At 65.8% G+C, this 55,756-nt stretch carries 45 protein-coding genes; 19 read left to right on the plus strand and 26 right to left on the minus strand.

All coding sequences use genetic code 11. The features are described 5' to 3' along the window. The 3 genes from ACG2LG_RS15310 to ACG2LG_RS15320 form a co-directional block, all read left to right on the plus strand. Positions 1-278: hypothetical protein (locus tag ACG2LG_RS15310; RefSeq protein WP_396260398.1), on the plus strand; the 278-nt coding region annotated here is incomplete at its 5' end. Positions 279-358: 80 nt separating this feature from the next. Continuing rightward, positions 359-1,222 (plus strand): LysR family transcriptional regulator, encoded by an 864-nt coding sequence (locus ACG2LG_RS15315; protein WP_396260400.1) that lies wholly within the window; start codon positions 359-361, stop codon positions 1,220-1,222. Positions 1,223-1,283: 61 nt separating this feature from the next. Continuing rightward, a complete protein-coding gene (locus ACG2LG_RS15320) occupies positions 1,284-4,883 on the plus strand; it encodes a hypothetical protein (RefSeq protein WP_396260402.1) in 3,600 nt (1,199 codons plus the stop codon). 140 nt (positions 4,884-5,023) lie between these two features. Here the strand turns inward: ACG2LG_RS15320 and ACG2LG_RS15325 are convergent, their stop codons facing one another. The 6 genes from ACG2LG_RS15325 to nifJ form a co-directional block, all read right to left on the minus strand. Then, on the minus strand, positions 5,024-6,361 hold the full coding sequence (locus ACG2LG_RS15325; protein ID WP_396260403.1) for a sulfatase: 1,338 nt from the start codon (positions 6,359-6,361) through the stop codon (positions 5,024-5,026). A 45-nt stretch (positions 6,362-6,406) separates the two neighbouring features. Next, the gene (locus ACG2LG_RS15330; RefSeq protein ID WP_396260405.1) at positions 6,407-8,713 is read right to left on the minus strand and encodes a glycosyl hydrolase family 95 catalytic domain-containing protein; all 2,307 of its coding nucleotides are present in this window, start codon (positions 8,711-8,713) and stop codon (positions 6,407-6,409) included. Positions 8,714-8,986: 273 nt separating this feature from the next. Further along, complete coding sequence (locus ACG2LG_RS15335) at positions 8,987-10,447, minus strand: DUF1501 domain-containing protein (protein WP_396260407.1); 1,461 nt, start codon at positions 10,445-10,447, stop codon at positions 8,987-8,989. Next, positions 10,444-12,357 (minus strand): PSD1 and planctomycete cytochrome C domain-containing protein, encoded by a 1,914-nt coding sequence (locus ACG2LG_RS15340; RefSeq protein WP_396260409.1) that lies wholly within the window; start codon positions 12,355-12,357, stop codon positions 10,444-10,446. Before ACG2LG_RS15340 ends, ACG2LG_RS15335 begins: the two co-directional genes overlap by 4 nt. Before the next feature lie 233 nt (positions 12,358-12,590). Then, positions 12,591-13,586 (minus strand): dihydroorotate dehydrogenase-like protein, encoded by a 996-nt coding sequence (locus tag ACG2LG_RS15345; RefSeq protein ID WP_396260411.1) that lies wholly within the window; start codon positions 13,584-13,586, stop codon positions 12,591-12,593. Positions 13,587-13,663: 77 nt separating this feature from the next. Beyond that, complete coding sequence (gene nifJ / locus ACG2LG_RS15350; protein ID WP_396260412.1) at positions 13,664-17,248, minus strand: pyruvate:ferredoxin (flavodoxin) oxidoreductase; 3,585 nt, start codon at positions 17,246-17,248, stop codon at positions 13,664-13,666. A gap of 173 nt (positions 17,249-17,421) precedes the next feature. Between nifJ and ACG2LG_RS15355 the strand changes: the two genes are divergently transcribed. Beyond that, positions 17,422-18,831, plus strand: a complete 1,410-nt coding sequence (locus ACG2LG_RS15355; protein ID WP_396260414.1) for a hypothetical protein — start codon at positions 17,422-17,424, stop codon at positions 18,829-18,831. Here the strand turns inward: ACG2LG_RS15355 and ACG2LG_RS15360 are convergent. The 10 genes from ACG2LG_RS15360 to ACG2LG_RS15405 form a co-directional block, all read right to left on the minus strand. After that, on the minus strand, positions 18,806-19,282 hold the full coding sequence (locus ACG2LG_RS15360; RefSeq protein WP_396260416.1) for a rhodanese-like domain-containing protein: 477 nt from the start codon (positions 19,280-19,282) through the stop codon (positions 18,806-18,808). The two genes, ACG2LG_RS15355 and ACG2LG_RS15360, sit on opposite strands and share 26 nt — an antisense overlap. Beyond that, entirely contained in the window at positions 19,279-19,956 is a 678-nt protein-coding gene (locus ACG2LG_RS15365; protein WP_396260418.1) for a DUF1573 domain-containing protein, read from the minus strand. The genes ACG2LG_RS15360 and ACG2LG_RS15365 overlap by 4 nt, the downstream gene beginning before the upstream one ends. A gap of 8 nt (positions 19,957-19,964) precedes the next feature. Continuing rightward, entirely contained in the window at positions 19,965-20,462 is a 498-nt protein-coding gene (locus ACG2LG_RS15370; RefSeq protein WP_396260420.1) for a hypothetical protein, read from the minus strand. Further along, entirely contained in the window at positions 20,459-21,046 is a 588-nt protein-coding gene (locus ACG2LG_RS15375; protein WP_396260422.1) for a hypothetical protein, read from the minus strand. The genes ACG2LG_RS15370 and ACG2LG_RS15375 overlap by 4 nt, the downstream gene beginning before the upstream one ends. Next, a complete protein-coding gene (locus tag ACG2LG_RS15380; RefSeq protein ID WP_396260424.1) occupies positions 21,027-21,662 on the minus strand; it encodes an RNA polymerase sigma factor in 636 nt (211 codons plus the stop codon). The genes ACG2LG_RS15375 and ACG2LG_RS15380 overlap by 20 nt, the downstream gene beginning before the upstream one ends. A 129-nt stretch (positions 21,663-21,791) precedes the next feature. Continuing rightward, complete coding sequence (locus ACG2LG_RS15385; protein ID WP_396260425.1) at positions 21,792-22,226, minus strand: type II toxin-antitoxin system VapC family toxin; 435 nt, start codon at positions 22,224-22,226, stop codon at positions 21,792-21,794. Then, positions 22,223-22,462, minus strand: a complete 240-nt coding sequence (locus ACG2LG_RS15390; RefSeq protein ID WP_396260426.1) for a hypothetical protein — start codon at positions 22,460-22,462, stop codon at positions 22,223-22,225. The genes ACG2LG_RS15385 and ACG2LG_RS15390 overlap by 4 nt, the downstream gene beginning before the upstream one ends. An 84-nt stretch (positions 22,463-22,546) precedes the next feature. After that, entirely contained in the window at positions 22,547-23,713 is a 1,167-nt protein-coding gene (locus ACG2LG_RS15395; RefSeq protein WP_396260428.1) for an FAD-dependent oxidoreductase, read from the minus strand. Then, a complete protein-coding gene (locus ACG2LG_RS15400; RefSeq protein ID WP_396260430.1) occupies positions 23,710-23,952 on the minus strand; it encodes a phosphopantetheine-binding protein in 243 nt (80 codons plus the stop codon). The genes ACG2LG_RS15395 and ACG2LG_RS15400 overlap by 4 nt, the downstream gene beginning before the upstream one ends. A 48-nt stretch (positions 23,953-24,000) precedes the next feature. Beyond that, positions 24,001-25,437 carry an MFS transporter gene (locus tag ACG2LG_RS15405; RefSeq protein ID WP_396260432.1) on the minus strand — a complete coding sequence of 479 codons (1,437 nt, stop codon included), beginning with the start codon at positions 25,435-25,437 and terminating at the stop codon, positions 24,001-24,003. 214 nt (positions 25,438-25,651) lie between these two features. Between ACG2LG_RS15405 and ACG2LG_RS15410 the strand changes: the two genes are divergently transcribed. The 9 genes from ACG2LG_RS15410 to ACG2LG_RS15450 all read left to right on the plus strand — a co-directional run bounded on the left by ACG2LG_RS15410 (position 25,652) and on the right by ACG2LG_RS15450 (position 36,937). Further along, a complete protein-coding gene (locus ACG2LG_RS15410) occupies positions 25,652-26,875 on the plus strand; it encodes an MFS transporter (protein WP_396260434.1) in 1,224 nt (407 codons plus the stop codon). Between the two features lie 45 nt (positions 26,876-26,920). Next, positions 26,921-27,841, plus strand: a complete 921-nt coding sequence (locus ACG2LG_RS15415; protein ID WP_396260436.1) for an FAD:protein FMN transferase — start codon at positions 26,921-26,923, stop codon at positions 27,839-27,841. Between the two features lie 78 nt (positions 27,842-27,919). Continuing rightward, positions 27,920-28,573: a PEP-CTERM sorting domain-containing protein gene (locus ACG2LG_RS15420; RefSeq protein WP_396260438.1), complete on the plus strand. Its 654-nt coding sequence runs from the start codon at positions 27,920-27,922 to the stop codon at positions 28,571-28,573. 37 nt (positions 28,574-28,610) lie between these two features. Beyond that, a complete protein-coding gene (locus ACG2LG_RS15425; RefSeq protein ID WP_396260440.1) occupies positions 28,611-33,545 on the plus strand; it encodes a DUF1800 family protein in 4,935 nt (1,644 codons plus the stop codon). A gap of 64 nt (positions 33,546-33,609) precedes the next feature. Next, positions 33,610-35,082, plus strand: a complete 1,473-nt coding sequence (locus tag ACG2LG_RS15430) for a DUF1501 domain-containing protein (protein ID WP_396260442.1) — start codon at positions 33,610-33,612, stop codon at positions 35,080-35,082. Positions 35,083-35,086: 4 nt separating this feature from the next. Further along, complete coding sequence (locus ACG2LG_RS15435; RefSeq protein WP_396260443.1) at positions 35,087-35,602, plus strand: hypothetical protein; 516 nt, start codon at positions 35,087-35,089, stop codon at positions 35,600-35,602. Between the two features lie 32 nt (positions 35,603-35,634). Then, positions 35,635-35,856: a hypothetical protein gene (locus ACG2LG_RS15440; RefSeq protein WP_396260445.1), complete on the plus strand. Its 222-nt coding sequence runs from the start codon at positions 35,635-35,637 to the stop codon at positions 35,854-35,856. Continuing rightward, positions 35,846-36,256 (plus strand): PIN domain-containing protein, encoded by a 411-nt coding sequence (locus ACG2LG_RS15445; RefSeq protein WP_396260446.1) that lies wholly within the window; start codon positions 35,846-35,848, stop codon positions 36,254-36,256. The genes ACG2LG_RS15440 and ACG2LG_RS15445 overlap by 11 nt, the downstream gene beginning before the upstream one ends. A gap of 114 nt (positions 36,257-36,370) precedes the next feature. After that, entirely contained in the window at positions 36,371-36,937 is a 567-nt protein-coding gene (locus tag ACG2LG_RS15450; RefSeq protein ID WP_396260448.1) for a hypothetical protein, read from the plus strand. A gap of 226 nt (positions 36,938-37,163) precedes the next feature. On the opposite strand, the gene ACG2LG_RS15455 is transcribed toward ACG2LG_RS15450, so the two are convergent. After that, positions 37,164-37,808: an ankyrin repeat domain-containing protein gene (locus ACG2LG_RS15455; protein ID WP_396260450.1), complete on the minus strand. Its 645-nt coding sequence runs from the start codon at positions 37,806-37,808 to the stop codon at positions 37,164-37,166. A gap of 137 nt (positions 37,809-37,945) precedes the next feature. On the opposite strand from ACG2LG_RS15455, the gene ACG2LG_RS15460 reads away from it, so the two are divergent. Continuing rightward, positions 37,946-39,274: a Gfo/Idh/MocA family protein gene (locus ACG2LG_RS15460; protein ID WP_396260452.1), complete on the plus strand. Its 1,329-nt coding sequence runs from the start codon at positions 37,946-37,948 to the stop codon at positions 39,272-39,274. A gap of 131 nt (positions 39,275-39,405) precedes the next feature. Here ACG2LG_RS15460 and ACG2LG_RS15465 read toward each other — a convergent pair whose 3' ends face one another. Next, complete coding sequence (locus ACG2LG_RS15465; protein ID WP_396260454.1) at positions 39,406-40,761, minus strand: Gfo/Idh/MocA family protein; 1,356 nt, start codon at positions 40,759-40,761, stop codon at positions 39,406-39,408. A 109-nt stretch (positions 40,762-40,870) separates the two neighbouring features. Between ACG2LG_RS15465 and ACG2LG_RS15470 the strand changes: the two genes are divergently transcribed. Then, positions 40,871-41,911, plus strand: a complete 1,041-nt coding sequence (locus ACG2LG_RS15470; RefSeq protein WP_396260456.1) for a lysylphosphatidylglycerol synthase transmembrane domain-containing protein — start codon at positions 40,871-40,873, stop codon at positions 41,909-41,911. Positions 41,912-41,935: 24 nt separating this feature from the next. On the opposite strand, the gene ACG2LG_RS15475 is transcribed toward ACG2LG_RS15470, so the two are convergent. From ACG2LG_RS15475 to ACG2LG_RS15485, 3 genes are all read right to left on the minus strand, one after another. Beyond that, positions 41,936-43,294: a Gfo/Idh/MocA family protein gene (locus ACG2LG_RS15475; RefSeq protein ID WP_396260458.1), complete on the minus strand. Its 1,359-nt coding sequence runs from the start codon at positions 43,292-43,294 to the stop codon at positions 41,936-41,938. A gap of 142 nt (positions 43,295-43,436) precedes the next feature. After that, positions 43,437-44,318 (minus strand): FAD:protein FMN transferase, encoded by an 882-nt coding sequence (locus ACG2LG_RS15480; protein ID WP_396260460.1) that lies wholly within the window; start codon positions 44,316-44,318, stop codon positions 43,437-43,439. Then, positions 44,315-45,817, minus strand: coding sequence for a flippase activity-associated protein Agl23 (locus tag ACG2LG_RS15485; protein WP_396260462.1), 1,503 nt, complete (start codon positions 45,815-45,817; stop codon positions 44,315-44,317). Before ACG2LG_RS15485 ends, ACG2LG_RS15480 begins: the two co-directional genes overlap by 4 nt. Before the next feature lie 55 nt (positions 45,818-45,872). Here ACG2LG_RS15485 and ACG2LG_RS15490 point away from each other — a divergent pair, with 55 nt between their 5' ends. Continuing rightward, positions 45,873-46,634 carry a hypothetical protein gene (locus tag ACG2LG_RS15490; RefSeq protein ID WP_396260464.1) on the plus strand — a complete coding sequence of 254 codons (762 nt, stop codon included), beginning with the start codon at positions 45,873-45,875 and terminating at the stop codon, positions 46,632-46,634. 164 nt (positions 46,635-46,798) lie between these two features. On the opposite strand, the gene ACG2LG_RS15495 is transcribed toward ACG2LG_RS15490, so the two are convergent. The 4 genes from ACG2LG_RS15495 to ACG2LG_RS15510 all read right to left on the minus strand — a co-directional run bounded on the left by ACG2LG_RS15495 (position 46,799) and on the right by ACG2LG_RS15510 (position 51,044). Continuing rightward, positions 46,799-47,497: a discoidin domain-containing protein gene (locus ACG2LG_RS15495; RefSeq protein WP_396260466.1), complete on the minus strand. Its 699-nt coding sequence runs from the start codon at positions 47,495-47,497 to the stop codon at positions 46,799-46,801. Next, positions 47,494-48,930 (minus strand): Gfo/Idh/MocA family protein, encoded by a 1,437-nt coding sequence (locus tag ACG2LG_RS15500; protein ID WP_396260467.1) that lies wholly within the window; start codon positions 48,928-48,930, stop codon positions 47,494-47,496. The genes ACG2LG_RS15495 and ACG2LG_RS15500 overlap by 4 nt, the downstream gene beginning before the upstream one ends. A gap of 22 nt (positions 48,931-48,952) precedes the next feature. Continuing rightward, entirely contained in the window at positions 48,953-49,483 is a 531-nt protein-coding gene (locus tag ACG2LG_RS15505; protein ID WP_396260469.1) for a hypothetical protein, read from the minus strand. Positions 49,484-49,673: 190 nt separating this feature from the next. Further along, positions 49,674-51,044 carry a Gfo/Idh/MocA family protein gene (locus ACG2LG_RS15510; protein WP_396260471.1) on the minus strand — a complete coding sequence of 457 codons (1,371 nt, stop codon included), beginning with the start codon at positions 51,042-51,044 and terminating at the stop codon, positions 49,674-49,676. A 258-nt stretch (positions 51,045-51,302) separates the two neighbouring features. Here ACG2LG_RS15510 and ACG2LG_RS15515 point away from each other — a divergent pair, with 258 nt between their 5' ends. Next, positions 51,303-51,875 carry a hypothetical protein gene (locus tag ACG2LG_RS15515; protein ID WP_396260472.1) on the plus strand — a complete coding sequence of 191 codons (573 nt, stop codon included), beginning with the start codon at positions 51,303-51,305 and terminating at the stop codon, positions 51,873-51,875. 261 nt (positions 51,876-52,136) lie between these two features. Here ACG2LG_RS15515 and ACG2LG_RS15520 read toward each other — a convergent pair whose 3' ends face one another. After that, positions 52,137-52,562, minus strand: coding sequence for an RNA recognition motif domain-containing protein (locus ACG2LG_RS15520; protein WP_396260473.1), 426 nt, complete (start codon positions 52,560-52,562; stop codon positions 52,137-52,139). A 196-nt stretch (positions 52,563-52,758) separates the two neighbouring features. Between ACG2LG_RS15520 and ACG2LG_RS15525 the strand changes: the two genes are divergently transcribed. Both ACG2LG_RS15525 and glgP read left to right on the plus strand, forming a co-directional pair. Next, complete coding sequence (locus ACG2LG_RS15525) at positions 52,759-53,817, plus strand: acyltransferase family protein (protein WP_396260474.1); 1,059 nt, start codon at positions 52,759-52,761, stop codon at positions 53,815-53,817. Positions 53,818-53,985: 168 nt separating this feature from the next. Next, entirely contained in the window at positions 53,986-55,653 is a 1,668-nt protein-coding gene (gene glgP / locus ACG2LG_RS15530; protein WP_396260476.1) for an alpha-glucan family phosphorylase, read from the plus strand. Positions 55,654-55,756 lie beyond the last annotated feature (103 nt).

A 55,756-nucleotide genomic window follows, 5' to 3' on the forward strand; every position in this document is an offset into this window, starting at 1 on the left:
GACAACTGAGCCAAACACCGAAACCAACAACCGTTCCAAACCACCTCCAGAACCCCGTGCCTCTTCACAATTTACAGAAAAAATCTCGCGCGGCCACCAAACCTTCCATCTATCGGGAGGTCCTGCTGCATCGGTCACTGATCGAGGCTCTGGCAGGAGACGCTGGAGCCGCAAAGCAGCGAATGGCCGAGGCACGGGAGATCGAGGAACCCGACGCCTCCATCCTCAAGATCACCGAGCGTCTGCAGAAGCAAATCGAAGCGCTAATCGCGCCGTAGGAAGCCATCGCAAGGTCCAACAGTTTCCGATTGAGCCCGGCGGCGGCCCGGTCAGGATTCCGCCCATGGATTTCCGGCAGATGCGCTCCTTTCTCGCGGTGGCCGAGGAAGGATCGATCACCGCCGCCACCGGGCGGACCCATCTCAGCGCCTCGGCGATCAGCCGGCAGATCAAGGCACTCGAGGAAGAACTGGGGGTCGTCCTGCTCGAGCGCTCGGCGCATTCCATCGAGCTCACGCCGGCCGGAGAAGTCCTCGCCCGCGACGGCGCGGCCTGGGTGGCCACCGCCGGGCGGATCGCCGAGCGGGTCCGCGAAGTGGCGAAGGGCGAGTTGATCAGGGTCGCCTACGCCCCCTCCCTCGCCGGTCCCATGCTCGGCCCGGCGCTGGAATGCTTCGCCCAGCTCCACCCGGGGGTCCGTGTCCAGCTCTTCGACGCCTCGACGACCGAGATGAAATGCGGGCTGCGGAGCGGATCCTACGATCTGATCGTCACCGTGCCCGGCAGTGGCGATGAATCGGCGATCGAATGGCGTCCCCTGATGCGCCTGCCGTGGCGGGTCGCGACACCGGCCGCCAGCGGAAAAACCGGTCCGCTCCAGCTTGCGGAACTCAATGGTGCCCGACTCCTGATCTACCAGCGCGACGAGTATCCGGACTACTGGCGCCTGGTGAGCGAGCTGCTGCGCGATTCCGGCGCCAAACCCGTGGTCGTCGGGGAATTCGACGGCTGGACGAGCCTGCGCACGGCGGTCGAGGGCGGCCTCGGCCTGGCCCTGGTCGCGGGACACGACGACGCAGGGGATCGGATCCTGCTCCGGAAGATCGAACCGCAACCCGAGCCGGTCTGCGTCTCCGTCGGATGCCGCCGCGAATCCCCGCCCGGCCCGGCATGCTTGGTGCTGATCGAGGAAATGGCCCGCGCCGCCCGCCAGCGCGGCTGAACCCGACTTCCAAGAGGCCGAAAAATCGTGGCGTTCCCCGCCACACGTGTGTATTTACCAAGTGATGCGTCATTCTGAGGTTTGTCATCGACCCGCAGATCGGCGGCGACGGGGCTTTGCCCTCGTCGTCACGGTGCTGATGATGGTGCTCCTCAGCCTGCTGGCCGTCGGCATGCTGGCCCTTTCCACCATCCAGCTCCGGTCGTCCGGCGCCGGGCAGGCCCAGACACAGGCCCGCGCCAACGCACGGCTCGCCCTGCAGCAGGCCATTGGCCAGCTCCAGGTGGAACTCGGTCCGGACCAGCGCGTGTGTGCCCCGGCGGACCTCCTCGAGGGCGAATCGGACATCCACTGGACCGGCGTCTGGTCGTCCACCAACCCGGACAACGAATCGTGGTGGTCCCGGGACCCGGACACCGGCAGCTGGGTCGACCGGCGCGTCGAAGCCGATTGGAGCGCGAAGGAAAATGCCAGGGCCTGGCTGGTCAGCGGCGGCGCCCGTCCCGGAACCTCCCCGTCGGCACGCATCGATCTCGTGGCGGAGGGTTCCGTCGGCGATGAGGTCGACGCCCGCGTCTCGGCTCCTCTGGTCGAAATCACCGGCGACCACCCGGGGGCGATGGCGTGGTGGACCGGCGACCTGAGCCAGCGGGCCGACGTCGCCCTCTACGACCCCCATGCCGCGGGCGGTGAGACCCGTGCGCGCTACGGCCTGGTGACAGGCCGGGGCAACTCACCCGAACTCATCGGCGAAGGACTCGATGTCGGGGATTCGGAACGCGCCCGTTTCGTGAGCAGCCGCTCGGTCGACCTGGCGGCGGGGACGGCCTGGCCACGCCGCCATTTCCACGATTTCACCATCCACTCACGAGCCGTGCAGGCCAATGTCCTCGACGGCGGTCTCAAGCGTGACCTCAGCTCGTGGTTCGAGAGCGACGGCAGCGTCCCCGGCTACAGGGGGCTGCCGGGCATCGACGACGAAACCCCCATGCTGGCACAGCTCGACGGCGCCGGGCTCCGGCCCGCAGGTCCGACCATGGGCCTGCTTCGCGACTGGGCATCCTCCGCCGTCACCTGGACCGGCAACGATGTGGCGACGGTCAGTCCGGAAACGGTCGAGGATCCCGACAGCGAAGACTACGCCCTCGCCAACGAGAACCCGGCCCGACTCAGCGACACCCGTCGTGCGAACCTCCAGCCGATCCTGGTCGAAGCCTCGAACTACATGCAGATCAGCACCTTCGAGACCGTGCCCCAGGACCCGGAAGACGACGTCGCCTACCAGCTCCGGCACCATATCTATCCGCGGGTCGTCCTCTGGAACCCCTACAACGTGGAGCTCGAGTTCGAGCCCGCCATCTTGATGATCCAGGGCAACGGGCGTCAGGAGATGTGGACGACCAACAACTTCGGACAACGATTGGCCTGGATTTCGTTCGAGGGAGGTCGCAGCACCAATTTTGCGGATGGTAGCCTGGCGGCCCTCCTCGCCTCGGATGATTACCACGATCCCTACATGGGCTCCTACTATTTCTCGGTGCCCAAGACGACCTTCGGTCCCGGCGAGTGCCTGGTCTTTTCCCCGGCCCGATCCGCCGAATACGACGCGCTCAGCACCTACCGCCCAGGCCCTTACGACCTCGCGGCAAACGAGCTAAGTTGCGAGGTGTCACCAGATCCTTCCCGCAGCTTCTATGTCTCTGGATCCGACATCGGCGGCGGAGTTGAGCATCAACCAACCCAATACTGGTACGCGCCAACCCCCTTCTGGTGGCTGGGGCTGTGGGGAGGCATCGAGAACCAGGCCGATGACACCCGCGTCGTGATGAAGCAACTTGGGGACGCACGACCAATCGTGTTTGGCACTGCCGAAGCGACGGAAGGGTATGGAGGCGATTCACAGTATTCCCCGGACCATCACTTCGACAACCTCCCCCAACTCTCTTACCTCTCCGGCTCGCTTCAATTCGGTGCCGGCAAGGAGCCAAGGATCGCGTGGGACGACCAGAGCCGGATGGACATCGAGCTGCTCGATCGCCTGAATCCGCGAGCCACCCTTCCGCCCGACGTCCGCACCCGCCAGGGCCTGCGGCTGAGGTGGTTCGAGGAACACCGGTCCAACCTGGTCAACGCCGGCCCGATGTCCGGCAACGAGGCCTTCTTCCAGGAGGCGCTGTTCGCCACCTGGAACCCGCGCGCTTCCTATGCCGTCCGCAACCCGTGGGAGAACCTCGCCGGCAGCCTGCCGACCCGAGGCTCGAACAGCAGCGGTGGCGGCCCGTGGTTCTTCGGTGCCTACACGCGCGATCTCTACGACGAAGCCGTCGGCTGGGACGCCCAGACTCCCCGCTTCCAGAACGGTCGCTACCACGGCAACCCCTTCGGACCGCCGCAGGAGGGGCTCGATCGGCACATCCTCTTCGAGCTGCCGCGGCGCGAGACCGGCATCCTCTCGCTCGGCCAGCTCCAGAGCGCCAAGCTCTCAGAGCTCGTCTGGCACCCGTCCTTCGCCTTCGGCAACTCGCTCGCCGACCCCCGCCTCGGCTACGACGGTCTCGACCGCACCGTGCCACCATCCCGCGACGACGATGACTACGGCGGATTCGATCCGAACGCGATCGGCTGGTCGTCCGATGGCGAACGCTCCGACAACCGCGACGCCTGGGCCAAGCAGGGACGGGCCCTGCTGCAGGGCCTTCCGGGAGAGCGGCAGCTGGTCTACGACCTCTCCTACGAAGTGAACCACGCGCTGTGGGACGCCTACTTCGTCTCCGGCGGCGACCGCAGACAGAAGTCGGCCTTCCTCGCAGACCCGGCTGCCCAGCCGTTGCCAAACGGCCGGATGATCCTCGCCGGAACCGCCCCCTCCGACCCCGCCGAGCTCGACTTCCACCGCGCCGCCCGCCACCTCATGGTCGAGGGCGCCTTCAATGTGAACTCCACCCGCGTCGAGGCGTGGAAGGCCGTGCTCGCCGCCACCCGCGATGACGACGAATCCAGTCCGTTCCGCCGGTTGCTGGCCGCCGACCGGGAGGTCACCAATGGCAGCGCGGGCCTGTCCGACGAGGCGTGGAACGGATTTCGCAGCCTCAGCGACGAGGAAATCGAGCGCCTCGCCGAGGCCATCGTCGAACAGGTGAAGTTGCGCGGACCCTTTCTCTCGATGTCCGACTTCGTGAACCGCCGGCTGCACAACGACGAAACCGGCCGCAAGGGAGCGCTGCAGGCGGCTATCGATGCCTCCGGGCTCAACCAGGCGTTCGTCGACGCGCTTCCCATCGAGAACGACGAATCGCTCGAAGACTACGTGCACCCGGACAACATCGAGGATCCCACCCGGCTCGAGCAGACGCTCAAGCCCGGGACGATGGCATGGGGCGCCCCCGGCTTCCTCACGCAGGGCGACCTGCTCCAAGTGCTCGCTCCGTCGATCACGGTGCGGTCCGACTCATTCGTCATCCGGGCCTACGGCGACGCCCGCGACCCGCAGGGGAACATCCTCGCCCGCGCCTGGTGCGAGGCCGTCGTCCAACGCACGCCCGAACCACTGGAGCCCGGACCCGACGGACTCAATCCGAAGCCGAGGACACCCGGCGACACCGAGTTCGGCCGCCGCTTCGAGGTGGTGAGCTTCCGCTGGCTCAAAGCGGAGGAAGTCTGAAACCCCAATCAGACCCTTCCAGCCCGACTTCCGCGTTCGTAGTTCCTCCTTTAGGAGGTCCCCATCGCTCCCGTCGACTCGTACAATATCTTTGACCTGATCTGCCGCCCTGATCGGAAGGTTGAACCGCTTTCCCTTTCTCACTCCCCCGGCTCCGCCAGCCGCTTCCTCCAGGCGGCGATCTCATTCTTGAGCCGCTCCACCACCCCGGGTTTCTCCTCCGCGAGATCGTGCTTCTCACCGGGATCTTCCCGGATCTGATAGAGGTGGGCCGGTGCGCTGTCCCACGCGTGGAGGTTGCGATACTTCGTCGTGTCCTTTCCGGCATGGCGGAGGATGAGCTTCCAATCGCGCCCGACACACCACTCATACTGCAGGGTGTCCCCCGGGTCTCCGGGCGTCATGTTGTGGATCGAGTGGGTCACCCCGAAGACCCGCTCGCGTTCTCCGCGGGCATCGGCATCGAGGAGGTCGAGGCCCGGCAGGTCCTCCGGTGCCTCCACACCGGCGGCAGCCGCGATGGTCGGAAACAGATCGATCGCATGGGCGAAGTCGTCCGACCTCCCCGGTTCTACCCGGCCCGGCCATGACACCAGGACCGGACTGCGAATGCCGTTCTCGTACGGTGAGCCCTTCGAGCGCAGCGCGAAGCCGCTCCAGAGCTTCTGGTTCGGATCCCCGGCATTGCGGCTGCGCGGTGCCCAACCGTTGTCGCAGATGAAGAGGACCAGCGTGTTGCCGGTCTGGCCCTTCTTTTCGATGTGGCCGAGGAGTTCCCCGCAGGTTTCGTCGAACCATTCGCACATCGCGAAATACTTCGCTTCATCCATCGGCCGGCCCTCTCCGCGGTATTTTTTCAGCAGACGTTCCGGCGGGTTGTGCGGGGTGTGGGGAAGGAAGGGCGCATACCACAGCAGGAACGGCTTCTCCTCGGCGACGGCGTGGTCGATGAAGTCGGTGACCGGCTTCATGCCCGCGCGGCCGATTTCCAGCCCGGCGTCGCCGTGCCGTCCGCCGCGCTTCGGATCGCCGTGGGTCATGCCGTGGGTGAACCCACCATCGGCATACGCCCCCTCCCACCACTTGCCGGACTGGTGGGCGAGATACCCGGCGGCGGTGAGCGCCTTGATGAAACTCGGATGCCGGTGGAATTCCTCCTTCACCGGCCCATCCAGCTCGGCCCGGCGATTCATCCCATCAACATCGTTGCCGGTCACGCCGTGCTGGAAGGGGAACAAGCCGGTCGCCATCGAGGCCAACGAGGGGCGGCACAAGGGTGCGGCCACGTAACCGTGGCCAAACACCAGGCTGCGGTCGGCAAGCTTGTCGAGGTGCGGGGTCCGGATCACGGAATGCCCCATGAATCCGTAGTCCGCCCATCCCTGGTCATCGCCGAGAATGAAGACGACGTTGGGTCTTCCGGCGGCGAGCACCGGCACATGGACGAGAAAGACGACAAGGAAGAACAGGCGGGTCATGATCATGATGACTCGGACGGTTGGCTTACTCGCGCCAGCGAGGTATCAGAACGAGTCGGGGGTGAGGGTCTTCTCGGTGCCCGGCTGGAGCTCCAGCGTCACGGTCTTCCCCCCGTAGCGCACCACGCATTTCCCCGGACTGTTGCTGCCAGCTCGGATCACCGCCTTGGTCAACTTGCCGTCCTTCCAGTCCATATCGACCTCGAAGTCACCACGCGCGAGCATGCCGTGGACGCTGCCATCGGACCAGGCGTCCGGAACCGCCGGCAGCAGATGAATCTCTCCGGTCTGCGACTGGAGCAGCATCTCGTTGACCCCGGCGGCGTAGCCGAAATTGCCGTCGATCTGGAATGGCGGGTGGGTCATCCACAGGTTGCCATAAGTCTTGGAAGCGACCAGATCGGTGAGGATCTCATACGACTTGCGGGCTTCGAAAAGCCGGGCGAAGAGGCTGATCTTCCACGCCTTGCTCCAGCCGGTCGGGCCGTGGCCGCGGGCGTTCAGGCTGACCTTCGCCGCCTCGGCGAACTTCGGGGTCTCGGTCGGGCTGATCTGGCGACCGGGATAGACGCCGATCAGGTGATTGGTGTGGCGGTGCGTGCCCTTCGGGTCATCGATGTCCTCCATCCACTCCTGCAACTGGCCCCACTTGCCGATCTGCGGGCCGAGCAGCTTCCCGCGCTTGGCTCGGAGTTGCTCGCGGTATTCAGCGTCCACCCCCAGCACCTCGCTGGCCTCGATCATGTTGGTGAAGAGGTCCCAGCAAAGCTGCTGGTCATAGGTCACGCCATCGACCCCCACCGGACCGTGTTCGGGCGAGCGCCCTTCGGGTGCGACCAGCGTGCCGTCCGGCAACTCCTTGAGGTGATCGACCCAGAACTCGCTGATTTCCTTCATGATCGGGTAGGCGTAGTTCTTCAGGTATTCCTTGTCCCGGGTGAAGGCGTAGTGGTCCCAGAGGCTCTGGCACAGCCAGGCCGAATCGCCCTTCTGGACGTGCCAGGTCGAGCCGCCGAAGACGTTGTTCTCGCTACGCATCAGCCAGCCACGCTCGGCATCGAACACGCGCCGGGTTTCCTCCTTGCGAACCTCGCGGATCGAATCGATCCACTCGGCCAGCGGCACGAAGCACTCGGTCAGGTTCGACGGTCCGGTGAGCCAGTGGCACATCTGGACGTTGATGTCGGTGTGGTAGTCGCAGCGCCACGGCGGCCGGCGGTCGATGAGCCACAGCCCCTGCAGGTTCGCCGGGAGTCCGCCGTGACCCGGGCGAGACGAGCTGATGATCAGGTAGCGGGCGTACTGATAGAGCAACTCCTCAAGGTCGTGGTCGGTCACGTTTCCGTAGCCGCTTGTCTTCACCTCCTGCTTGTATCTCTCGACCCGCTCGGAGGTCTTGAGCGAAGTCAATGCCTCCGGGGTTTCCCCGAGGTCGATGGCAACCCGCCCGTAGAGCGCCTGGTAGTCGGCAAGATGGTCGGCGAGCAGGGTGGTATACGGCTTCTTCGCCGCGGCGTCGAGCCAGCCGAGCACGCGCTCGTGCGGATGCGGGCCGGTCCACCCCTTCTCGCGCTCGTTCACGTAGTTGGTATCGGCGGAAAGAATCAGCGTGAGCGCGTCGCAATCCTCGAAAATCATCGCCGCGCCCTCGGCCTTGACGGCACCACCCTCGTGCAGCACCCGGCAGCGGGCCTCGAGATCGAGGTCGATGTTCTCGGGAGACGCGTATTTCCGGTCGGCGAGCAGCTTCTTCTCGTTGACCAGTTGCTGCTGCCACCACCAGAACCCGCTGGTGTCGCCCTTGAGCACGAGGTCCTCACCTTCGACGGTCATGGGCAGCTCGTGGTCGTTGTCGAGAAAGACCCGACCGCTGAGCGAGCCGGGCTTGTCGGCGGTGAAGCGCATCACCATCACCTGGTCCGGATAGCTTGAGAAATACTCCCGCTTGTAGGTCACCCCGCCCGACTTGTAGGAGATCGTGTGGATCGCCCGGCTGATATCGAGCTGGCGCCGGTAATCCGAGAACTCGGCATGCGGCATTTCCAGATAGATGTCGCCGAAGGGCTGGTAGCCGCCGGTGTTGTCCTCGTTGCCGACCCACACCGAGTCCTCGTTGAACTGGATGCGCTCCTCGGCCGGGCCGCCGAAGATGGTCGCCCCGAGCCGCCCGTTGCCGATCGGATAGACGAACTGCGACCACTTGCCCCGGCGGCGGGGGTTCCCCCCCTCGTCGAGCAACGAAAGCGGCTCGTCGGTCCAGATCAGGCGGGTCTCGGGGGTGGATTCGGGGGCGGCGTGGGAGAACTCGGCCAGACCGAGGAGGGCGAGCAGGAAGCAGGTGGTGCGTTTCATGGGGACGTGGGAGAAGCTTGCAAAAGACTCCGCAGGCGTCAGGGAAAAAGCCACTTGCGAGTCCATTTCCAGATCCGCGATGGGTGGGGGATCTAGACTGCTGCGCTTCAGCGCCGCTCTCGGCAGGCGCTTCAGCGCCGGGGAGTGCCTGTGCCATCGGCTTCATCGGCCACCCGGCTTCGCAATGAATTGCTTCGCCAGAGCGGCGATGAATCGCCGCAGTCCAGGAGCTGCCTCCTCCGGGCCGCACCACCATCAGCTCCAAGCCCGACCTCAAGCGAACAGGTCCATCACCGCCTTGCCCTTGCCGTCCTCGGTCGCGTAGAAGGGCCGGCGCTCGATGTCGAAGACGGTCTTGGGACTGATGCCCATGGCCGTGAAGAGGCTGGCGTGCAGATCGGTGATGGAAACCGGGTTCTCCACCGCCAGGCACGGACGCTCGTCGGCGGTCCGGCCATAAACGAAGCCCTTCTTCATCCCACCGCCGAACATCGCGACCGAGCTGCCGCCGGTGAAATGGCGGTGCAGGCCGTAGTGCTTCATCTCCTTGATGACGTCGGTCTTGGCGCGCGACTGGTCCTTCGCGGTCGAGCCGGGCACGCCCTCGATCATCATGTCGCGGCTGAATTCCGAGGCGATCACCACCAGCGTGCGGTCGAGCATTCCCCGCTCCTCGAGATCGCGGATCAGGCGGGCGATCGGGCGGTCGATTTCCGCGTGCAGACGCTCGTAGGTCTTGTGCCCGTTCTCGTGGGTGTCCCAGTGAAGGAAGGGGACATACTCGGTCGTGACCTCGACGAAGCGCGCGCCCTCCTCCACCAAGCGGCGCGCCAGTAGACAGCCACGGCCGAAGCGACCGGTGTCGTATTCCTCGAGGATCTCCGGCTTCTCCCGAGCCAGGTCGAAGGCCTGGCGCTTCGGCGAGCCGAGCAGGCGGTGAGCGGCGTCGAGCGAACGCAGCATCGACTCCTGATGGTAATCGCTGAGGCCCTCCCCCTTCGGCGAATGCTCGAGCATCTGCTTGAGCGCCCTGTAGCGGCGGGCGAAACGATCAGGGCCCATGCCGTCGGGCGGGCGCACCGCCTCGGCCGCCTTTTCCGGATAGGGCAGATTGAAGGGAGCGAACTCGGAGCCGAAAAAGCCGCCGGTCGTGAAGGCCTTGATCTCCTGGCTTTCGCCGATGCCCTCGAGGCGCTGGCCGATGTTGATGAAAGGCGGCATCACCTCGTTGCGCGGGCCAAGCACCTTGGCCATCCAAGCCCCGATGTGCGGCGCCGCGACCGTCTGCGGCGGCACGTAGCCGGTGTGCCAGTGGTACTGGTGGCGCGAGTGCAGAATGCTGCCGAGGTCGGGCTGCACGTGCGAGCGGATCAGCGTGCCGCGATCCATGACCTTGGCGATCTCCGGCAGGCCGGCAGAGATCTGCAGCCCGTCGACCGAGGTGTCGATCGCCGGAAAGGTGCTGATGATTTTCTCCACCGGCGTGCCCACCTCGAAGGGCAGGTAGGCCTTGGGATCGAAGGTTTCCGGCGAAGCCATGCCACCCGCCATCCAAATCAGGATGCAGGAGTCGGCCCGCGCCGCCGGATGCTCGACCTCGTCCTCGGCACGCAGCAGCGGCGCGCCGCCCGCCAGTGTGAAGGCCGACCCCGCCGCCAGACGACGAAGGAACTCGCGGCGCGACCAGTCCGGACGCGACGCATCGAGCCAATCAGATGAATTCCGGTCACTCATTGGATGTAGAAGAACTCAGGTTGCACAAAGACGGTCCAAAGGAAGTCGGCGAGACCTTCTTCGGCGGTGCCCTCACCGAGCATGCCGACCGCCACGGCCTTCTCCCCCTCATCCGGGCGACGCCCGAGCGCGGCAAGATAGACGTGATCGACAAGTTCGTCCGCCGGTTTCTTGGTCGCGAGCAGTGCGGCCGCGCCCTCGCGCAGCATCGAGGCGAACTCCGGTCCATTGGCGAGGTGGATCGCCTCGAGGGTGGAAAGCAGGTCCGGACGCGTGGAGACGACCTGGTCGCGGTTCGGACGGCCGAGCGCGGCCTGGAACGCATCGAGTCCGCGCAGCGACGCGCGCACCGGACCCTCCCATTTTCCGAGCCCGCGAGCCTTGGCCACGACTTCAAGCGTCTGCGGCCCTTTCTTCCCCCCCTTGGGTGCCTGGGGCCAACTGCCCGTCACCCGGCTCACCGCATCGACAAACTGCTCCGCCGTGAGGCGCTTCATCACCGGCCCCCGGAACTCGCCCTGCTTGGATTCCTCGGCGACGTTCACGCTGCGGCTCTGGTAGATCTCCGAAGTCACGATCAACTCGAGGATGGCCTTGAGGTCGTAGTCCTCGTCCACCAGTCGCGTCGCCAGGTAGTCGAGCAGGTCGACATTCCAGGGCTCGGTGTCCATGGCATCGACGGGATCGACGATGCCGCGCCCCATCAGCCGCTGCCACAGGCGGTTGACGATCGTCCGCGCCGTCCGCCCGTTCTCCGGATGCACGATCAGGTCGGCGAGCTGCTTCAGGCGCTCGTCGCGCGGAGCGCTCGCATCGATGTCGCCCAGCTCGGGGTAGATCCACCTGGCGAGCGCCTTCTCGCCGGTCGGCTTGTCGCAGCGATGCAGCTCCAGCGGTTCGTTCGAGTAGATCGCCGCCAGGCTGTAGGCATCCTCCAGCTTCCACTGGTCGACGAAGCTGTCGTGGCACGACGCGCACTTCATGTTGATGCCGAGAAACACCTGCGAGACGTTCTGCGAAAACTGGATCGCCTTGGTCTGGCTGGAGTTCACCTCGCCGCGCCACTGGATGCCGTCGATGAATCCGCGCGCCTCCTTCCCGGGAGCCACCAGCTCGCGGACGAACTCATCGTAGGGACGGTTCGTGTGGAGGGCACCGTAGAGCCAACCGGTGATGCGGGTGCGCCCGCCGGTGATGAATCCGGTGCCGTCGTAGGCATTGCGCAGCAGGTCGTTCCAGAAGGTCAGCCAGTGATCGGCGTAGTCGGTATGGCGGCCGAGCAGATCATGGATCGCCGACTGACGTTTGTCGGGCGAGTCATCGGAGAGAAACTCCGCCAGCTCTTCCGGTGTCGGCGGCAGGCCGATCAGATCGAAGGACACCCGGCGCAGGAACGCGGAATCGTCCAAGGGGTGCGGTGGCTCGACCCCGTTCTCCTCGAACCATTTGCCCAGCAGCAGATCGATCGGATGCGCATCGGCCGGCCCGGCCGGCAGCTCCGGCCGGCGGGGCTTGAGCGGGGCCTCGTAGCGGTCACCGGCAAAGCTGAAACCCGGCTCCCAGGGCAGGCCGGCCGCAATCCAGCGCTCGAAGACCCGGATCTCCTCCTCGGGCAGCGGATCCGCCTGCTTCTTCGGCGGCGGCATCCGTTCGTCCTCGAAGTCGGTGCGCAGCAACTCGATCAGATACGAATCCTGCGGCTTGCCGAGTTCGACGACATCGGCATCGAGAAAGATCCCACGGTCGTTCAGCGAAAACCCGCCCTTCGACTCGTCCCCCCCGTGGCACTCGACGCAGTGCTTCTGGAGCAGCGGCACCACCTCATGGGCGAAGTCCACCTCGCCCCTCGCTGTTTGAGGCGCGGCGAGGGCGATCAGCCCGAGGGCAGAAGAAATGCGGGCCGGGATCATAAGACTCAACATGAAGTGCCATCCCTACGTCTCCCGCGCAACCGTCTTTCGCCGGCCGGGAGCTGGGCCAATACCGCTCTGACTGCGTATGGGTCAAATGACCCGATGGGTCCCGACGGCAGGAGCCGGAGAATTCACGACTCCTGCGCCCGGATACCCAGCGCCCGCCCTGTTTCGCAGAGCGAAGGCGGGATCCCCGACCTGCCGACCTGGGCGGCATCCGGTGGCAGCCCTCAGCCCGTCGTCCAGCTGTTGAGCACCATGGCGTAGTTGCCGCGCTCGATGGCCTCGGGATCGGGGGCGTTGCGGTGGCTCATGCAGCCGCGGAGATCCTCAAGGTCCTTGTACTCGTGCTCCGCCAGCCAGTAGCGGAAGTCGTCGAGCAGGGTGCGCAGGTGGTGGATCCCGTGGTGCAGCAGGCCGGAGACGGTCTGCACGGTGGTCGCGCCCGCCATCAGCCCCTTGATCACGTCGTTGGCCGAGTGGACACCGCCGCTCAGGGACAACTCGAGGTTGGTCCGGCCGTGGAGGATCGCCAGCCAGCGCAGGCGGAGCGTGAGCTCCGATGGGTCGGAAAGCCGCAGCGTCGACTCGGTGCTGAGTTCCTCGATGTCGATGTCCGGCTGGTAGAAGCGGTTGAACAGGACCACGGCCTGCACGCCGATCTCCTCAAGCCGGGCCACGAAGTGCGGGATCGAGGTGAAGAAGGGCGACAACTTCACCGCGATCGGAATGTCGATGCCTTCGCGGGCGGCCTTGACCGACTCCAGCAGGCGGGCCTCGACATCGGCCGCGCTTTCGTGCGGATCGGAAGCGAGATGGTAGAGGTTGACCTCCAGCGCATCGGCACCGGCCGCGGCGATCAGCCGGGGATACTCGCGCCAGCCGTCGGGGCTGATCCCGTTGACCGAGGCAATTACCGGCACATCCACCGCCGCCTTGATCTGGGTGATCGTCGAGAGATAGTCGTCGGGGCCGAGACGGTAGTCCTCGGGCTCGGGCAGGTAGCTCAGCGCTTCGGCGAAGCTTTCCTCGGCCTCGTCGACCGCGGCGAAGGCGGCGCGCTGCTCCCTAACGATCTGCTCCTCGAAAAGCGAGTTCATGATGATGCACGGGGCTCCCGCGTCCTCCAGTTGACGCGCGTGGGCGGCATCACAACCGAGGGGTCCGGCACCCGGCAGGATGGGATGGCTGAGTGGAAGGCCGAGATAGTTGGTTTCGAGGTTCATGGTCGGGGTGTTTGGGGATGGGATGCAGACTGCCTCCTGGACCAAGGCTACGGTGGCCAGGAGGGTCCGCGCTCCGTTCATTCGTCGTCTTCGGCAGTGGTGACGGCGCCTTCCTCCGGGAAATGGATGGCCGCCATCTGTTCGAGGAGTTTCCAGCGATGAAGCGCACTCTCCTGTGCCTCGTCGGCCAGCATCTTGAAGCGCTCGGGATTCATTTTCTCGATCATCCGGAAGCGGGTCTCGTTGCGCATGAAGTCGGCGGTCTTGACCTTCGGCTCCTTGGAATCGAGCACCAGTGGCGGCTGTCCTTCGGAGATACGGCGTGGATCGTAGCGGAACAGCGTCCACAGGCCGGAATTCACCAGCAGCTTCTGCTGCTCCATGCCCAGCGACAGGTCGAAGCCGTGCGCGATGCAGTGGCTGTAGGCGATGACCAGCGACGGGCCGGGCCAGGACTCCGCCTCGCGCAGCGCCTTGACCACCTGGCTGTCCTTGGAGCCCATGGCGACCCGGGCGACGTAGACGTTTCCGTACTGCATGGCCATGAGGCCGAGTTCCTTCGGCGCGCTGCCCTTGCCGCTCGCGGCGAACTTGGCGGCGGCACCGATCGGCGTGGCCTTCGAGGCCTGGCCTCCGGTGTTCGAGTAGACCTGGGTGTCGAGCACCAGCACGTTGACGTCGCGACCCTGCGCCAGCACGTGGTCGAGGCCGCCGTAGCCGATGTCGTAGGCCCAGCCGTCGCCACCGACGATCCAAACCGACTTCTTGACCAGGTAGTCGGCGAGTTCCTTGAGCGTCACCGCCTCGTGGCTCGAGCAGCTGGACAGCTTGGCTCGAAGCGCCTTGACCCGGTCGCGCTGGGCGTCGATGCCGGTCTCCTCGGACTGGTCGGCCTCGAGAATGTCACGCACCAGGTCGTCACCGATCTCGGGAGCGAGGCCGGCCAGCAGGCTGCGGGCATACTCGGTTTTCTGATCGACTGCGAAGCGCATGCCGAAGCCGAACTCGGCATTGTCCTCGAACAGCGAGTTGGCCCAGGCCGGACCGCGGCCCTGCGCGTCCTTCGCATACGGTGTGGTCGGCAGGTTTCCGCCGTAGATGGAGGAACAACCCGTCGCGTTGGCGATCATCGTGCGGTCGCCGAAGAGCTGGCTGACCAGTTTGAGATAGGGCGTTTCCCCGCAGCCGGCACAGGCGCCGGAGTATTCGAAGAGCGGACGCAGGAACTGCGACGACTTCACCTCGCCGTGATTGAGCTTGGAGCGATCGGGATCGGGGATCGTGTTGAGGAAGAAGTCGTAGTTCTCCCGCTCGGTGGCCCGGATCTCGTCGAGGCCGGTCATGTTGATCGCCTTGAGCTTCGGCTCCTTGCGATTCTTCGCCGGGCAGACGGTCACGCACAGCTTGCAGCCGGTGCAATCCTCGGGCGCGATCTGAATGGTGTAGGCCGCGCCCTTGAACTCGCGCATCTTGAAGTCGGCCGACTTGAAGGTCTCCGGCGCATCCGCCAGCACGTCCTTCTCGTAGAACTTCGCGCGGATCGCGGCGTGCGGGCAGACCATCACGCACTTGTTGCACTGAATGCACACGTCCGGATCCCAAGCCGGGATTTCGCGGGCAATCGCGCGCTTCTCCCACTTGGTGGTGTCGGTCGGCCAGACGCCGTCCACGGGGAAGGCCGAGACCGGCAGCAGGTCGCCCTTGCCTTCCATCATCACCGAGGTGACGCGCTTGACAAAGTCGGGCGCATCCTCGGGCACCGATGCGGCCCGCGGCTCCCCGTCGAGCGTGCCGGGGATCGGGACCTCGTGGAGGTGCTGCAGGGCCATGTCGACCGCCGCAAAGTTCCGGCGGACGATCTCGTCGCCCTTCTTCGAGTAGGTCTTCTTGATCGCGTCCTGGATCTTGGCGATCGCCTCGTCGCGCGGCAGCACGCCGGACAGCGCGAAGAAGCAGGTCTGCATGACCGTGTTGATGCGGCCGCCCATGCCGGCTTCGGTGGCCACCGAAAAGGCATCGATGGTGTGAACCTTGAGCTTCTTCTGGACGATCGCCTGGCGCGCCTCGAGCGGCAGCTTGTCCCACAGCTTGTCCGGGGCGTAGGCCGCATTGAGCAGCACGGTGGCCCCTTCCGCCGCGGCCTCGAGAACGTCGTATTTCTCCAGGAAGCCGAACTGATGGCAGGCGACGAAGCTGGCACTGCTGACCAGATAGGGTGCCCGGATCAGGTCCGGGCCGAAGCGCAGGTGCGAGACCGTCACGCCGCCGGACTTCTTCGAGTCGAAGACGAAGTAGCCCTGGGCGTAGTTCTCGGTCTCTTCGCCGATGATCTTGATCGAGTTGCGGTTGGCACCGACCGTGCCGTCCGAGCCGAGGCCCCAGAAGACGGCGCGCACGACCGTATCGGGCTCGATCGAGAAGGAAGGATCGTAGTCGAGCGAGAGGTGGGTGACGTCGTCCTCGATCCCGACCGTGAAGCGGCGCTTCGGCTCGGGCTTGTCGAGTTCGTCGATGACCCCCTTGACCATCGCCGGCGTGAATTCCTTCGAGGAAATCCCGTAGCGACCGCCGATCACCGATGGCATGTCGAAAGGCAGCCGACCGGTTTCCCGGGCCTCGCTGAGCGCGGCGACCACATCGAGGTGCAGCGGCTCGGCGGGAGCACCGGGCTCCTTGGTGCGGTCGAGCACGGCGATCGATTTCACCGTGGGTGGCAGTGCCGCGAGCAGCGCCTCCTCGTCGAAGGGACGATAGAGCCGCACGCGGATTGCGCCGACCTTCTCGCCCTGCGCGCTGAGGTGCTTCACGGTTTCATCCACCGTTTCCCCGCCGGAGGCCATCACGATGAGGACCTTCTCCGCCTCGGGGTGCCCCGTGTAGTCGAAGAGCTTGTACTGACGCCCGGTCAGCTTGGCGAAGCGGTCGAAGGCCGCCTGCACCTGCCCCGGCACGGCCGCGTGGAAAAGGTTGCATGCCTCGCGGGCCTGGAAGTGCCCGTCGGGATTCATCGCCGTGCCGCGCACGCTGGGGGCATCCGGCGTGAGTGCCCGGCGGTAGAAGGCCAGCCGGGCCTCGTTGTCGACAAGGTCCTCGAGCACCTCGTCTCCGAGCGTCTCAATCTTCTGGACCTCGTGCGAGGTGCGGAAGCCGTCGAAGAAGTGAAGGAAGGGCACCCGGGTGGTCAGGCTGACCGCATGCGCGATGGCGGCGAAATCGTGGGCTTCCTGGACCGAGGCCGAGGCGAGCAGCGAGAAGCCGGTCTGTCGCACCGCCATGACATCGGAGTGGTCGCCGAAAATCGACAGCGCGTGGGTCGCCAGGGAACGCGCGGCCACATGCATCACGAAAGGGGTCAGTTCGCCGGCGATCTTGTACATCGCGGGAATCATCAGCAGCAGTCCCTGGGACGAGGTGAAGGTCGTCGAGAGGCAGCCGGACTGAAGCGTCCCGTGGCAGACCGCACTGGCTCCGCCCTCGCTCTGCATCTCGACCACCCGCGGGGTCGCCCCCCAGATGTTCTTCTGGTTCCGGGTTTCGAACACGTCGGCAAACTCGGACATCGGCGAGGACGGGGTGATCGGGTAGATCGCGATCGTCTCGCTCAGCCGGCAGGCGACAGATGCCACGGCCTCATTGGCCTCCAGGGTCGCGTGTTTTTTCATCGATCCCATTCAAGGCAAGCGACCCCCGCCCGGCTTCGCGCCAATGCCGATTCGCGGCGCGGGAATTGCTCGCCGGGCGACCGCCCCGCGGGTGCCCCAGCGGGTGCGTTGACGCGGCAAAGCGTTTCCGGTAGAACGTCGCAACCCTCCCACCGGCACCGCCGGTGATTTCAATGCCCGAAGACGTCATTCATTTCTCCTGCGGCAGCTGCCACACAAAGCTCACGGTGCCCTCGAAGCTGGCGGGGGTGGAGGGCCCCTGCCCCAAGTGCGGTGCCACCATCCGCGCGCCCCGGGCAGAGCCCACGGTCCAGGCACCGGCCCAAGCCGCCCCTCCCGAGCCCGCCGCGGAATCCGCGCCTCGCCTCCAGCCCGGCACCCTGCCGGAGCGTCGCAGACCGGCCAATGCCGTTCCGGAATCCGAGAATGAACGCATCCGCCCGGAACCCCGCGAACTCCCGGAACGCCCGGCCCGCGGCGGGGTGAGCCCCCGCCACAGCACGGCGGACGTTTCACGACGCCCGGCGCCAAAGGCCGAGCGTTCCTCCGGCCCCTCGCGCAAGAGTTCCGGACTCCAGCGTGTCCTGGTCCCGCTCCTTTTTTTGTTCCTCGGCGGGGCGCTTGCCTACATCCTGCTGAATTCCTTCCTCGGCACCCAGAATTCTGATCCGACCGCTGGGAACCCCCCTACTGCATCCGATCCGGGACCAAATCCAGCCCCGGCGGGAGATCCCGCAGCGGCGGCCGCGAACTCGGGAGGGAACTCCGGAACCGCCACACCGCTCCCGCCCGAGGATCTCGACCCGGCCGACGGCCAGGAAGCCGAAGACGTGCTCCGCGCCTTCCTGCGCGCCTCCTCGATCGGGGCGCGCTTGCCCCTGATCGAACCCGTCTACGAACGCGAGGAGCTCACCGGCTCGGTGATCGACACGCCACTGCTTTCCGCCGACCGGATCACGCCGGATGCCCCCAACCGCAATTCGCTCGAGAACTTCGTCGACCACCCCTTCCGGGTGCGCTTCGAGCAGACCGACGCGGAGCCGTTCACCAGCCTGGTCATCGTCCGCAAGCGCGCCGGCCAGAAGGCCCGGGTGCTGATCGATCCGGTCCTCGACCTCCTCGGCGGCCGGCTGGCGGCCTTCGCCGCGGAGCCCTCCGATGAGCCGCAGACCTTCCGCGCCGTGATCGAGGCGATGCCGCGCTGCTTCGAGGAAGGGGTCCCGAACCCCGACGACAAGATCACCTACAAGCTCTCGTCGAGCACCCACGGCGGCGAGATCGCCCGCGCCTACGCCTCAAAAATGTCGCCGCTGGCCGAGATGCTCTACTCGCCCGACTCCGCCCTGCGCTGGGGAAAACGGGTCCCCGCCACGGTGACCCTGCGCTGGAACCGGGAGGAGGCACCCGGCAGCAGCACCCCCGTGGCCCCGGGGGAACCGGATGTTGAAGAAGACGGGCCCGGCGAAGAGCAACCGGCGACCGGAGATGAACCCGCTGTCGAAGCGACGCCGACGCCCGAAGCGGACCCGGGGCAGCCCTACCTCGAACTCATCGAGATCAAGAGCCTGGACTGGAGCCCTTGACCAGCCCGCCCTGCCGCAGCGCGGTCATGCCGCCCTGCAGGACCAGGATTTCTCCCGGAACGAGGCCGATCTCGCGCAGTCCGTCGGCCAGGTCGTGGCTCAGGGAACAATGCAGGTCGTCGCAGTAAACGACCACCCGCCCGGCATCGGCCAGCTCGTCGAGGTGACGCTCCACCTGCGCCATCAGCGGCTCATCCGAGAGGATGGTCAGGTGAATTGATCCCTCAAGCCCGTCGCTCTTCCACGCCGACTCCTTGCGGGCATCGACCCAAAGGATGCCCTCGAGCCCGCCTTCGACGAGGGTCGCCAGGCGCACCTCGCCGGGCCGGAGCGGCGCCGCGGCCAACTCCTTCTCCGGCATGCCCGAGGGGCTGCCCCCGGCCATCCAAGTGCCCAGGCTCGCCGCCACGGCAACCACCCCGATGACCGCCACCTCGATCGAACTCTTCATGGCTCGACCGGCTTTCTCACGAGCGCAAACGCCCGCTGACTCGAATAGCGGCTGCTTTCGGCATCCGTGCGGATCTGGATTACCCCGAGCGCCGGCTTGGACACCTCGACCGGAGTGACGTGAAGTTCGTAGGCCTTGCCCTTTTCGAGGGTCTTCAGCTCCGTGGTGAATTTCTGATTTCCCGGCTCGACCGACAGCACGTGGATCGGTTTGTCGTGATTCATCGTGATCGAAATGACCTGGGTCGTCGGTTCACCCGCGGCATCGACGTCCCACCGCACCGTCTTGGGTTCGATCTCGACCAGCACCGGGATGTGGACGCGGGTCGTCAGGGTGATGGAGGGCTCCCCCGCCGGGTCGCCCTTGAGCCACAGGCGCACCGATTTATCCACCTCGCCGGAGAAATTCCCCATGTCGAAGATCGCGCGGATGGTCCCCTTCTCACCCGGTTCGTAGCGCAGCTTGCCGCCCTTGACCTTGACGTTCATGCACGAGCAGGTCGATTCGTAGCGGGCGATGGTGATCGCCCCGTCGGTGTCGTTGCTGAACTCGAAGTCGCAGGTCACTTCCCGCTGATCATGGCCGGCATGGACATCCTTGAGTTTCGTTTCAAAGCTCAGCCCCGCCGAAAGCGGGAGCGGCAGAAACAGCACGCAGAGGAGAAGCGCTCTCATCGGGCGCACTATGGACCCGACCCGGGTGGGGGCGCAAGTTCGACCGCCACGATCAGGCGTCCGCCGCGCCACTCCGGACCCAGCACCAGCACCGGCTTGCCGTGGGTCAATGCCATGCCCGACTTGAGGATCTTCTTGCGGCTCAGCCACAACTCGAGATCGAGCCGCATGGTGTCGCGGGAAATCACGCTCTCGGTCTCAAAGCGGCACAGGATCTCGTCGCTTCCCTTGATCGGCTGCGCCCAGTTCTCGTAGCTGCGATAGACCTTCTGGCGATCGGACCCGAGCAGGCGGTAGTGCGTGAACTCCAGGGGCTCGTGCCGGCGCAGCTGTTCGGCCGTGGCGGCCGGGACCTCCGTCGTCCGCTCACCGGCCTTCGCCGGATCGTCGTTGGTGCCGAAATACACCACAACCTCGACCTCACCCACGGCCTCCTTGCCGCGATCCGCCGCCGCTGCCGCAAGCGGCACCATCAGCGTGATGAGGAGCGTGGAAAGGAATCTCATCGCACGTCCTGGTCGTCTTCTTCCTCGCCGTGATTGGCCATCCGGCTCGGCTCCGGTTCGAGCATCGCCGTTTCGGGAATCTCCCACTCGTCGGGAATCGCCTGAACGCCGGCCAGCACGATCACCGAAGCCTCGTCGCCCCCGACGAACTCGGCCTGCACCCCACGCTCGGGGGTGTAGAGGACGGGTGCGAGCTCGGCGGCCACCGGTGGCGTCGCTTCCGGCACACCACCCCGGTCGTGGCCGAGGAAGAACCCCAGGGCCACCCCGGCCGCGGCCGTCGCCGGCATCACCCACAGCCACGGTCCGCGGCGGACCTTGCCGGGCTCGGGGGTCGGCCCGGCTGCGGGCGCGGAAAGCTCGATCTCGCGGCGGATGCGGGCGTTGAAGAACTCGGCGTGCGGCACCTCGTCTTCGCCTCCCAGGGCGGACCCCAGGAGTTCGCGGCTCCAGCGTGCCTGCTCGCGGCGTTCGACCCACTCGGGCTGCTCGCACGCCCAGCGCTCGACCTCGGCGGAGGCTTCGGCATCCAGTTCGTCCTCGACCCACAGGGCCAGGAGTTCGTCATCGGGCTTCGTATTCATCCTTCAGGAGTGATTGGAGTTTCTGGCGGGCGTAGTGCAGGCGGCTCATCACCGTGCCGATGGAACAATCCATCACTTCGGCGATTTCCTTGTAAGCCAGACCCTGCACGTCCTTCAAGATCACGACTTCGCGGTGTTGCGGCGAAAGCTGGTCGAGGGCGGCCTCGATCTTCACGCGCAGCTCACCGTCGCGCATGGCATCATCGGGCCGCCTCTCGGCCGCCGGCGTCGTCGTCGAGGCCGGATCGATCGACCCGGAGCCGAAGATCTCCTCGTTGAGCTCGCCCCCGCCCGCTTCCGGGCGCTTGCGGCGCGCCCAGTCGTAGACGGTGTTGTGGGCGATGCGGTAGAGCCAGGTCGAGAACTTCGCCTTCACCTCGAAGCGTGGCAAAGCCTTCCACGCCTTGATGAAGGCCTCCTGCGAGAGGTCCCAGGCGTCGGCTTCGTTTTTGGTCATCTGGCGAATCATGGCGAAAATCCTGCCCCGGTGACGGGTCACCAGTTCGTCGAACGCGGCGGAGTCACCCGCCTGCGCCTGAAGGACCAGCACCTCGTCGGCCGGCTCTTCGCCAGCCTCCGGGGATCCTTTCGACGCAGATGACTCGGATTTATTCATGTTGCTTCCGCCGGCCCACGATGGCGGGTCCGCCCGCGCCTGCCAAGTTTGGAGGTTCGGCCGTGGAGTGCCGCTCTACCGGGGCATTCTGCCGGACCAAATCCGCAACCCGGAGGTCGCTCGGGCCCATCAGCCATCGCGCAGCGGGTGACGCCAGTCCAGCAGCGGAAAGCGGGCAAAACCCGAATCGGTGCTGAACCAGATGGCGCCGGCCTCGATCGCGAGCGCGGCGTGGTAGGCATCCGGAATCAGGTTTCCCTTGGCGCCCACCGCCTCGCAAAGCGAAGTGAATATTCTCCAATGCTCCTTCCCCGGAGCGAGCAGATGGAGGCCGGTATGCCGACGAAGCCGTTCGCAGAACGCGAGGGCGAGTGGAAGAGGCGTCGGGTCGCGGAACGCTTTCGGATGGGTCACGACCCGGAGAAAGCCGGACAACACCAACTCCGACACCGCGCACAACTCCGGCGCGTCGAGCTGCGACTCGAGCCAGTCGCGATAGGCCGCATGATCCGGCGAGTCCTCGCGGTGCGCATAGACGAGGACGTTGACATCGAACAGTTTCACCGGGTCTCCATCAGGTCGAGCAACGCGGCATTATTGTCGAGATCCACACCGTCCTGAAGTCCACGGCCTCCGTAGGTCGGGAGCGGTTCGACAGGCGTCGGGGCATCGGCCGGACCGCGACTCAGCAACATCCGCAGCCCCTCGGCCACCAACTCGCCCAGCGTGCGGCCTTCGGAAAGCGAACGCTCGCGCGCCTCCTTGAGCAGGGCATCGGGTATGTTGACCGTCGTTCTCATGCATCATGATGTAGCAATGCTGAATCATGATGTCAACGGGGGGCAGAACTCCGCTTCTCAGAACTCTCGGAAAGAGCAACGGGCTCACCCGGCCGCCATTCGCCCGGCCGCCTCGCCGGTGGCGAAGCAGGTGCCCATCACGCGGATCGAGGCCTGGGCCTCGTGGTCGCAGGAAATGCAGCGCCCGGCGACGAACAGCCGCTCGAAGCCCTTCGCCCGCAGAGCTCCCGCCGGAATTCCCGCCGAGCGCCCCTCGTCCGGGTAGCGCAGCTTCGGGCCGCGGTTCGACTCCCGCATCTCCATCGGCCACGCGGCAAAGGCCACATCGTCGTCGTGGGTGGTGCCGGAAATCACCTCGTCGCCGGTCAGGCACGCCTCGCCCTGCCAGCGGCGGCTTTCGCGCACCCCGGCGCGCACCGGCCAGTGGGCCACGTAGGCCTCGTCCCAGCCCGGCTGATGCTCACGAAAATACCCGATGATCTCCCGGGTGATGGCCCGACCCGTGGACTCCAGAGCCGAGAGGCAGGCCGGATCCGTCGGGTCGTAGCGGCCCGTTTCCTCGCCGGCGAGATCGAGTGTGCCGAACACCTCGCCCGGGCGGCCGCTGCTGCGGAAATGCATGCCCATGGCGGACTTCGGCAACTCGCCGGCCCGCACGCCCTCGACGATTCGCCCGGCAAGCTCCAGACCGGAAAGCTCTCCGTTCACGCCTTGCACGCCACACACGTAGGCGGGCCGCTGGAGGCGCTCGGAGGGGGTCCGCTCATCCGTCAGGCGGAGCAAGGCCGCCGCCACCGCATCGCCGCTGGCATCGACCACCGCCGCCGCTTCGATGTCAAAATGCCCGCCCCGACAACTCGCCTGCGCCCGCCACCCGGGCTCCAGCGAGATCAGCTCGCTGTGGAAAAGGCATTCCACCCCCGCCTCGCGGACCATCGCGTCGGCGATCGAGGCAAAGTCCACCGGATGCTGCGGCAGCACCCACAGGCGCCCCATCTTCACCGGACCCCGCCCGGTCGCCACCTTCATGCGGTCGGCGATCTCGACCGGGAGTCCTTCGTTGGCATGCTCCGGCCCCTCGCGATCCATCCGGTAGAGTCCGCAGAAGGTGTGCACCAGCGAGGCCGTGCCCATGCCGCCGAGCATCCCGTGGCGCTCGACCAGCACCACCTTCGCGCCGGCCCGTGCCGCGCTCACCGCGGCGGCCAGCCCGGCACTTCCGCCCCCGATCACCAGCACGTCCGCCTTCATCGCCGCGAATTGATCGTCGCCACCATCCGCGCCGGCGTGCCCAGCGTCTCGCGCCCGACATCCCCGGCGCCGAGCACCACCCCCCAGCGTTCCTCGACCACCACGATCAGCTGCATCACCGCCATCGAGTCCATCCCGGCCTCGAAGAGGTCCGTCTCCGCCCCGGCATCCGCCGGGAGTTCGACGAGCTGCTCCTCGCCCAGCATCCTCAGAACGTCATCGACTGCACAATCCACCATGCTGCTGGCTGAGTTTCACCATCGCCATCCGCCGGGAACCTGACTGCGTCAAACCACGGATTTCTCATCCGGCGACGCCGCCTCGGCCACGTCCTCCTCGTCGGCATCGGCGACCCGGATCTTGTCCCAGAAGGAGAGGAAGAACAGAACCGCGATCCCTCCGGCGATCAACGCCGGCAGAATCCAGAACTCCTTCCACTGCTCCATCGTGCTGGTCAGCAAGTCGGGATCGACCCCGTCCGGCATGTCCATGGAAAACATCTGGCCGAGCTGTTGCAGGAAGCTGCTTTCTTCAGCACCCCGGATGCCCTTGATCTGCGCCTCCAGCGGAACAAATCCGGAGACGCCGCCGCCCCAGCCGGAAAAGTCGACGTTCATCCCGAAAAGCTTGCTCGGCACCTGGTACATCACCCCGAAGGCAATCGCGTAGCCGACATACATCCCGATGCCCTGGGTGAAGAAAACCAGCATGCTCTGCGCCTGGCTGCGAACTTTCTTCGGCGCCACCTTGTCGGTGTACATGAAGCCGGTGACGAAGAAGAAGTCGTAGCAGATACCGTGCAGGGCCACGCCGAGGAACAGCATCCACACAATCTGATCCGGTGCCCCGAAGGCGAAGAGAAGGTAGCGGGCGACCCACGCCAGCATGCCGACCAGGATCATCCACTTCACCCCGAGCCGGCGGAAGAAGAACGGGATCAGCAGCATGAAGATGATCTCGGACATCTGGCCGATCGTCATGGTCGATGCCGGCTGCAGGAACCCGGTGTTCTGGAGATAGTTGGATGTCAGCCCGTAGTAGTAGGCCAGCGGCACGCAGATCAGCATCGAGCAGATCATGAAGACCGCGAAGGCCGGGCGCTTGAAAAGCCCGAAGGCATCCACCATCAGCAGCGCGCGCAGGTTCACCGGCTCGCCCTTGGCCGGAGCCGGGGTGTGGGGCAGCACGAAGGAAAAGGCGCCGAGCACGAGCGAGGCCGCTCCCGCGAGGTAAAACATGCTGAACTTCGCCGACCAGCCGAGGATCCCGACCACCAGCCCCGCCGCGATCCAGCCGATCGTGCCCCAGACCCGGACCTTGGGGAAGGCGATGCGGTCGAGATGGCTGAAGGCCACCGAGTTTGCCAGCCCGAGCGTCGGCATGTAGGTCAGCATGTTGCCGATCATCAACCACACCATCAGCTCGCCATTCCCGGCCGCCGCCGCATTCGGAATCGCCAGCAGCAGCGCCCCGCCGATCAGGAACAGCACCCCCATCACGATCTGCGAGGGGAAAAAGCGGTCGGCGATCAGGCCGAGGAAAAGCGGCGCGATCATCGCCCCGATGGGGGCCGAGCCGTAGGCACCGCCCGAGAAGGCTCCAAGCTCGTTGCTGCCGAGGCAGAGACCCAGGGTGGCAAACCACGCCCCCCAGACGAAAAACTGCAGGAACATCATCACCGACAAGCGCATCGTCGGCCCGCCGTGGCCTCTCTCGTTCTCCATGCGCGACATCATGCCGCGATCCGACCCCCACCCGGCAAGCGCATATCGTCCCGGGGGACCGCCGATGATGAAATCGGCATCTCGCGGGTCCGGTGGCCGGCCCGGACGAATTCGCGTTCATTCGAGCCGATTCGGGCCTTCAATCCCCCCACCTCCCCCGGCCACCGCCATGTCGCCGATCTGAAATCCGAAATCTCCAAATCTGAAATTCCAGATGTCTCTCCCGCCGCCCGGACAGTTCGATTTCTCGCAGCAGCGGCGTACCTTCCGGCTCGAACTGCTGCGCTCCTTCCCGCAGGGCTTCGTCGAGACGGCGATGGCCACCTTCGCGGTCTTCGTCGCCATCCGGATCTTCGATCTGCCGTCGTGGGTGAAGGGCGCCATCCTGGCCTCGGGCAGTGTCGGCCTGCTGCTCAGCCTGTTCGTCGTCCAGATCATCCGCCGCCGCGGGTGGACGGTGAACAACGTCGCCGCGGGCTTCTGGTGCCTGTCGGCCGTCGGCTTCGGCACCTCGGCGGTCTCCGCCGACCGCCCCGTCCTCTACGCCGCCGGCGTGTGCTTCGCCTTCGTCTTCCTCGCCTCGGCCTCGCCGCTGATGGCACAGATCTACCGCAAGCACTACGCCGACGAGAACCGCGGGCGCCTGTTCTCCCTCACCTCGCTGAGCCGGGCCTGCACCGTCGCCCTCGGCGGCTGGCTGCTCGGCCTGTGGGTCGAAAACCAGGGCTTTCAGCCTCTCTTCGCCACCTACGCCGCCGGCACCCTGCTCATGGCGCTGTGCGTCCGCGCCATGGCCCCGGTCCGCCTCCGCGCCTCGAACCGCATCCGCTGGTTCGACGCCTTTTCCCACGTCGGCGACAACAAGCCCTTCGCCAAGCTGCTGGTGATGTGGATGCTCATCGGCCTCGGCAACCTGATTTCATGGGCGCTGTTCGTCGAGTTCATCGGCAATCCCGCCTACGGCTTCGGCTTCGATGCCGAGCGCACCGGCTTCATCACCGCCACCGTGCCGATGCTCGCCTTCATCGTCACGGTCGTCCCCTGGGGCACCGTCTTCGACAAGCTTCCCTTCTACCGCGTCCGGGCGATGGTGAACCTGTTCTTCATCGCCGGCATCCTCATCTACTATCTTGGCAGCAGCGTCTTCACCCTGTGCCTCGGCATCGCCCTGCACGGCATCGCCCGCTCCGGCGGCCAGATCCTGTGGATGCTGTGGACCACCCGCTTCGCCGAGGAGGACCGCCTCAGCGAATACCAGAGCGTGCACTCGTTTCTGACCGGCGTGCGCGGGGTGCTCGCGCCCTTCATCGCCTACGCCTGCCTCCAGCACCTCGGCCCCGTCTCCGTCGCCCTGATCGCCTCGGGCCTGCTCCTCATCGGCACGCTGCTGATCGCCCCCGAGATCCGTGCGGAGTTTGCGGCGGGCTCTCAGAAATAGGTCCTATGGGACCCATGGGACCTATGGTATCCCGCTCCGCAGTTCATGAAACTCTTCGCACTCCTCCTCATCGCCCCGCTGACCGCCGGCGAACGCCAGCAGTTCTCGCGGGAGTTGATGGGCACGACCTTCTCCATCACCTGCTACACCGACGACCCGGCCCTCGCGAAGAAGGCCGCCGCCGAAGCCTTCGCGGCCGCCGCGGCGATCAACGCCGTCGCCTCCGACTACCTCACCGATTCCGAACTCTCGAAACTCTCGAGCGCCCCGGTCGACGAACCCATCGAACTCTCCGCCACCCTCTTCGACCTGCTTGAAACCGCCCGGCGCACGGCACAAATGACCGGCGGCCTCTACGATCCCACCCTCGGGCCCCTCACCCGGCTCTGGCGGGAATCCCGCCGCACCGGGTGCCTGCCCGACTCCGAAACGCTCGCCGCCGCCCGCAAGGCCACCGGTTGGCAGCACTATGCGCTCGATTCCGAGGCCCGCACCATCACGCTCGGCAAGCCCGGCATGCGCTTCGACCTCGGCGGTCTCGCCAAAGGCTACGCCGCCGACCAGATGCTCGCGATCCTCGTCGAACAAGGAATCCAGCGCAGTTCGGTCGTCGCCGGCGGCGACATCGCCGTCGCCGCCGCTCCTTCCGGCCGCGGAGCGTGGCGGGTCGGCCTCAAGACCTTCGACCCCCGGAAGCCCGACGAGGCGGTCCCGCTCGTTCACGCCGCCGTCTCCACCTCCGGCGACCTCTTCCAGTTCGTCGACATCGACGGCGTCCGCTACTCCCACATCCTCGACCCCGCCACCGGCCTCGGTCTCACCGATCCGATCGCCGTCAGCGTCATCGCTCCAAAAGCCACCCTCTCCGACCCTCTCGCCACCGCCGCCTGCGTGGCCGGCGCCGACAAGGCGAAGGAACTCCTCAAGTCATGGGGTGCCACCGACTTCCGGGTGCGGACCCGCTGACCGCCGTGACGACCATCCCGGGTTCATGCCGGACGGGTTGATTCAGGCTTGCGCCCGCCCGGGCAAGGGGGAGGCTTGATGATGCTCGGCCGTTTCCTCAAGACCATCCTGCTCACCGGACTCGCGCTGGTCCCGGCAAAAGGGGTGGTGCTTTTCCAACTCGAGACCTTCGACGGCCCGACCGGCTGGACCGCGGGCAGTCCGCACCCGAGCCCGCCGTTCATCCAGCCCGACAGCGGCCCGCTGGGCACCGGCGACTCGTCGCTGGTCATCAACGCTTCGCCCGGCAGCGGCCCGGGGAGCCGGCTGGCCACCTACAACCGCACCGACTGGACCGGCGACTACCTCGGGGCCGGGATCTCGGCATTGACCATGGACCTGCGGAACCAGTCGCCCAACGCCAGCCAGATCCGGATCGGGGTCAACGGTCCCGGCGGCTGGTTCGTCACCGAGGCCCGGCCCCTCGGAGTCTTCAGCACATGGACCTCGGTGGAGTTTGATCTCACCGCCGACAGCCTGCTCAGTGCCGGGGGCAGCGACGCCCACGCCACCCTCGCCGGCGTCACCGAGCTGCGGATCCTCCACAACGCCGACGTCAATTTCCGCGGCGGCACCGGGCAGCGCACCCTGCGGGTCGACAACCTCTTTGCCGTACCCGAGCCGGAAATCCCGCTCCTCGCCGGACTCGGGGTCATTTTTTTGTGTGGTTTTTTGTGTCGACGCCGCCGTTGAGCCGCTCTAATCGTAAACTTTTGTAAATCATCCTCGCATGTCCCGAAGCCTCCGCCTCGCTGTCCTGGCGATCCTTTGGGCGGCCCCCAGCGCTCAGTCGCAGCTCACCGATCCCGTCTGGTCCCTCGGATCCGACGACGGTGCCGCCTCGCCGTTTCAGAACGAAAGCTACGATTCGAACGCCCCGCCCGGTTCCGCGTCGGCGAAGGACGACGACTACTATTTTGCGGGCACCTACGCCCCGCCGATCGGCACCGTCGCCAGCGACGAAGCCGTGTCCAACGTCGAGCGGGCGGTGACCGAGGGGGATCCGCGCGTGCGGTTCCACTTTCCGCTGACCGCGGCCCAGCGCTCTTCCACGGCCCGGCTGTTCCTCACCATCGACCTCTACTCGGCCGGGATGTGGGTCGGCAACACCCTGCCCGGCTTCGGCAGCCACGACGTGGAGGTCCGCCTCAATGGTCAATCGCTCGGCACCTGGACCGCGCTGCGCTTCGGGACGGTCCTGCGCATTCCCTTCGATGCCGTGGATTTCCCGCTGACCGCCGAAGACAACATCCTCGAGGTCGAACGCACCGGCGGCTCGGCGGGCGGCTACATCCTCTTCGATTTCCTGCGGCTCGACGCCGATGCCGATGCGCTGGCCGATGGCGACGCCGACGGCATGCCGCGGTGGTATGAGGAAACCTACGGCCTCGACGACGGCGAGCCCGCCGACGCCGTCCTCGATCCCGATGGCGACGGGCTCAGCTCGCTCGCCGAATCGGCCCTGGGCACCAACCCCACCAACCCGGACACCGACCACGACGGGCTGCCCGACAACGAGTCCAGCGACCCGCTCGATCCCGACAGCGACGGCGACGGACTCCTCGACGGTGACGAAGTGACGACCCATCCCGCCGTGGCGGACAGCGACGGCGACGACTTCCCCGATGGCTACGAGGTGGCGGTGGGCACCGACCCCGGCTCGGATGCCTCGCAGCCGTTCGCCTTCGCCGGCAGCATCGGCCTGCAATTTCTCGCCGAGCGGCCCGGCTCGGTGGGCCTCGGTCCCTGGGAAATCGCCGGCGTCGTGCCGGCCCCGCACTGGAACCACTCCGACCGCCAGCCACTCTGGCCGCCGAACGCGACGGCGCTCACCGGCTCCGCCAGCGGCCTGGTCGACGGCACCGGCTCCGCCACCCCGGTCACGGCCGGTTGGTCCTTTGGCTATGCGACCGTCGGCCGCCACTCACAAGCCGGAGACCCCCGCATCCTCAACGGCAGCCTGGGAACGGATCAACCCTTCGGCCCCGACGTGCCGGTCGAAGTCACGCTCTCCGGCATTCCCTTCTCCAGCTACGACCTCATCGCCTACGTCGGCGGTCCGAATCCCTACTACCGCGCCAGCGTGGCCCTGGCCGGTGATCCGACCAGCACCCGCTACCTGCTTTCCGGCGCGGCGCCCCCTTTCCTCGGGTGGAATGAAGCGACCGCCACCAGCACCGCGGAGGTCGAACTCTCCAACTTCGTCCGCTTCCGCGGTCTCAGCACCGCCGCGCAAACCATCGTCCTCCAACAACTCGACAACGACAGCGTCGGCCTGCACGGCATCCAGATCATCGACATGTCGTCCGACGCCGACAGCGACGGCATTCCCGATGCCGTGGAGATCGAAATGAACCTCGACCCGCAGGTTCCGGACGCCACCGCCGATCCGGACCAGGATGGGCTCGACAATGCCGCCGAAGTGGCCGCGGGCACCGATCCCCACGACGCGGACAGCGATGACGATGGTCTGCAGGATGGGGATGAAACCACGACCGATCCGCTCGATCCCGACAGCGACGAGGATGGCCTGCGCGACGGCGACGAAGTCCATGGCGATCCCTTCCCCTCCCTGCCGACGCTTGCGGACAGCGACAGTGACGGCCGGAACGATGCCGCCGAACGCGCCGCGGGCACCGACCCGATGAATCCCGCCGACGTCGCCCCCGGCGTGCCGGAATGGACGGCGGCCACACGCACATGGCACTGGCAGGTCGATGACCTGTCGCTGCGCTGGAACCACGGGCAGTCCCCGATGGCAGGCCGTCGCACCGAACTCGCCGAGCTGGTCACCGAGCTCGATGACGGCGGTTGGTCTTCGGCCGTTCGCATGGGCCTCTACTACCGCGACGGTGTGGTGACCTACCGCTTCCGCTGCATCGAGGACGTCTTCCACCAGGATGGCGAGCCGACCTGGGCCTTCTACCACACCGGCTCGACCCAGCCGGCGAATGACCTGAAACATGCCCTCGGCTTCAGTGGTTTCGGCGACGCCGACGACTCGCTGCCGCTGCGCTTCACCTTCACCGCCAACCAGCCGGATCCGGGCGAGAACCTTTGGACCCTCACCTTTCAACTCCACCAGACGGCGGACCCCGGAAATCCGGTGCTGCTCGGCACCCATACCTGGACCAACGCGGTCGCAGCCGATCCCCGGCTGCTCGACGGCAGCGCTCCCTGGACGGATGCCTCCGGCAACCCCGGCGTGCCCTCCATCGAGACCGAACCCGGCGTCGATGCCGTCATCACCCGCAACCCGCTCGGACCCGCCGACGGAGACCACGACGGCATGCCCGACGACTGGGAAAACGCCCACCTGCTGGATCCCTCCGACCCGACCGATGCGACCCTCGACCCCGACATCGACGGCCTGAACAATCGCGACGAGTTCTTCGCCGGCACCGATCCCAACGACGACGACAGCGACGATGACGGCGTGGACGATGGCGAGGAAATCCGTCAGGGCAGCTCGCCCACATCCGGTGACTCGATCCCCGCCTGGTTCCACTTCACCGGCACGCCCGACGACCTGGACGGCGACGGCCTCTCGGATGCGTGGACGATGTGGGCCGGCGGCACGCCGCGGGCCGCGCTGGCCGACGACGATGGCGACGGCATGACCAACCTCGAGGAAAGCGAGGCCGGCACCGATCCGGACGACCCGAACTCACGCCTTGATCTCGCCGCCCTGCGCCACGGCAACGACATGGTGCTCGACTGGCCCGACATCCGCGGCAAGGCCCACGTCGTCGAGTTCTCCGAATCGCTCGGCGGCTGGAACCCCGCCACCGGACTCCCACCCGCGACTTCCTCCGGTGGCCGCCTTTCCGTGACCATCCCCGACGCCTTCGGCGAAAACCACGGCTTCTATCGTACTTCGGTCCTCCCGCTCGACGCCGATGGCGACGGGGTGGACGACTGGGTCGAACTCGAGTTTCTCGCCAGCTCGACCACCTCGGCGGATTCCTCCGGCCAAGCAACCGAACGCTCCGGTCAGCCTCACCTTTCCGGCGACGCCAGGGCGCTGCTCGAAAAGCTCACCACCGGCACCTACCCCGGCTCCACCCGGCCCGGCATCCCCTCGCCCACCCAGGCCGCCCGTTTCCTGATGCAGGCCAGCTTCGGCCCCACGCCGGAGTCCATCGATCGCGTGCGCGAAATCGGCTACGAGGCGTGGATCGACGAGCAGCTCGCCCTGCCGCCCTCGCGGCTGCGCCCCTACGTTCAGGAGATCAAGCGCGATGCCGCCGATGGCCGGCTCGATCCGCTCTATGACTTCAACGAAGGCGGCGGCTACGTCACCGGCTACAACGTCACCACCCCGTGGGCGCGCCACGCGATCGACGCGCCCGACCAGCTCCGCCAGCGGGTCGCCTTCGCGCTCTCGCAGATCCTCGTGGTCTCACGCCGCGATGCCCAGCTCGCCGAACGCGTCGAGGGTCTCGCGACCTACTACGACATGCTCATCGACCAGGCATTCGGCGACTACGGCGGGTTGCTCCACGACGTCTCCCTGCATCCCGTGATGGGCTGGTATCTCAGCCACGTCGGAAACCAGAAGGCCGACCCCAGCATCCCGCGCTTTCCGGACGAGAACTACGCGCGCGAGATCATGCAGCTCTTCAGCATCGGCCTGTGGGATCTGAACATGGACGGCACCCGCAAGACGGACGAATTCGGGCAGCCGATCGAAACCTACGGCAACGGCGAGATCACCGAGCTGGCCCGCGTCTTCACCGGCCTCTTCTTCGACGCCCCCTGGGGCTGGGGCAGCGGCGGCTGGGCCGACGATCACTACGTCAAGCCGATGGTGATGCATCCGGACTACCACGACTTCGAAAGCAAGACGCTGCTCGGCGGCATCGTGATTCCCGCCCGCGATCCCAGCGCCGAGAACGGCCTTCGCGACATCCGGGACGCCGTCGACTCGCTCGTCCGGCATCCGAACACCGCGCCCTTCATCTCGAAGAAGCTCATCCAGTTCCTCGTCACGGCCAACCCGTCTCCCGCCTATGTCGGGCGCGTGGCGGCGGTCTTTGCCGACGACGGCAGCGGTGCCCGCGGCAACCTCGGTGCGGTGGTCAAGGCCATCCTCCTCGATTCCGAGGCGCGCGCGGTCCCGACGGATCCCGCCTTCGGCAAGACCCGCGAACCGGTGATCCGGACGATGCACCTGGCCCGGCTGATGAAGCTGACCGAGGCCCACCCGGACTTCGTCTGGTGGAATCCCGAACGCACCCACTATGCCTACAGTTTCCAGGAGCCCCTGCTGTCGCCCAACGTCTTCAACTTCTTCACGCCGGAGTACCAGGCCCCGGGCGAGATCCGCAATGCCGGGCTCGTCAGCCCCGGCTTCCAGATCGTCGATTCCTACTCCGCCATCTCGTTCCCGAACCTGCTTTGGGAATACCTCAACGAAGGCTACGCTTCCGGGTGGTCGATCCGCTTCGATCCCGACCACCACGAACTGCTGAAGGTCGCCGGTGACCATGAAACGCTGGTCGACCGCGTCAATCTCCTGCTCTGCGCGGGCAACATGAGCGCCCGCACCCGCACCGCCATCCTCGACGCCTTCGCCGCCACTCCCGACCTCACCGCCAAGGACAAGGTTGTCGTCGCCCTCTGGACCACCATCAACTCACCCGAAGGAGCCACTCAGCGCTGAGGACCGCCGATCTCCGAATCGGCATCCAACATATCACCCATCCACCGCCCTCCACTCTTCCATCATGCGCTCCCGCCGCCAATTTCTCGGAGAAGCCAGCTGTGCCGCGATCGGCTCGACCTCGGTGCTCTCGACACTGCTCAACCTGACCATGGCCAATCACGCGGCCGCTGCCAATGGCGAGGCCGCGGGCACCCGCAAGGCCCTCGTCTGCCTCTATCTGGGCGGCGGTTGCGACACCTTCAACTTCCTCGTTCCGATGGACCAGCCGGGCGGCTACGACGACTACGTCGCGGCCCGCACCAACCTGGCGATCCCGCGCAACCAGCTCATCCCGCTCAACGCGACCGACTCCTTCGGCCGCAGCTACGGCATTCATCCCGCCTGCCCGCGCATCGCGGAAATGTTCAACGGCCTCGGCGGCGACCCCGCCGCAAAACGGCTCAGCCTGCTGACCAACATCGGCACCCTGGTCGAGCCCATCCCCGACAAGCAGGCCTACCTGCAGCGGCTGGTCAGCCTGCCACAGGCCCTCTTTTCCCATCGCGACCAGACCGAGCAGTGGCAGACCTCGGTGCCGCAGGGCATGCAGGTCCTCACCGGCTGGGCCGGGCGCTGTGCCGACGTGATCCACTCGGCGCTGAACACCGACCAGACCGGCGGCTACTACATGCCGATGAATTTCTCGCTGTCCGGGAACTCGACCTTCCAGATCGGCGAGAGCGAGGGGCAGTTCGTCATCACCGACAGCGGCGCGCTCACCTTCACCGGCACCACCTCGAACCAACCGGCCCACCGGGCCAAGCAAGCGGCGATCAGCGCCACCGTCGACAGCCCGATCGAAGAGCACTACCAGAATCTCTTCCAGCGGACCCACGGCCGGATCACCGCCAACAGCATCGCCCGCGGCGAGGAGTTCCAGAACCACTTCGACAACCCGGGCACCATCGACGGCGTCGACGTCAATGCGGTCATCGAAGCCGCCGGATTCCCCGACAACCGCGTCGGCCGCAATCTCGCCGCCGCCGTCCGGACCATCGCCATCCGCGACAAGATCAGCCTGCACCGCCAGACGATCTTCGTCGAATACGGTGGCTGGGACCACCACAACGAACTGCTGCAGACGCAGGCCGCCATGCTCACCATCCTCGACCAGGCGCTTTACGCCTTCCAGCAATGCCTCGAGCAACTCGGCCTGGCGGAGGACGTGATCACCTTCACTGCCTCGGACTTCGGCCGCACCCTGCGATCGAACGGCCAGGGCACCGACCACGCGTGGGCCGCCAACCAGATGGTCCTCGGCGGTCCGGTCGGCGGCGGGCAGGTTCTCGGCCACTTCCCCTCGCTGGCGATCGACGGCCCCGACGACATCGGCCGCGGCGGGCGCATCTTCCCCCGGCTCTCGGTCGACGAGTATTTCTGCGAACTCATGCGCTGGTTCGGCGTGAGCAACGGCGACATGGACACCGTGCTGCCGAACATCGCGAACTTCTACGACCCGACGAGTTCGACCAATCCCATCGGCTTCCTTGCCTGAGGCCATGCCCATGCGCCGCTTCCTTCCGGTCGTCGCCGTGCTGGTGGTCGTCGGAGTCTTTCTCCTGATCCGCCGTGACGGGTCCACCCCGGAACCGCCCGCTCAGCCGCCCGCCAGTGCGCTCCCCGCCCACGACGACGACGTCATGCCTCCGCTCCCCGGCGAGCGCCTGATGGGCAACACCCGCGATCCCTTCGCCGAGCCGATCGAGGACCTCCGCGCCCTCGACCGGGTGATCGTCGGCTACTTCTCCATCATCAAGGACCACGAAGGCTACTCCATCGGCGGCAACGAGGACCTTGCCGCCGCGCTGCGCGGCGAGAATGCCTACAAGCAGCGCTTCCTCCCGGACGACCACTACGCCTTCGGCGCCGACGGCCGCCTCATCGACCGCTGGGAAACCCCGATTTTCGTCCACCCCATTGCCGCCCGAGACATCGAGCTCCGCTCCGCCGGACCGGACCGCGAGATGTTTACCAACGACGACATTGTCCTGAACAAGTCGTCCGTGGACCCTTGACGCACGAGCCATAAAGCAGTAAATATTGCTCCGTGAAGACGACGATCGATCTTCCGGAGGCCCTGCTTGAGAAGAGCAAGGTCGCAGCGGCAAGGCGCCGGACGACCCTCAAGAACCTGGTCATCGAAGGCCTGGAAACCGTGCTGGCGGCGGATGAGGCAATTGCCGACCCTACCGCCGCCCTCGAGCGCCTTCAGCATGGCTATCGATTGGGAGGAAAGCCCCTGACTCGCGAAGAGGCACATGCCCGCTGAACGGTTCATCGACACCAACATCCTGCTCTACGCCTACGATCTCGACGCCGGCGAGAAACGGGAGACGGTCCTCCCCCTGATTCGGGCGGGCTGGGAAATGCCCGGCCTGAATGCGATCAGCGTCCAAGTGCTGCAGGAGTTCTACGTGAACTTCGTGCGCGTCGGTCGTTCCCACCGGGAAGCCTTACAGATCATCCAGGACCTGACGAAATGGCCTGTGGTCGATAATTCCCTTGAGCGTCTCGGCCAGGGTCTGGCGCTCAAGGAACGTCATCAGGTCTCCCTCTGGGATGCCATGATCATCGTCGCCGCCCAAGCCAGCGGAGCCCGCGAACTGATCACCGAAGACCTGAATGCCGGACAGAACTACGACGGTGTCATCGTCGTCAATCCGTTCTAAACTCCGGGCACCTGACGAACCCCGCAACGTTCCCAAGCCACCCGAGAAACCAAATCTCCCCGGACGTTTCACCTCGGATCAACCGCAAGAGCCGATAGCGTTGTTTCCATTGAAATGAAACTCAAACATTCATTGGCTGGCTCTCTGACCGCTATCCTGCTGGTAGGCCTTCTCCAAGGAGCAGAGATCCTCGACACTCGCGTGCCATGGTCCGGCAACCTCAGGGACTACACGATGGCGGAGCTTGTCGCGAGAATGACCGGCTGGGCGGACCTCGATCCGGATGGTGACTTCCGTTTTACGGAGAGGCTTCCCGACGATATCGGCAGCAAGAGGATCGATCTGATCCGGATTGCAGAAGATTCACGCCCCACCTATCGGGAGCTGCTGGTTTCTGCCTTCGATGAGATTCAAAAGACGGTCGAGATACGGCGCGGCAGGTCGGGTATCGAGGTTATTTACCTCTACACCAGGATCTACAACCTGCCTTATGCCACGAAGCAGGAACTTTCACGCAAGGGGAGGCTCAGCCTTCAGGGCATCCAGGCAGAACTCGATGAAAAGGGCTGGCAAATGTCCGAGTTCGCCGATGTGCGTTTCTTCCCGGAGACCTCGTCGATTCTGATTCGCGGCACCAAGGAGGATGTGGAAAGCGCGTGGCGTTTCTTCGGACTCAACTGATCCATCCGGCTGATCCGGTCCGAAGACCAAGCGGCCCGAAGGGTCGCCAGAACGCAGCCCAGGGCCATCGGCCCTGGGACTCACCGGCCCGAAGCCAGGCGGCCTGAAAGGCCGCATCCGGATGCTGAACGGAAATCCCAAGGGCTGCCAGCCCTTGGCTTTGCTCTCATGACCCTTCAGGCCATCAGGGGGTGGATGCAAATGGGCCGGAAGCCTCCCCGCAAGCTCACTCCGACAGCATCTCGATTGCCTCGGCGTTCTCGAACTTCTTGGCGAGGTCGAGGGCGGTGACACCCTGCTTGGACTTGAGCGTGGGGTCGATCTTGGTCTTCAGCAGCAGGGCGATCAGCTCCTTGCTGCCGCCGGTCGCGGCTTCGTGGAGGGGCGTGCCTCCGAGTTTGCTGAGGGTGGTCGGATCGGCTCCGCCTTCTAGCAGGGCCTTCGTCGTCTCGAGCTGGTTCTTGGCCGCCGCGTGGTGCAGCGGCGTCCAGCCGGACTTGTCGAGCACGTCGGGCTTCGCCCCGGCCTTCATCAGCGCGACGATGATCTCCGGGCTGTTGCGGGTGACGGCGTGGTGCAGCGGCGTGCTGCCGGAGTTGTCGGCGCGGTTCGGATTGGCCCCGGCTTCGAGCAAAAGCACGGCAATGTCCTTCTTCTTTCGCAGGATCGCCAAGTCGAGCGGGGCGCGGGCCTTCGGATCCTCGGGGTTCAGGATCGCCGGATCGGCGGCGATGTGGCGCTGGACGTCCTCCACATCGCCCTTGGCGATGGCCACACCGATGTTGGGGGTCGTCGGCTCCTCGGCGGAGGCAATCAGGGAAGACAACAGCGAAACGGCGACGATGACGGTGGAAAGGCGATGAATTCTCATGAGTTCGGGATGTTGGAAACCACTAGCGCGAATCCTCGCCCCGTCCAATCCCCACTTGCCTGAAAATGGGGGGATTTGGCGCGACAAAATCGCTGGATTCCGATGGAATCCGCCGTCCACGACCGTTTTCTGACATCATGACCGATCTCAACCGCTACTCCCGCCGTTCCGTTCTCAAGCTGCTCGGCACTTCGGCCGCCGCCGCTCCCTTCGTCACCACCAACCTGATCGCCGCCCCGCCGTCCGGAAAGGTCCGCCACGGCGCCTTCGCCCTCGCCGGACAGGGTTGGGCCGACCTCCAGCAACTGGCCAACGTCGAGAACGTCGAAATCGCCGCCCTCTGCGACGTCGACCTGAACCGCGCCAAGAAGGCACGCGAGATGTTTCCGAAAGCGAAGTTCTACCAGGACTGGCGGGAATTGCTGGAGAACGAGGACCTCGACACGGCCAACGTCTCGGTCCCCGACCACATGCACGCGGCGATCGCCGTGACCGCGATGAAAAAGGGAATCCACATCTACGGCCAGAAGCCGCTGGCCCACAATCTCCGGGAAACGCGCCGGATGACCGATCTCGCCGCCGAGAAGAAGCTGGTGACCCAGATGGGCATCCAGATCCACTCGACGGCGTACTACCAGATCGCGAGGCAGATGATGCAGGACGAGGCCATCGGCAAGGTGAAGGAGATCCACATCTGGTCCGGCAAGTCCTGGGGGGACATGGGCACCAAGCCGGACCGCACCGACCCGGTGCCGGACTATCTCGACTGGGATGGCTGGCTGGGCGTCGCCGCCGACCGGCCCTACATTGGCGACAACTACTACCACCCCGGTAACTGGCGCAAACGCCTCGACTTCGGCACCGGCACGCTCGGCGACATGGGCTGCCACATTTTCGATCCGCTGTTCATGGGCCTCAAGCTGGCGGCACCGATCGCGGTGCGCTCCGAGGGACCGGCACCGAACGCCGACAACTGGGCGCTGAACGGCAAGGTGATCTACCTCTTCAAGGGCACACCGCACACCGCTGGCGAAACGCTCAAGGCGACCTGGTACGACGGCACGGCCAAACCGCCGGCGGACGTCCTGGCCCTCATCGAGGACGGCAAGGTCCCGGGTCAGGGCTCACTGCTGATCGGCACCGAAGGGGTGATGGTCGTGCCCCACGTTTCGCGCCCGAAGCTCTACCCCGAGAAGAAATTCGCCGACTACGCGCTGCCGCGGGTGAAGGGTGCCCAGCACTGGGGACAGTTCATCGACGCCGCCCGCGGGGTGGGCAAGACCACGGCGGACTTCGCCTACTCCGGCCCGCTGACCGAGGCCATCCTGCTCGGCTGCCTGGCCTCCCGTTTCCCGCAGACCAGCCTGAAGTGGGATGCCGCCGCCCTGAAATTCGACAAGCCCGAGGCCAACGCGTTTGTCGGCCGGGACTACCGCGACGGCTGGAAGATCGAGGGACTGGGATGAGGAACGAACCGAGTGTAAAGGAGGGACTACGTACGCCACTGGCCCGCCTGTTCAGTTTGTAGTTCCTCCTTCAGGAGGTCTTCGTTCCCAACGGGCTCGATGCGAGACAGCGTCGCGCGCTCCTCTCGAACCTACGCCACGAAATCGTAGTCGTAGGGCTTGCGCATCTCCCGGGCGACGTGGGCATTGCCCGCGTCGGCGTGCTCGCCGGTGAAAATCTCCTTGTCGGGATCCCACTGCAGGCTCTTGCCGGTGCGCAGCGAAATGGCTCCGAGGTGACAAACCGTCGCGGAGCGGTGGCCGGTCTCCACGCTGCAGATCGGGTCCTTCCGCGACCGCATGCAGTCGAAGAAGTTCCCCATGTGGTCGTTGCTTTCGTAGAGGCGTTCGGCATCCTCCGGCAGCGGCCTGCCGAGCAGCTCGCGACTGCTGGCGTCGATCTTTTCGCGGCTGACCCAGATCCAGCCGTCGGTGCCCACGAAACGGATGCCGTTGCGCTGGCCGTCCTTGTTGACCGTCTCGCCGAAGGGACCATCGTCGCGGGTTGAGCGGACGTTGAACACGATCCCGTTGGGATAGGTGAACTTCACCTCGTAGTCGGCGATCACGGTGTAGCCTCCGGGGATCGGCTGACTCAGCGCCTTGCTTTCGATCCCGGTCGGAGCCGGTAGGCCGATCGCCCAGTAGCCGATGTCCATGTGATGCGCGCCCCAATCGGTCATCGTGCCGCCGGAATACTCGTACCAGTAGCGGAACCACGTGTGGCAGCGCTCGGGGACGTAGTCGACCGCCTTGGCCTGGCCCTGCCAGAAATCCCAGTCGAGGCTGGCGGGCACCGGGGCCGTCTTGAACGGGCCCTCCCGCCGGCCGGCGGGCAACCAGACGTTGACCTCCTTGAGTTCGCCGATGCGGCCGTTTCGGACCAGTTCGCAGGCCAGCCGGAACCGCTGCGAGCTGCGCTGCTGGGTCCCGGTCTGCAGGACCCGCCGGTGGTCCCGCACCGCCTTCACCACGTGCCGGCCCTCGTCGATCGTGAGCGTGAGAGGCTTCTCGGAGTAGATGTCCTTCCCGGCCCGGGCCGCAGCGATGTTGATCAGGCTGTGCCAGTGGTCGGGCGTGCCGTTGACGATGGCATCGATGTCGTCGCGCTCGAGCAGCTTGCGGAAATCCCGGAAGGTGTCGGGCTTCCCGCCGTCGGTCGAAAAGCGGGCGACCGCGCGATCGATGTGGGCCTGGTCGACATCGGAGACCGCCACGACATCGCCGAAGCGCCGGGCACCCGCAGTGACGCCGCTGCCCTGGCCGCCGCAGCCGATCAGCGCGATCGCCGGACGCTCGTTCGGCGAAGTCACCTTCGGGGAAGGAGTTTCGGCCAGGGCCAGCTGGCGCTCGACGAACCACAGCGGCAGGCCGGTGGCGGCGGCGGTGGCCGTGCAGCGGCGCAGGAACGAACGGCGGGAGATCTGGAATGGCTTGGGTGGTTTCATCGGTGGGTCGAACGGTTCCGGTTCTTCTGGGTCACAGTATCGGCATCCGCCGCCCGGAGAACAAGCTTGCGGAGCGGCGCTGGGCCACGAAGCTCCGCGGCAGCAAATCGTGAGCGAGACGGAGAAACGAAAGTCGCCCTGGCAATGGCTGGGCATCCTGGTGGTGGCGGGTCTGATGGTCCTGCTCCTCCGGCACATCGACTGGCAGGCGGTGAAGGCGGGCTTCGCCGCGGTGGACCTGAGGTTTCTGCCGGTCCTGGTGCTGCTGATCGCCCTGAATTTCCTGATCCGCAGCTGGCGCTGGCGCTATCTGCTGACCGGCGGGGAGACGATGAAGATGCGCTCGCTGGTGGACGCCACGGTGATCGGGTTCACCGGCACCTTCCTGCTTCCCTTCCGCGCCGGGGAGGTGGTCCGCCCGTGGATCCTGACCCGTTGGGAGAAGATCAACTTCGGCGCCTCGGCCGCCAGCATCGTGGTCGAGCGGGTGGTCGATGCACTGACCATCATCGGCTTCCTCGCGGTGGCAATCACCTGGATCGACAACCCGCCCGAGTGGCTCGGCACGGGCGCGAAGCTGCTGGGCGCGGTCGCCGTCGTCGGCGTCGGCTTCATGGTCATGGCCTACTTTTTCAGCCGCTCGTTCTCGAAGTTGGCCCGCAAGATGATCTCCATCTTCCTCTTCCCCAAGTTTCTCGCGCGTGTCCGCGCCGCGCTCTATCAGCTCGTCGATGGGTTCCTCGAGGGGCTGAAGGCCGTCTCCACCGGTCGTCAGCTGGCCATCGTGCTGATCGCCTCGCTGCTGCTGTGGCTGGAAATGGCGCTCTTCTATCAGGCCACGCTGTGGACCATGGGCATCGGTCTCGGACCGGCCGCCGGATTGATGGTCACCGTGCTCGTAGCGCTGGCCGTCGCCGCCCCGGGCCCGCCGGGATTTCTCGGCACCTTCCAGATCGGCTGCCTCGCGGCGCTCGGCCTGTTCGAGGTCAGTCGCGAGGTGGGACTCTCCTACGCCATCGTCGCCCACTTCGTGCAGGCGGCGTGCATCATCCCCGCCGGGCTCTGGCTCCTCCAGGCCCGCGGCCTGAAACTGCGCCAGTCGCTGCCCGTTTCGAAGGCCGCGACGGATGATCGCAAGCAAGAGTCGTGAACCCCACAGGAGCGATCCGTCGGGTCAGCCCGCGACCGCCTTGCCGAACTCCCAGCCCTCGCGGACCGGCTCCCTGAGGTGGGCATCGAGCTCAGGGCGGTTGGTGACCTTCATCGTCGCGGCGTCGTAGTCGAGACGACCGCCGAAACGCTGGACGAGGACACCGAGCAGCAGCATCTCGGTGAGTTCGGAGGCGTAGTCGAAGCTCGAACCGGGTGCCGGGCCGTCACCCTTGATGGCGGCGGTCCACTCGCGGTAGTGGCCACCCTTCACCCGCGGGATCGTCTTCTCCGGGAGATCGCGGCGGAAATCCTGCCACACATCCCCGGGGATCAGCCGCGGGCTGTCCGGCCGGGTGCCACTCATCAGGCTGGCCTTGTCGCCGGACATGATCATGCCGTCGCCACCGAGCTTCTCGATTCCCCACTCTTTCCTGATCTCCGGTCGATTTCCTCCTTCATACCACAGAATGCTCACCGGAGCCTTGTCGCCGCGCGCGGCAAAGTCGTAGCGGATCACCGAGGCGTCGGGACAGACGAGCGAGTCGTTGCCGGTTTTCTTCACCGCCTCGATCCGGCTCGGCATCCCGAGACCGAGCGCCCAGAACGGACCGTCGAGCGTGTGGCAGGTCCAGTCTCCGAGCAGCCCGCCACCAAAGTCGTAGTAGCTGCGCCAGCGCTTGGGCACGTAGATCTCGTTATAGGGGATGTCCTTCGCCACCGGGCCCAGCCACAGGTCCCAATCGAGCCCGTCGCGCACCGGCTGGGCCGCCGGCGGATGGTTCGCCGCCTTGGCAAAGTAGCGGCTGCCGAAGTTCGGTCCGCTGAGCCAGGCGTGCACCTCGCGGACCTGCCCCAACGCCCCCGCCTCATACCACTCCTTCATGTAGCGAATGCCCTCGGTCGCATGGCCCTGGTTGCCCATCTGGCTCACCACCTTGTAGTGGGCTGCCCCTTTCTTGAGCATGCGTGCCTGCCAGACGTTGTGGGTGAGCGGCTTCTCGCAAAAGACGTGCTTGCCGCATTCCATCGCCGCCATCGTCGCGGCGAAATGGGTGTGGTCGGGCGTGCTGATCACCACCCCGTCGATCTCCCCGCCCATCTTGTCGAGCATCTCGCGGAAATCCTTGAAGCGCTTCGCCTTGGGCCACTTGCCGAAGGAAGCGGCAGCCTCGCGGTCGTCGACATCGCAAAGGGCGACCACGTTCTCCTGCGAGAGTCCCTGCAGGTTCTTCTCGCCGCGACCGCCAACCCCGATGAAGGCGAGATTGAGGCGGCTGTTCGCGGACGGGCCGGACTGGCCGATGCTGAAGCGCGGAAGCACGAAGGCCCCGGCGGCAAGCGCGGTGGTGGAGCCGATGAAGCGGCGGCGGGTGGATGTCATGGCACCGGATACGGTGGCCGTTGACCCCAGCTAGCGAAAAACTCGAAGTAGGTGGTGAGTCTGAAGGTCCGAATGTCGCAAGGTCGAAGGTCCGAACTGCCAGCACCCAAGGCCTGTCGAATGCCGTCGTCCCAATGGACTTTCAGACCTTTCGACTTTCAGACTTTTGACCATCACCGCCCCACTGCCGGACCCCCTCGGCATCCTCGACATAGAGGCAGGCCGGTTGGTCGTCGCCGAGTTCCTTGATCTGGTCATCGGTCATCAGCATGACCGCGGTCGACCACGCATCCGCCTCCGCCGCCGTGGGCGCGGTCAGCCACACGCGCTTGTAGGACAAGCCCTCCCCGGGCTCCCTCGCGGCATCGGGGTGGACGATGTGATTGCCCTGGATGCCGACGCCCGAGGCGCTGAGTGCCTCGCGGTAGAGATCGATCCGCACCGAATCGTGATCGCCGGTCAGGTCGAGCGGCCACGCCAGCCGGCCATGGGCCAGCTGGGTGCTGGCCCCGGCGGACAGCAAAGCCGAATCGATCTCCCAGTCGATGAGGATCTGCCGCAGGCGGTCGAGGGCAAATCCCTTGCCGATCCCGCCTAGGTCGATCTCGCGACCGGGTGCCTCGCACACGATCAGCGGTTGATCCGGGGCGACCGTTAGATTGCCGAAAATCTCGGGAGCCTCGCCGCCCCTGCCCTTCTTCAGGTGCTCGATGCGCGCTCCCAGCGTCACGTCGAAAAGGCCGCCGGTCTCCTGATGCAACTGGAGGGCCTGGAGCAGGCAGGCGTGGCACTCCTCCGAAATGAAGAGACTGTCGCCCGCCCGCATGTGATTAATCTGCGACACGTCGCTGCCCTCGACGAAGCGGCTGAGCAGCGACTCGAGGCGGTCGAGTTCCTCGAAGCACACCTTCGCCACATTGCGCTGGCGCTCCGCGCTCCCCTCCGGCATCCGGAGGTTGAAAGTGGTCTTCATCGCCTCGTGGGCGAACTTGACGGTCTTCGGCATGGCAACTTCTTCATTCATTCCGGGGGTGCGTCAAGCGAGGCATCCCAGAAGTCGCCGCGCACCCAGACGGTCATCGGCGTGTCGGCGCGCAGGCCCTTGGGAACGGGCACATGGCTTCCGGCGAGCATGACCGTTAGATCATCAATCGCGATCACCACCGGCAGGCGTGAAATATTGTCCGGAGCCTCCGGCCAGTAGCCCACCTTCCCGTAGCCGCGGAGATACCAGGGCAGCGGCCAGTAGTCGCTGCCAACCACGCCTAGAGGCTCGATGGAGCGCTCGGGCAGCGCTTCATCCAGGGCATCCAGCCACGGCACCAGCGACTCGATGTCGTCGCTGGTCGGAACGTAGGCATACGGGTTCCGCTCGTCGGAGGCGAGGCGCCCGGTCGCCTGCCGGCTCTGCAGGAACTGGCTCGCGAATCCCGCCGAGATTACCAGGCCCACCACGCCGGCAAGCACCTTGTTCCCCCGCGGCACCGCCGTCGCGACGAAGCCCGCCAGCAGGCAGACATGCGCCCAGGGCAGGACCATCAGCCAGGGCGTCTTGTAGGCGATGGCGCTGTAGATCGCCAGGTGGAAGACCGCCGACAAGGCGAGGAACCGGACCGCGAGGCGGGTCGCGGGCTCCATCGATCTCGACACGAAGCTCAGAACCAGAGCCGCCGCGGCGAAAAGGGCCACCGGCGTTTCAAACCACCAGCTCCCGCCCAATTTGCGGGGCCACAGGAGCAGATCGACGAAATAAGCGGCCGGCTTGTCGTGTCCCTCGACGAGATCGTAGATGAAGTACGACTTCACTGCGTCCACCGCCCCCTGCCAGCGGGTGAAGCCGTTGGTGTAGAAGGCCAGCGAGGTCAGCACGGCGAGCCCCGCGGCAAGCAGAGCCGTGCGCCAGTAGCGGCGGACCAATTCGGCGGGCATCACCTTGTCCGGGCCCCGCGGGCTGAGCAGGTAAAGCAAACCACCCGCCGCCCCCCACGAGGCGATGCTGAAGGCGAAACTCGCCTTGGTCGCGAACATCAAGCCGACCCAGATCCCGGCGAGCCACCAGCGCTTCGTGCAGGCGATCTGGAACAGGGCCAGCACCCCGAAGAGCCCGAGCAGCATCTCGTGGATGAACATCCGGCTGTAATAGACAAGCAGCGGCGAGGTCGCGAGTGCCAGCGCGGCGATCAGCATGGGCGCATCACCGAAGCGCCGCCGCCCGAGCAGCGGCACCAGCACGAGCAGGCAACCCGCGAGCGCCGGGACCGCCCGCAGCGGGGCCTTCTCAAATTCCGCCCAGCTCTTCATCCCGGTGATCCGCGCCACCACCATCGCCGCACCGCTCAGGGTCGGCCCGTGATAGTGCTTGGGATCGAAGACGTAATTGCCCGACTCGACCCGGTGCGCGGTGATCCGGGCGCCCGTCGCTTCGTCGGCGTGGAAGGGGCGTGCCGCGAGGTCGTTCCAGCGCAGGAACACGGCGACAAACGCCACCGCGACCCAACAGGCAATCAGGACCGAGCGTTTCATCATGGAAAATTCCGTAGGGTTGAAAGCCTCGAGAAGTGCTTCACGTTCGGGAACCATGCGGGACGGAGACACCGAGGCAATCACGATTCTCGTAACACCCGTGTGGAAGGATTCGAAGCGGCTCGCTCTTTTCGGCCGGGAACTGGCGGCGGAACTCGCGATCCGCGACGCGAACATCCGCTGGATCATCGCCGATGACGGGTCGGGAGAAGAGGAGGTCGGGCGCCTGAAGCTCCTGTGTGCCGAACTCGCGGCGATCTACCCGCACGTCCGCGTCCACGCCGCGCTGGCTCACCACGGCAAGGGATCGGTGGTGCGGGAGGCCTGGGCGCTTGAACCCGAGGCCGAATGGCTTTCCTTCGTCGACGCCGACGGCAGCGTCAGCGCGCCGGACATGCTCGACCTGATCTCCACCGCCCGGGAGAGCGGGCAATCGGTGATGGCGATCCGCAAGAACACCGCGACCACCAGGGTCGAGGAGGGAATTTTCCGCTGGATCCGGCACCATGGGTTCCTGCTCGCCTGCCGGCTGATTCTCCGGATCCGCTCCGAGGACACGCAATGCGGCGCCAAGGTCCTCAAGGGTGAGGCCTACCGGCGGATCGCCGGCAACCTGAGCGAACCCGGCCTCGCCTTTGACGCCGAACTGCTCGCCGAAATGACGGCGGCGGACATCCCCTGGATGGAGGTGCCGGTCAACTGGGTGCGCAAGGGTGGCAGCCGCATCCACCCCTGGCACGATGCCTGGGACATGCTGCTCACGTTGTTTCGCATCCGCGCGAGGCTGGGAAAGGCGACGGTCGCCGGCGCCAAGTAGTCTCTGCAGCTCGAACCGTGCAACCCCCTGAAGGGGGAACTACGAACATCACCGGCGGGCCTGGTCTGTTTGTCGTTCCTCCTTTAGGAGGTCCAACGCCACGGGTAAGAAAAAGGCCGGACCCTGCGACGGGATCCGGCCTTTGGTTTGATCTGGTTGAACGCCTACTCGGCGGCCGCGGATTTGCCGTAAACCTCCACTTCAATGTAGTGGTTCATGTCGTTGGACGTGTTGCCGTTGCTGTAGAGGCGCACGTACTGGCCCGTCGTCGCATTGCCGTTGATGACCTTGCCGAAGCGGGTTTCGACGTAGGGGCGGTCGGATCCCTTGCCCATGCCGGCCGAGTCGTCGTAGTCGTTGTTGAAGACCGTGGTCACCCCTTCCTTGAACTCCGGATCATTGGAGATCTGGACGATCACGTCGTGGTAGGCGCGCTTCTGCGAGTGGAAGTGCCACAGCCAGATGGCGTTGATCTCGGCGGGAGCGCCAAGGTCGATCTGCACCCACTGCAGGCCGTCGAGAAGCTCGACGTAATAGCCTTCGCCGGCTTCCTTGTCGCCGTCGGTGATGAGGGCCACGTCGCCGATGATCGGATAGTCATCCGAGCTGGTGACTGTTTTGCCCGCGGAGAGCAGTTCGGTGCCTTCGGGCACCTTGAACTCAGGGGCCGACTTGGGCTCGTCCTCCAGGTTAGGGACCTTCATGGGCTTGGGCGTGCCTTCGATCAGTTCCGGAGGGAACTCGATGTCGAGCGCGACGCCATTGGCGACGCCACCGGAGCCGCCGGACGAGGAGCCTCCCTCGTCGCAACTGGCCAGGCCGAGCGTGAGGGCGGAGAGGATGAGGATGTCGGTTGTTTTCATACGGAGAGTTGTTCCTTGGTGAATTCGATGCGCTCTTTTTGCAAGGCCGAAGGATTGACGTAGAAGATCGGCGCTTCGCTCTCGAACGCGTGGCGGGCGTCGCAGTTGAGCTTGGCTTCGCCGCGCAGGGCCGCGAAGAAGTTCTCGAGGTGCGGCTGGTGGGCGGGCTTGGGAACCAGTTGACCCTTGTTGTCGCGGATGTAGGGCAGACCTCCGGGGAGATCGTATTCCTCGGGGGCGGCCGACTCGTAGACCTCGACCGCACCGGCGGACGCCGCCTGCGGCCTGGGTGCGGCCGGCTTCATCCGCAGGTATCCCCGGCGGACCAGATCGTCCCACTTCTTCTCCATCGCCTCGAGCTCTTTCTCATCCGAAGGCGTCTCGCGGTAGATGGCCGATGTTGCGGCGATTTCAGCGGTCCTGATGTTCGCTTCGGTGCCCATGAAGCTCTCCCAGAAGCCACCGCCGGCGCTGGTCGTGGTGAGCACCTGATAGAAGGCCCGGACCTCGCCCTGGGGCGTGTCGTAGTCGAAGCAGGCCATCACGTTGTCGAAGTGCTCGCGCTCCTTGAAATAAGAATGGCCGCCGGTGGCATAGACCGCCTTGGGCTGGGTCCCGAGGAACCAGTTGAAGATGTCGATCTGGTGCGCCCCGAGGTCGGAGATCGGCCCCCCCGACAAGTCCCGGTAGAAGCGCCAGTTGAGGAACTGGTCCATGTTCTCGAACCCGTACTTCTGGAGCTTGTCCTGAGGCACGATGATCTTCGGCGAGATATCCTCGCCCCCGATCGGCTGCGAGGCGCTGAGCGACCGGTTCCACTGCGCGTTGGCATTGACGATCTGTCCGCACAGGTTGTGCTTCTTGATCAGTTGCTCGTAGGTGAAGAGGTAGCGGGGATTGCTCCGGCGCTGGTGACCGATCTGGCAGAGCTTGTCGTTGCGCTCGGCGGCACGAACCATGTCGCGGGCCCCTTCGATCGTGTTGGACATCATCTTCTCGCAGTAAACCGCGAGTCCGGCGTCGAGGCACTTCACCGTGTGCGGCGAGTGCCAGAAGTCCGGCGTCGCGATGATGGCCGCATCGAGACCCTTCTCGGTGGCGAGCATCTCGTCGATGTCGGTGTAGCGGTTGGGGCGTTGGTTCGGAACCGAGCGGTTCCGTTGGATGGAGTAGGCGGCACCGACCCCCCGCTGGAGGTTGTAGTCGGAAATGTCGCAGACGGCCTGGAAGTAGAGGCCCGGGATGTTCTTCAGGCAGTTGAAGAGGACCTCGCCCTGCTTGCCGTATCCCACGATCGCCACGTGGATCAGATCTCCCTCGGCCTGGGTGGCCGCCTTGAGGATGCCGGGAGCCGCGAGAGCCAGGCCAGCCCCCGTCGCGGTGGTGCTTCCAATGAAGCGCCGGCGAGTGATTGGAGAAGGTTGCATGCTCATGTCGGAATTACTGTTGCAGGGGTCACCATTTTTTCAACAGGCAGAGCTTGTTGTAGGGGGCGAGGTAGAGAGCCCATACGATCAGGATCATGTGGGCCGCGAGCCACGCAACCCCGGAATTGCCCTGCTGGCCGCCGATCAGGATGAGGCCCCAGGTGAGGCTCACATACAGCACACCGAGCAGGAACAGCGAGGTGCGGCTGGCGACGCCGAGCAGGATGGTCAGGCCGAGCACCAGCAGCGCAGGACCCAGGACCTTGTCGTAGATCGGCAGGAAAAAGCCGGGAATCAGCGGCTCCTTGGAGAACGTCTCGGCCATCGAGGGCGGCACCCCGTGGTAGTTGGAGAGGGCGTAGAACTTGTCGACGGTCTCGACCTCCATGCCGTAGGAGTTGGGAGCCCCGTCGATCATGACGTCGGCGGAGGCTTTCTCGGTTCCGGCGAATTTCTCAATGCCGGTCTGGAGCGCACGAACGGCGAGCCAGAGGCGGCAAAGCCATGCGGCGAAAGTGAGGGCGAGGGTATCGGGCTTGGATTCAGTTTCGGTATTCATCGACTTGGAGTTCGGGAAGAGAACGGAAGGACGAGGACTCGGACCTCTGATAAATTGCGTTTTACTGGGAGAAACTTGCTGTGGGGAACCTTTACGTGCGGCGGAGGCGAAATCTTCAGCCCGCGCGGCAGGGCGCATCCTAACGCGCGAACCGCGCCGGAGCTTTCAGCCGAATGGGGCGGGGGCAGTTTTACAGCTTTTCGCCGTATGACCAGCCTTCGCGCACGGGTTCCTTGATGAAGGCATTGAGCTCCGGATGGTTGGAAATCCGCGCGTTTTCCGCGTCCCACTCGATGCGGGTGTTGAAGCGCTGGGCCAGCACACCGAGCAGGATGATTTCGGTCAGTTTCGCCGAATAATCGAAGTTCGAACCCGGCTCGGGGCCCTCGCCCTTGATGGCCCGCAGCCACTCGCGGAAGGGACCGCCCGCCACGCGGGGAATCGTCTCCTCCGGCGGATTCGTCTGCCATTCCTTGCGCAGTTCGTTGGGCAGGATGAGCGGGGCACCGGCGTGGGTGCCGCAGCCGAGAAGCCCCTTGCTGCCGACCATCCAGCAGGCGCGCCCGAGGTGGGCGGCGTGCTCGGCGCCGAACTTGTCGATGCGCCCGACCTTCGTCCAATCCTGCGGACCGTCGAACCAGGTCAGCGTGACCGGTCCGCGGTCGCCCTTGGCCGGGAAATGGAAGCGGACGCGGCTGCCGGCGGGGATGACGCCCTCCAGCGAGTCCTTGCGGTCGAGGCACTCGACGGCGGTCGGCGGGTCGAGATCCAGAGCCCACACCGGCGTGTCGAGGGTGTGGCAACCCCAGTCGCCCAGCATTCCGAGGCCGAAATCGTAGAACGAGCGCCACTTTTTCGGCAGGTAGTCGCGGTAAAACGGACGCTTTTCCGCCGGCCCGAGCCAAAGGTCCCAGGCCAGGGTGGGCGGCACCGGCGACTCCGGCGGCGGCATGGTCGCGGGATTGGCGAAGTGGTCGTTGCCCATCTGCGGGCCATCGTTGCGGCAGAACACCTCGCCGACGTCGCCGATCACCCCGGACCGGACCGCCTCGACCGACTGGCGGATGCCGTCGCCGGCGTGGCCCTGGTTGCCCATCTGGGTCATGACCTCGTAGCGGTGCTTGGCCTTCACCAGCTGGCGCGACTGCCAGATGTTGTGGGCCAGCGGCTTCTGGGTGTAGACGTGGATCCCCCGCTCCATGCAGGCCAGCGTGGCGGGGAAATGGGTGTGATCGGGCGTGGAGATCACCACCGCGTCGATCTCCTTGTGCATCTTGTCGAGCATCACCCGGAAGTCCTCGAAGAAGGGCTGGGTGGTCCGCCAGTTCTTCATGTTCTCGGCGCTGACCTCGCGGTCGACGTCGCAGAAGGCCACCAGGTTCTCATCGCTGCAGCCCTGGTTGTATGGCTGGCGGGCAATCCAGCCCCCCGAGCCGATGAAGGCGACGTTCAGCTTGCTGTTGGCGGAGGGGCCGGGCTTGCCGATCGAAAACAGCGGCAGGGATCCGCCGGCTGCAGCCGCGGCTCCGGTCGTGGTGGCGAGAAAGGATCGGCGTTTCATGGGAATCGGGTGGCAGACTAACGGCCGCCATTGGGCGGGACAATCCGCAATACCCCGCCCAGGCCCGCCTCCTTTCGTCATCGCACGTTCGGGGGATCCAGCCGCCCACGAGGCCGTCGATCCACCGCAGGACGCCACAACCGGGCCCGCCCGCCGGGTCGATCATTTCGGGTCAACCTTCTTACGTATCTCAATTCACGACTTTTTTTACATGTTTTTATTTGCGCCATTCATTTTTCGGCTTATCCGTTCGGCGTTATGAAGAACAACAACCTCATCCTATCCGCCCTCACCGCCACCGTCGTCCTGGTTGCCCCCGTGCATCTCAAGGCCGAGGTGCTCGCTCCGAACGTCGGCACGCTGCCCGATGGTCCGGCCATCACCGCCGCTGACGTCCAGGCCGCCCAGGCCATGTGGGGTGATGCCGTGGTCGCGATCGGCAAGGCCGGCGACGACGCCCCGAAGGTTGCGAAGGAAGCCGCCGAGGCTGCCTATGCCTTCGAGCTGGGTCCGATCCAGTTCAAGCCGACCCTCGCGGCCGAGACGCCCTTCCGTCCCGACCTTGAAGGAGCCCTCAGCTACTTCGTCGGCGGCAACGACAAGTATGCCGAAGACAAGGGCTTCGCGCTCAAGCCCTGGTCGAAGGTCCGCTTCGAGAACCACACCGTGAAGATGCACGGCAACATCGCGATCACGATGGGCCACTACTTCTTCACCGGCCCCGACGACACCGAGACCAAGGTGGAGTACACCAAGGGCTACGTGAAGACCGAGGACGGCAAGGTCCTGATCTTCCTGCAGGACTCCTCGCTGCCCTACGGCGCCAACTGATTCCGATCGCGCATCGCCCGGCCCCGCGTCCGCTTCCGGACGCGGGGCTTTTCGCGTCAGGATCTCCCGCCCGTCCATTCCGGCGCTGCGCGAGCCCCCGGCTCGGGGCAAGGCCCGGTTCATGTGGCTCGCGCCGCTGTTCCACCACGCTCCGCGACCGTTGTAGGCGGTTTCCTTCAGCCCACCAAAGAAAACGCCCAAAGAAAACGCCCGGCCGGCGGGAGCCGGTCGGGCGTTGGAAAAATTGGGGATTGCAGGGGCTTACCAGCCGGTGTCGCGCTTGCCGCCACCGCGGCGATCACGTCCGCCGCGGCCACCGCCGCCGCCACCACGCCGGTCTCCACCGCCGCCGTAGCCGCCACCACCACCGCCGCCGTAGCCGCCACCACCACCGCCGCCGCCGTAGCCACCGCCACCACCACCACCGCCGCCGCCGGAACGGGGCTCGCGAGGTTCGGCAGGATTGACCCGCAGGTTGCGACCTCCGAAGTCCTGGCCGTCAACAGCCTCGGCCGCTTCCTTCACCTTCGAGGTGTCGGCCAGCGTCACGAAGCCGAAGCCGCGCGGGCGTCCGGTTTCACGGTCGGTGATCAGTTTCACTTTCTCCACCGCTCCGAAGGCGGCGAAGAGCTCTGCCACTTCTTCTTCGGTGGCGCTGTAGGGCAGGTTGCCCACGTAGATGTCCATTGGTTTGGATAGGTCAGTCGAATGCACCATGTGGAAAAACGTCCGAAAGGCATGGTGCCACCTCGCTGGAACGGACCGAGGTTCTCCCCGGCTGCTAGTCGGCTACACGCCCTCCGCCCCCACGACAAGCACCGAAATTCGGCCGGGCGGGCTGATTTCTTGCCAGAAGGGTCCCCGCGGCCCTCATTAGCGGCCCTTGAGCAGCCCCCGAAACGCCCCACTGGACGGCTGGCGAGCGATCGCCGTGCTGGGCGTGATGTGGCTGCACTGGGCGGTTCCCCACTGGCGCGGTCCGATTCCCTTCGAGATCGGGCTCTACTTCTTCCTCACCCTCACCGGTTTCCTGATCACCCGCATCCTGCTACGCGAAAGGGAAAAGGGTGAACTTTCCGGCTCCCCCTGGCGGATCGAGGCCCTCAAGCGCTTCCAGTGGCGGCGGGCGCTGCGGATCCTCATTCCCTGCTACACGGCGATGCTCTTCGGCCTGCTCGTCGGCGCCGAAGACCTGCGCGGGCATCCGCTGGTCTACTTCGCCCAGGTCTCGAACTTCCACCTCGCCACCCTCCCGGAATGGCCGTCGGGCACGGCCCACTACTGGACGCTGGCCATCCAGCAGCAGTTCTACCTGTTCTGGCCGCTGCTGGTCTTCCTGCTGCCGAGGCGCCTGCTGCTTCCCGTTTTCCTCGCCGCCATCGCCACCGCACCGCTGTCCCGGCTGGTCCTGCTCCACCACTTTCCCGAAATCCCGAATCCCGGCGCCATCACCACCTCCGCCCTCGATTTCCTCGGCGGCGGCTCGCTGCTCGCGCTGGCGATGCACCGAGGACTCGATCCCGCCGACAAGCGCCTGCGCCTTCCCGTCTGGATCGCGCTCGCCGCCTACATCGTCCTCTACGCCTTCGACAACCGGGGCCACCCGATCCCCGGCCTGCGGCATTTCCAGCAGACCTTCCTGACCTTCGCCATGCTCGGCCTGATCGCCGCGTCGCTCGCCGGCCTGCCCGATGCCTTGGCCCGGGTGCTCTCATCGAAGCCGCTCCAGCACCTCGCCAAAATCAGCTACTCGCTCTACCTCCTTCACAATCTCGTCCCCCTCGCCCTCGGCTGGGTCCTGCCGCAGCTTTGGGAAATCAACGGCCCGCCCGGCACCGCCATCCGCCTGCTTGCCTTCACGCTGGGGTCATGGGGGCTGGCCTGGGCGTCGTGGCGCTGGATCGAGCAGCCGGTCGACCGGCTCCGCTCATCCCGCCGCTGAATCCATCCCTCCCCCGGCCGCCAGGCGCAGAATTTGCACAGGCTGGCACTCCACGTGCCGCAATCTCACGCAAAAACGCGCTTCGCGATTCACAAACCCGACTTTTCCTCCAACGTTCTCGCCCGTCCGGACATTTCCCGGCACCCACTTTCACGACCCCACCCCACCATGGCTGAATCCTTCCTTCCCGACCCCTACACGCACCCCTACGAAATCGATCCGAAATACGCGAAGAGCGCGGTCTATTTCTGCTGCGAGTTCGGCATCGACCAGTCCTTCAAGATCTACTCCGGCGGCCTCGGCTTCCTCGCCGGCTCGCACATGCGGTCCGCCGCGGCGCTGCAGCAGAACCTGCTCGGCATCGGCATCTACTGGACCTGCGGCTACTACAACCAAACCCGCGGCGAGGGCCGCGAAATGGCGGTGCAGTTCCGGCGCAAGGAATACGCCTTCCTGCAGGACACCGGCATCCGCTTCCAGATCCCGATCTACGGCAAGCAGGTCTGGGTCGGCGCCCACTTCCTGCCCTCGGAGGTCTTCGGCACCGTCCCGATGTTCTTCCTCACCACCGATGTCGAGGAGAACAACCACGACGACCGCCAGATCACCCAGCGCCTCTACGACAACGACCCGGGCCGCCGGATCGCCCAGTACATGGTGCTCGGCATCGGCGGTGTCCGCCTGCTCGAGGAATTGAAGGTCGACCCCGAGGTCTACCACCTCAACGAGGCCCACGCGCTTTCCGCCGCCTTCCGCGTGATGGAAAGCCACGGCACCGATCCCGAGGAAGTCCGCAAGCGTTTCGTCTTCACCACCCACACCCCGGAGGAGGCCGGCAACGAGAAGCACGACTTCGGGCTGCTCAAGAAGGCCGGTTTCTTCGGCGACCTCGACGAGGCTCTCGTTCGCGAAGCCGCCGGTGTCGGCGACGACAACGTCTTCAATCACTCGCTGGCCGCACTTCGGCTCAGCCACAAGGCCAATGGCGTCTCGAAACTCCACGGCGAGGTCTCGCGCAAGATGTGGGACCACCACGAGGGCATCTGCCCGATCGGCCACATCACCAACGCCCAGAACGCCCGCTACTGGAAGGACCGCGGACTTGAGCGGGCCCGCGCGACGGGCGACGTCGGGTTCCTCACCGACCGCAAGCGCGAGCTCAAGGAGCAGCTCTTCCGCATGGTGGCCGACCAGACCGGAAAGCTCTTCGACCCCAAGGTGCTGACGGTCGTCTGGGCCCGCCGTTTCGCCGGCTACAAGCGGGCCGAACTGATCACCCGCGACATGAAGGCCTTCCGCAAGCTGCTCGCCTCGGAAGATCATCCCATCCAGATCATCTGGGCCGGCAAGCCCTACCCCTTCGACTACGGCGCGATCGACACCTTCAACCACCTCGTCCGCCTCACCAGCGACTTCCCGAATGCCTCGGTGCTCGTCGGCTACGAGCTCGAGCTGTCGCGGATGGTGAAATACGGTGCCGACATCTGGCTCAACAATCCGGTCGTCACCCGCGAGGCCTCCGGCACCTCCGGCATGACCGCCGCGATGAATGCCGCGATCAATCTCTCGACCTTCGACGGCTGGGTCTGCGAGTTCGCCAAGGACGGCCACAATTCCTTCATCGTCCCGCCGGCCGACCCCGGGCTTTCGGATCACGATCGCGACGAGCACGACCGCATCGGCATCCTCGACATCCTCCAGAACAAGGCGTTGCCGATGTACTACGAGCGTCCCGCCGAGTGGAGCCAGCTCGTGCTCAACAGCATGGGCGAGGTCGTCCCCTTCTTCGACTCCGACCGCATGGCCGACGAGTACTACGAACAGGTCTACAGCTGACGGAGGAGGAAAGATAGGGGTAGGGACGGCGCATTGGCTTGCGCCGCCCCTCCCTTCGAACCGGACGTGCGGATCTCCCGCATCCGGCTGTCCAGTCAGCGGT

Source organism: Haloferula sp. A504 (assembly GCF_044385805.1).
In the GTDB taxonomy this organism is placed as follows: Bacteria; Verrucomicrobiota; Verrucomicrobiia; order Verrucomicrobiales; family Akkermansiaceae; genus Haloferula.

Coding starts and splice junctions, on each gene's coding strand:
- ACG2LG_RS15315 (WP_396260400.1), top strand. CDS start 359: ATGCGCTCCTTTCTCGCGGTGGCCGAGGAAGGATCGATCACCGCCGCC.
- ACG2LG_RS15325 (WP_396260403.1), bottom strand. CDS start 6,361: ATGACCCGCCTGTTCTTCCTTGTCGTCTTTCTCGTCCATGTGCCGGTG.
- ACG2LG_RS15330 (WP_396260405.1), bottom strand. CDS start 8,713: ATGAAACGCACCACCTGCTTCCTGCTCGCCCTCCTCGGTCTGGCCGAG.
- ACG2LG_RS15335 (WP_396260407.1), bottom strand. CDS start 10,447: ATGAGTGACCGGAATTCATCTGATTGGCTCGATGCGTCGCGTCCGGAC.
- ACG2LG_RS15340 (WP_396260409.1), bottom strand. CDS start 12,357: ATGATCCCGGCCCGCATTTCTTCTGCCCTCGGGCTGATCGCCCTCGCC.
- ACG2LG_RS15345 (WP_396260411.1), bottom strand. CDS start 13,586: ATGAACCTCGAAACCAACTATCTCGGCCTTCCACTCAGCCATCCCATC.
- nifJ (WP_396260412.1), bottom strand. CDS start 17,248: ATGAAAAAACACGCGACCCTGGAGGCCAATGAGGCCGTGGCATCTGTC.
- ACG2LG_RS15355 (WP_396260414.1), top strand. CDS start 17,422: ATGCCCGAAGACGTCATTCATTTCTCCTGCGGCAGCTGCCACACAAAG.
- ACG2LG_RS15360 (WP_396260416.1), bottom strand. CDS start 19,282: ATGAAGAGTTCGATCGAGGTGGCGGTCATCGGGGTGGTTGCCGTGGCG.
- ACG2LG_RS15365 (WP_396260418.1), bottom strand. CDS start 19,956: ATGAGAGCGCTTCTCCTCTGCGTGCTGTTTCTGCCGCTCCCGCTTTCG.
- ACG2LG_RS15370 (WP_396260420.1), bottom strand. CDS start 20,462: ATGAGATTCCTTTCCACGCTCCTCATCACGCTGATGGTGCCGCTTGCG.
- ACG2LG_RS15375 (WP_396260422.1), bottom strand. CDS start 21,046: ATGAATACGAAGCCCGATGACGAACTCCTGGCCCTGTGGGTCGAGGAC.
- ACG2LG_RS15380 (WP_396260424.1), bottom strand. CDS start 21,662: ATGAATAAATCCGAGTCATCTGCGTCGAAAGGATCCCCGGAGGCTGGC.
- ACG2LG_RS15390 (WP_396260426.1), bottom strand. CDS start 22,462: ATGAGAACGACGGTCAACATACCCGATGCCCTGCTCAAGGAGGCGCGC.
- ACG2LG_RS15395 (WP_396260428.1), bottom strand. CDS start 23,713: ATGAAGGCGGACGTGCTGGTGATCGGGGGCGGAAGTGCCGGGCTGGCC.
- ACG2LG_RS15400 (WP_396260430.1), bottom strand. CDS start 23,952: ATGGTGGATTGTGCAGTCGATGACGTTCTGAGGATGCTGGGCGAGGAG.
- ACG2LG_RS15405 (WP_396260432.1), bottom strand. CDS start 25,437: ATGGAGAACGAGAGAGGCCACGGCGGGCCGACGATGCGCTTGTCGGTG.
- ACG2LG_RS15410 (WP_396260434.1), top strand. CDS start 25,652: ATGTCTCTCCCGCCGCCCGGACAGTTCGATTTCTCGCAGCAGCGGCGT.
- ACG2LG_RS15415 (WP_396260436.1), top strand. CDS start 26,921: ATGAAACTCTTCGCACTCCTCCTCATCGCCCCGCTGACCGCCGGCGAA.
- ACG2LG_RS15420 (WP_396260438.1), top strand. CDS start 27,920: ATGATGCTCGGCCGTTTCCTCAAGACCATCCTGCTCACCGGACTCGCG.
- ACG2LG_RS15425 (WP_396260440.1), top strand. CDS start 28,611: ATGTCCCGAAGCCTCCGCCTCGCTGTCCTGGCGATCCTTTGGGCGGCC.
- ACG2LG_RS15430 (WP_396260442.1), top strand. CDS start 33,610: ATGCGCTCCCGCCGCCAATTTCTCGGAGAAGCCAGCTGTGCCGCGATC.
- ACG2LG_RS15435 (WP_396260443.1), top strand. CDS start 35,087: ATGCCCATGCGCCGCTTCCTTCCGGTCGTCGCCGTGCTGGTGGTCGTC.
- ACG2LG_RS15445 (WP_396260446.1), top strand. CDS start 35,846: ATGCCCGCTGAACGGTTCATCGACACCAACATCCTGCTCTACGCCTAC.
- ACG2LG_RS15450 (WP_396260448.1), top strand. CDS start 36,371: ATGAAACTCAAACATTCATTGGCTGGCTCTCTGACCGCTATCCTGCTG.
- ACG2LG_RS15455 (WP_396260450.1), bottom strand. CDS start 37,808: ATGAGAATTCATCGCCTTTCCACCGTCATCGTCGCCGTTTCGCTGTTG.
- ACG2LG_RS15460 (WP_396260452.1), top strand. CDS start 37,946: ATGACCGATCTCAACCGCTACTCCCGCCGTTCCGTTCTCAAGCTGCTC.
- ACG2LG_RS15465 (WP_396260454.1), bottom strand. CDS start 40,761: ATGAAACCACCCAAGCCATTCCAGATCTCCCGCCGTTCGTTCCTGCGC.
- ACG2LG_RS15475 (WP_396260458.1), bottom strand. CDS start 43,294: ATGACATCCACCCGCCGCCGCTTCATCGGCTCCACCACCGCGCTTGCC.
- ACG2LG_RS15480 (WP_396260460.1), bottom strand. CDS start 44,318: ATGAATGAAGAAGTTGCCATGCCGAAGACCGTCAAGTTCGCCCACGAG.
- ACG2LG_RS15485 (WP_396260462.1), bottom strand. CDS start 45,817: ATGAAACGCTCGGTCCTGATTGCCTGTTGGGTCGCGGTGGCGTTTGTC.
- ACG2LG_RS15490 (WP_396260464.1), top strand. CDS start 45,873: ATGCGGGACGGAGACACCGAGGCAATCACGATTCTCGTAACACCCGTG.
- ACG2LG_RS15495 (WP_396260466.1), bottom strand. CDS start 47,497: ATGAAAACAACCGACATCCTCATCCTCTCCGCCCTCACGCTCGGCCTG.
- ACG2LG_RS15500 (WP_396260467.1), bottom strand. CDS start 48,930: ATGAGCATGCAACCTTCTCCAATCACTCGCCGGCGCTTCATTGGAAGC.
- ACG2LG_RS15505 (WP_396260469.1), bottom strand. CDS start 49,483: ATGAATACCGAAACTGAATCCAAGCCCGATACCCTCGCCCTCACTTTC.
- ACG2LG_RS15510 (WP_396260471.1), bottom strand. CDS start 51,044: ATGAAACGCCGATCCTTTCTCGCCACCACGACCGGAGCCGCGGCTGCA.
- ACG2LG_RS15515 (WP_396260472.1), top strand. CDS start 51,303: ATGAAGAACAACAACCTCATCCTATCCGCCCTCACCGCCACCGTCGTC.
- ACG2LG_RS15520 (WP_396260473.1), bottom strand. CDS start 52,562: ATGGACATCTACGTGGGCAACCTGCCCTACAGCGCCACCGAAGAAGAA.
- glgP (WP_396260476.1), top strand. CDS start 53,986: ATGGCTGAATCCTTCCTTCCCGACCCCTACACGCACCCCTACGAAATC.